This window comes from Uniformispora flossi (assembly GCF_049534875.1).
Lineage (GTDB): Bacteria > Actinomycetota > Actinomycetes > Streptomycetales > Streptomycetaceae > Yinghuangia > Yinghuangia aomiensis.
This window is the reverse complement of the sequence record NZ_JBMULZ010000009.1, coordinates 1-57,038: the sequence shown is the minus strand read 5'-3', so window position 1 is coordinate 57,038 and position 57,038 is coordinate 1. Positions and strand designations below refer to the sequence as shown.

Sequence of the window (57,038 nt, the reverse complement as noted above, 5' to 3'; positions counted from 1 at the left end):
TGTCAGGCTTTGAGGCTGCCGATGCGGAGGGAGCCGGCGTGGGGGTCCGGCTCGGGCGTCGGTGCCGGGTCCGGCTCGGCACGGGTCGCGGGCGCCGGTTCCGTGGCGGCGCCGCTGCCGGCGGCCGGGTGGTCGGCGTCGAGCCACTCCTGCGACGGGACGAAGAACAATCCGCCGGTGACCGCGGTGGAGAAGTCCAGCAGGCGGTCGTGGATGCCGGGCGGGTTGCCGAGGAACATGTTGTCGATCATGCGTTCGGTGACCGACGGGGTGGCCGCGTAGCCGATGAAGTACGTCCCGAACTCGCCGCGGCCGAACGACCCGAAGGGCATGTTCCGGCGCACGATCTGCAGTTGGTTGCCCTCGTCGTCCTCGACGGTGTTGAGCGTGACGTGCGAGTCGGCGGGCTTCTCGTCGTCGTCGAGCTCGATGTCGGACAGCTTGGTCCGGCCGACGGCGCGTTCCTGGGCTTCGACGGTCAGGGCGTTCCAGCCGGTGAGGTCGTGCAGGTACTTCTGCACGATGACGTAGCTGCCACCCGCGAACTCGGGGTCGGTGTCGCCGACGATGGCGGCACGGTAGGCGGGGGAACCTACGGGGTTCTCCGTACCGTCGACGAAGCCGAGCAGGTCGCGGTCGTCGAAGTACTTGAACCCGTGTGTCTCGTCGACCACGGCGACGGCGCCTTCGAGGCGCGACATGAAGTGCGAGGCCAACTCGAAGCACAGGTCCATGCGGTGCGCGCGGATGTGGAACAGAAGATCGCCCGGGGTGGACGGCGCCCGGTGGATCCGCCCGACGCGTTCTTGGAACGGGTGCAGTTCGGCGGGCCGCGGGCCCGCGAAGAGCCGGCCCCAGACGTCCGAGCTGATCCCCGTGCACACCGACAGCGCGGCCTCCGGCACCCGGAACCCGACGGAGCGCGTGAGCGCGGAGATCTCCGGCAGCAGATCCCGGACCTGCTGCTCGCCACCCGGCTCGACCGTCACCACGAGAAACACGGCCGCGCTGGTCAGGGGGGCCAGCGCGGGTTGGGGCTCGGGGAAGGGGGAGGGGGACGGGATCATGCGCGGGCTCCTGGAGGACCGGTTGGTGCGTCGGGGGTCGGTTGGCCTGTGGGCGTGTGGGCCTGTGGGCGCGTGGCTTGTTTGCGGGTGGCTTGTTTGCGGGTGGCTTGTTTGCGGGTGGCTTGTTTGCGGGTGGCTTGTTTGCGGGTGGCTTGTTTGCGGGTGGCTTGTTGGTCTGGGACAGGGTGCCCCGGGGATGCGGGGGTGAATCCGGGACCAAGGGCCTGTATCGGGGGTTTGCGGGCACGGGTCGTCCGCGTCGTCACCCGGTGAGGTGGGGTCGCTACTCGAGGTGCTTGAGGAGGACGGAGAGATAGCTGTCGTCGGGGTCCTTCACGGCGGTCAGGAGGGTGACGGGGCCGTGGGCGGCGGCGTCGCGCAGCCCGGTGATGGCGTCCTGCTGCGCGGGACCGCCGAGTTCGGCGTCGTAGCGCTCGGCGAACTCGGGGAAGCGTTTGTCGGGGTCGGCGTGGAACCAGTTGCGGAGTTCGGTCGACGGGGCGACGTCCTTGGCCCAGTCGTCGAGGTGAGCCCGCTCCTTGCTGATGCCGCGCGGCCACAGCCGGTCGACCAACACCCGCCGCCCGCCATCCTGCTCCACCGGGTCGTAGATCCGGCGGAGGCGGAACGGGGCGTTGGCACTCGATTTGCCCATGGGGCCCGGCTGCCCGTTGGTGGGGTGAGGGAAACCGGGGTGGGTGGGGTGGGCCGTCGCCGCCGCGGGCGTGTGGGCCCGGGGTGGATCAGGCGGGGGCGTGCGGGCTCGGGGTAGGTGGGGGTGGCCTGCTGCTCACCGCGCGCGAGCTTGGGGGGCTTCAGGCGGTGGGGTGGCCTGCTGCCGCCACAGGGGTGCGGGCTCGGGGTGGATGAGGCGGGGGCGTGTGGGCCCGGGGTGGGTGGTTGGGGTGGCCTACTGCTCCCCGCGGGCTTGGGAGCTTCAGTTGGTGGGGGTGGTGGGGGTGGTGGGGGTGGCCTGCTGCCGCCACAGGCGTGCGGGCTCATCGGCGCGGTCGGAGGGGGCGATGTCCAGCCGATCCGCAGTTGGCACGCGGTAGCCGCGGGCCCGTTGTCCCGGCCGTGCGGCGCGGCCGCGGGCGATCCGGCTCGGTTACCGGGCCGCCGGGGTGGTCATCTCGGGGACTGGTCCGGGACATCGACGCGTCACGCGGGTGGCCGATAATGCGTGGACCAGACCAGTGGGCGGGGTCGGTGGGGCCGGTCTTGTCCGTCCTGTCCGCGCACTGTCGGATCGCACGCGGGCGACCGCGAGAAGAGAGTCAGAGAACCCGAATGACCCGAGACGCGCTGAGTTCCGCGGCCCCGCTGGACGTCGCTCCGGCCGACGGTGCCGGCATAGCCGCCACCGAGGTCATGGGCATTGCGCTGGTCGCGCACGACAGTTGCAAACCGGACATGGTGGCGTGGGCGCTGGAGCACCGCGAGGTGCTCGCGCCGCACCGGTTGTACGCCACGGGCACCACGGGCGGCTTGGTCGCCGACGCGACGGGGCTTTCGATCGTGCGCTTCCGCAGCGGGCCGCTCGGCGGCGACCAGCAGGTCGGCGCGCGGATCGCCGAAGGCGACGTCGATCTGCTGATCTTCTTCTGGGACGCGCTGACCGCGCAGCCCCACGAGCCCGACGTCCGGGCGTTGCTGCGCCTGGCCGTACTCGCGAACGTCCCGGTCGCGTGCAACCGGTCGACCGCGGACTTGGTGATCACGTCCCCGCTGCTCGGCGGCGCGACGCGGGAGCACGTGGACACCCGGCTGGCGGGCCGCGTCGCCTCCTGAGGCGACGAGCGGGGCGCCGCGCGTCCGTTGGCACGCAGCCCGGCCGCGTAGGCGCGTCGGACAAGCCAGCCGCGCAAGCCGGTCGGCCGGGCCGGCCAGCCGCGGTCACGGTGAGCCCAAGGCGCCCCCGTCACTGCCCGAACTCCCCGCGAGCCAAGCCACAACCCACCTGCCTCGCACAGCACAACGCCCGCACCAGTCGGCCCGGGCAGCCCCCGTGGCTGCCCGGGACCCCCGACCGGCGTAGGTCAAGCCACAACCCCGCCCGGCGCGCACAGCACAACGTCCGGCACCGGCCGGTCCGGTCGGCCCTCGTCCGTCCGACCTCGCCTCCGGCGCGTCACGCCACAGCCTCGCGAACCACGCCCCACCCGGCACCGACCCGGCCCAGGCAGCCTCGACGTCGCCTGCCCGGACGCGAGGCCGATCAAGCCACAGCCGCGCCTGACCAGCCGCGCATCGGCCGGCACCGGCCAGACCCGACAGCCCCGTCGCCGCCCGAACTCGGCCGGCGTGAGTCAAGCCACAGCCGCAACTGACACACACCGCACACACACACCGACAGCCGCGGCCCAGCCACCTCAGCAAAGCCCCGGCCGCCCCACGCGGACTCGCCCCGAGGCGCGTCACGCCGCGGCCTCACTTGAACCACGCCCCGGGCCGGCACTGGCCGGCCCAGGCAGCCCCCCGTCGCCGCCTGGACTCGCCCGCCCGCCCGTAACCGAGCCAAACCACAGCTCACCTGACGCGCACCACACAACACCGGCACCCGGCCGCGGCCCAGGCAGCCCCCGTCGCTGCCTGGACTCGCGCCGGAGGGGGTCAAGCCGCAACCCTGCCTGCCGGACACCGCACACCGCCGGCACCAGCCGATCGGGGCAGAACCGTCGCCGCCCGAACTCGCCCCGGAGCCGATCAAGCCACGCCCCCGCATGACACGCACCGCGCAGCGCCCGACGCCGACCGACCGGGCAGCCCCCGTGGCTGCCCGGGCTCGCCTCGGAGCAGGCCACAGCACAGCTCCGGGGAACCTGACTCGCACCACCCGGCACCACCCGGCCCAGGCAGCCCCCCGTCGCCGCCCGGGCCGGTCGGCTCAGCCGGTTCGTTGCGTGGACGAACCGGCGCGGCGTTCGGCTGCGGCGCGCTGGGCATCGGCAGCCGTTCGACCGGTCAAGGAGCACCGGCCGCCCGGGGCACTCATGCACCCCCGTCGGGCATGTGTGTCGTGCGGCCTGGCTCCCTTTGTTCCGCCAACGATTGAGACGCGAAAAGGTCGCGCTCACCGACGGCGACGCGCTCGTCCGGGGGACCCGGGAAGCGCGAGACGTCGAACACGCGGACGAAACCGCACCACCGCCCCGCCCGCAACCAGCGCCCGTCACCCGTCGGCCACCACACCTCGTCCTGCAAACCGCCGACACCACGCCCCGGTTACGGCCGGAAGGCAGGCAGCCACGCAGGCACGCAGACAGTCAGGCAGTCAGGCAGTCAGGCGCACAAAACCTCGACAGACGGCGGGGCCAACGACCAACGCCCAGGACAGCGTCCCGACAAGGCCGACACCCCAGGCCATCCCCTCACCGGTTGGGCAGGCCACTTGCGCTTGCGAGCCGGCGCCCCGCGCCCTGCGCGTCATCACAGACCCGCCAAGCTTCATCGCAACGCCCCCGCCCCCACGGCCGAAGCCACAGCCCCGGCAGCCCCACCCCTCCGCGGCAGCCCGGGCAACCGGTGCGTCAGCGCAGCACCCCCGCACCGCCCACACCACAGTCCCGCCGCGACAACGCTGAGCGTGTGCGACCGGGCAACCAGCCGCAGCCCGGCTCCTCAACTCCACGCAGAACCCACAACACCGCAACGCCTCACCGCGTAACCGCCACGCCGCAGCGCACACACCCCCCAGGGCCAGCAGCGCCGCCCAACGCCGGACCAGAGCCCCACGCAGCCGACGCCCCCAAAGCCGGCCACGCAATCCCACCCGACACTCCCACTCCCACTCCCACTCCCACTCCCCCTACCCCACCCGCATCCCCAACCCCACCGCGATAACCGCCGCCTGCTCCACCCCGATCAACGCCCCCCGCAGGTCCACCGTCAGCGGCTCCAGGGAACTCAGGTCGCTCCCCCGCAGGTCCGCATCCGTGAACTTGGCGCCGCGGAGCTGCGCCCCGGACAGGTCGCAGCCCGTGACCGTGGCCTTCGTGAAGACCGCCGCGCCGAGGTCCGCCTCGCGCAGCCTTACCCCGTCGAAGGTGGACTGCTTCAGTTCCGCGCCGGCCAGCCCCACGAACGACCAGTCGCCGCCGTCCACCTCGAACGCGGCGAACGAGCAGCGGGTGAACTGGCTGCCCATCAGCTTGCAGTCGGTGAACTGCACGTCGAAGAAGGTGCAGTTGCGGAACGTGCAGTTCGTGAACGCCGCACCGGTGTGCCGGGAGGCGTTGAACATCACGTTGGCGAACGTGCAGCCGGCGAAGACGGCGCCGTCGTCGACGACCTCCGTCCAGTCGCCGTCGACGAACGAACAGTCGCGGAAGGTGCGCCCGGACAGGTCGCGGGCGTACCAGTCCTCGCCCGTGTAGACCTCGTCGCGGGAATCCTCCGGCGTGTCATCTGTTGTCGTCATCATGACCTCGCTGTTGCGCACCACACCGTTCTCGGTCCTCGATCGGTCGCGGACCCGGCGCGGCGAACCTTATCCTCGGGCGCTGGCGTCGACGGTCGCGTTCGCCCGGAAGGCCGAAGCGTGGGGGTACCGCCGGTTCTGGGTGTCGGAGCATCACGGGGTGCCGGGGGTCGCGGGGTCGGCGCCGACGGTGTTGGCCGCCGCGGTGGCGGCGGCCACGGAGACGATCCGGGTGGGCACCGGCGGCGTGATGCTGCCGAACCACCGGCCGATGGTGGTGGCGGAGCAGTTCGGCGTGCTGGAGAGCCTGTTTCCGGGGCGGATCGACATGGGGCTCGGGCGCTCGGTGGGGTTCACCGACGGGATCCGGCGGGCGCTCGGCCACGGCAAGGACGCGGCGGCCGGATTCTCCGCGCAACTCGACGAACTGCTGGGCTTTTTCACGGGTGATCAGGCGATGTACCCGGACGTCCACGCCCGCCCGGCCGAGGGCCTGCGTCCCGCGCCGTTCGTGCTCGCGACCAAAGACGGCGCCGAGATCGCGGCGCGGGCGGGCCTGCCGCTGGTCATCGCGCCGCTCGGCGGCGACGACGAGCGGCTGCTGCGCTCGATCGAGGCGTACCGCACCGGCTTCAGGCCGTCGCCGTGGGCCGGCGCGCCCTACGTCGTCGTGGCGGGAACGGTGGCGGTTGCGGAGACCGACGCCGCCGCCGAGGAGCTGCTGGTCCCGGAGGCCTGGTCGGCGGCGTATTCGCGGACGCACGGGGTGTTCCCGCCGCTGGTGCCCGCGGCCGAGGTGCGCAGCCTGGCGATGACGGACCGGGAGCGGACCTACTTCGCCGACGCCCTCCGCGGCCAGATCCGCGGCACCGCCGACCGGGTCGAGGACGAACTGGGCGCGATACTGGGCCGCACCGGCGCCGACGAGTTCCTGGTGACCACGAGCACCTACGATCGCGACGCACTGGACGACTCCTTCGCGCGCCTCGCCGCCCTGACCACAGCAACGGCACCGGCAACCGCAAGGACAACAGCACCGGCACCGGTCACCACACCCTGAGCCTCGCGCCCTCCCCGAAGACACCCCGCACCCTTGCCCCCGTCAAGAAAACCTGTTTTCCTGCTGCAAGCCCCACCGGCCGAGCCCCACAGGCCCAAGCAGACCAGGAGCCCCCCGATGAAATTCGCCGAGATCGAACGCCCGGCCGCCGGTGTCGCCCTGGTGCGGATGAACCGCCCCGACCGGCTCAACGCGCTGAGCCCGAGTCTGGTCTCCGACGTGTACGCGGCCTTCCGTTCGCTCAACCGCGAGCGCGGCATCCGCGCGATCGTGCTGACCGGCGCGGGCCGGGCGTTCTGTTCCGGTGCCGACCTCAGCGGCGACCCGGACCCGGCGCCCGATGCCGAGGGGCGCGGCAAGGTCGGGCTCGTGTACCGGACGCAGGAGCACCTGGTCGATCTGATGCTGGCCGTCCACGAATGCGAGAAGCCGGTGATCGCGGCCGTGCACGGCGCGGCGGTCGGCGGCGGTCTGGCGCTGGCGCTCGCCTCGGACCTGCGGGTCGCGGACACGACCGCGAAGTTCGGGTCGGTGTTCATCAAGGTCGGGCTGTCGTCCGCGGATGTCGGTACGAGCTACCTGCTGCCGCGTCTGGTCGGCCCCACGCGGGCTGCCGAACTCATGCTCACCGGGCGGCACTTCAGCGCCGAGGAGGCGGACCGCTACGGCATGCTCAACGCGCTCACCCCGGAAGGCGAGCACGTCGACGAGGCGCTGGGGCTCGCCGGGCTGATCGCGGAGAACTCCGAGTACGGCGTGTGGATGACGAAGAAGGGCGTGTGGGCCGGCATCGAGGCGGGCAGCTTCCGCCAGCAGCTCGAACTGGAGAACCGCACACAGGTGTTGGGCACCTTCACCGGCAACATGACGGAAGCCGCGGCGGCGTTCCGCGAGCGCCGCGCGCCGGTGTGGCAGGACATGTAGGCGACCGGCGGGGATGAACGGCGGGCAGTCCCCGCCGTACACACGAGGGTCTCGGTTCACGCGACGGCTGCGGCCCAACGGCCGCTGCCCGGCGGTCATACCGCCGGGCAGCGGCCGTCGTGTTCGTTCAACGGCGGTGGCGTTCGTTCATCCCGTTCCGCTCACCCGCCGGACGTCATCCGGCAGTACCGCGGCGACGCACGGCGATCACGAGCACAGTTCCCATCGCGATCAGTCCCAGGCCGCCGACCACGCCGAGGCCCACCTGCGCCCCGGTGCTGGGGAGACGGCCCGAGCCGCCGGACGTACCGAACCCGCCGGGACCGCCCGGCCCGTCCGGCCCGCCCGGCATGTGACCACCGGAGCCACCCTCACCGCCCCCGGAAACCCCGGGCGGTGGCGTCGTCCCACCGGAGCCGGAAGGCGAGGACTCCGGAGGACCGGAGGACGTCGGGCCGCCGGTCGGCCGTCCGCTCGTCGGCGGCACGGACGTCGGCGGTTCACTCGTCGGCGGCTGCGAAGTCGGAGGCCCCGAAGTCGGCGGCCCCGAAGTCGGAGGCCGAGACGTGTACGGCGGCCGCGACGTCGACGGTGTCGAGGTGGGCGGCCGCGAGGTATACGGAGGCCTCGACGTCGGCGGCGCAGATGACGTCGGAGGCTTGGACGTGGGCGGCCCGGACGTCGGAGGCCCAGACGTCGGAGGCCCCGAAGTCGGAGGCCCGGACGTAGGCGGCCCAGACGTCGGAGGCCCCGAAGTCGGAGGGCCTGACGTAGGCGGCCCAGACGTAGGCGGCCCAGACGTTGGAGGCCCGGACGTAGGCGGCCCAGACGTCGGAGGCCCAGACGTCGGAGGCCCAGACGTCGGCGGCCCAGACGTCGGCGGCCCAGACGTCGGCGGCCCCGAAGTAGGCACCGGCGGCGAAGTCGTCTCCCCCGTGCACACCACCTCCACATGCCCCAACTCGGCCTTGACGATGGACCCTTGGTACACGACGGCGCCGTTCAGGTCCCGGAGCGTTCCGCTCACCGTGACGTCGACGCCCGCGCTGGCGGTCGAGCCCGCCGCCGGGGCGCCGCCCGGTGGGCGGTGGTACTCCGTGAACTGCACGGTCAGCGTGCTCGGTCCCAGGTTCGGTGCGTTCAGGTCCGCGCCGGTGACGTCGAGGGTGGTGGTCCCGGGTGACACCTGGCGGCCGGCGATCTCGATCTCGTCCGCGCCGGTGTGCGCGTAGGCGAACGCGGTCTCCAGGTAGGGCGGCGGTACGCACTCGGCGTAGGTGTCCACGTCGCCGGTCGTCCCCTCCGTCACCGGATCGAACCGGATGAGGGGCGGGGCGCCTACCGGCGTCGGGTGGATGTGTACTGCCACCGCGGCGGCGTGGACCTGGGCGTAGACCTTCGCGGTCTGGTTGGACGTGCGCACGGCCTCGGTGCCGAACGAGGCGTAGGACAAAACGCCGTCCGGGTCGGAGAAGTCGCCGGATTCGTCCTGGCCGAGCGGTGGCGTGCCGGCGATGCCGTACGAACCGGTGAAGGCCGAAGCCCCCAGGGCGTCGACGTCGTCGATGGTGAGTTTGATGAGCCGGGCGTTCGCGGACGGCACTTCTGCGGCGGCAGCCGTCGGATCCGCCGAGTAGGCGAACAGTGCGCCTGCGGCGACCGCGCCCGCAGCCGCGACGGCCAGGGGCACGGCATGCCGTTTCAGGCCGATAGATAAAGACATGAGCGATTTGTAACAGTGATGCGGTGTCGCCCTCCGGGACCAACACCCGCCAGCGGGTTACGTCACTTACTTGGTCGCACAGTCGGTCGCACGGTCGGTCGCACAGTTGGTCGCACGGCCAGGCAGCCCGTACCCGCCCGTGTGCCGCGTCCCCTACCCCCGCGTCGGAAGCGCCGACGGCCGCCGTCCCCGGGTCGGGGACGGCGGCCGTCGGTTCGCGTGCGCGCCGTGCGTCAGCCCTGCGCCCCCGACTCGCCGAGCTGTCCGCGCCGGGCCTGTTCCGCGGCGCCCGCGGCGTCGGCGCGGCCGCGGTTGTAGGCGTCCATGCTGGCCTTGGCGTTGACCGATTCGCGTTCGGCGCTCTCCAGCCAGCGGTCCCAGCGGGCGCGCATCGGCATGACGAGGCCGCCGCCGACGCCGACGATCAGGATGCCGGCGATCGTGGCGAGGACCGCGACCAGCACCGGGCCGGTCACCGAGGTGGCGATCTGCGCCTGGCTCAGGGCGGCGATGGTGCCGAGGGCGACGATGAACGCCCAGGCGATGGTGGCGACGGTCTTGCCGTACGAAACGCCGCCGAGGGCCCCGCCGATGATGTCGCGCACCGCGCGGGCGATCGCCATGGTGACGACGATGATGAGGAGCGCGACGATGGCCTTGGGCAGCCACAGCACGATGCTGCGCAGCAGGTCGCTGACGGGGTTCGGGCCGAAGACCCCGAAGCCGAGTTGAAGGACCATCAGCATGATGGCGTAGTAGACGACTTTGCTGACGATGGCGGTGGCGTCGTACGTCGAGTTCTGCAGCATCCCGGCGACGCCGCCGCGTTCGGAGACCTTCTCGAATCCGACCTTGCGCAGCACGCGGTCGACGACCCGGGCGATCAGCTTCGCGATCATCCAGCCGACGACCATGATGATGGCGAAGGCCACCAGCTTGGGGATGATCCTGGCGATGCTGGTCCAGGCATCGGTGAACCCCTGTCCGAAGTCGACGGACAGGGCGAGGCTCTGCGTCATGCGCATATCTCTCTGCTGCGGGAAGGTGCGCGGCGCGGCCTTCGAAGGCCTTGCGCCGCGCCGGATGTGCGCTCCGTGGTAGCACCGCCGAGCGGGCGGTGTCCCGCCGCGAACCGCGGAACTAGGCCGAGCGGGTGGGCGTCCCGCCCGTTCGAGGGACAGGCGGGTCCACTCGACGGCTGCGGCGGGAACGCGCAGGTCCGGGCGGGCGCGCGGCCCCGGGCCGGGACGAAACATCCGGATGGGATGATGGTCGGACGGAGCGAGATAAAGGACCGCGCATGACCACGCCTGCCCCTGTTGTGACCGCCGCCGACCGTGCCGCCGCCGGCACGGTCCTGGCCCGTGAAGCCGCGCGGTTCGCCGGCTTCGGCTGGATGCGGGGCACCTCCGGCAACTTGTCGGTGGTGGTGTCGCGCGAGCCGCTGCGGCTGGCCGTGACGGCGAGCGGGCTGGACAAGGGCGAGTTGGATCCGGACGACCTGGTCGTGGTGGACGGTTCCGGTACGCCGGTGCCTGCCGACCAGGGTCCGGGTGCGCCGCGCAAGCCGTCCGCGGAGGCGGGGCTGCATGCGCGTGTGGTGGCGCTGACCGGTGCGGGTGCGGTGTTCCACGTGCACACGCTGCATGCGGTGCAGGCGGCGCGGCACTGGCCGAAGGGCGTCGAGCTGAGCGATCTGGAGATGCTGAAGGGCATCGGCCGGTCGGCGCACGGCGAGACGGTCGTGATCCCGGTCATCGAGAACAGCCAGGACATGGGCGAGTTGGGCGACCGGCTGGAGGCGGCGATGGTGCCGGGTGTGCCTGCGGTGCTGGTGGCCTCGCACGGCATGTACGTGTGGGGCGAGGACCCGATGCAGGCCCGCCACCACACCGAAATCGTGCAGTGGCTGCTGGAGTTCCGCCTCACGGAGGGCTGAACGGCCTCTGGAAGACGACGCGCACGACAAGGAACCCCCGTGGCTGCCACGGGGGTTCCTGTTTTCGCTGGCGTTCCTGTGTCGCTGGGGTTCCTCTCTCGCTGGGGTTCCTCTATCGCTGGGGTTCCTGCGTTGCCGGAAGAGAGCCGGAGCGCTTCAGCGTCCCGGTTCCACCACTCCGTCCTCGCTGACGATCGCGTCGATCAGGCGTGCCGGTGTGACGTCGAAGGCCGGGTTGAATGCGCGCGAGCCCGCGGGTGCGACCCGGATGCCGCCCCATTCGAGGACCTCGGCTTCGGGGCGCTCCTCGATCTCGATGGCGCCGCCGTCCGGGGTGGCGTCGTCGAAGGTCGTGCGGGGCGCCGCGACGACGAACGGGATCCCGGCGTCCGCGCAGGCCAGGGCCACGCCGACGGAGCCGATCTTGTTGGCGGTGTCGCCGTTCTTGGCGATGCGGTCGGCGCCGATGATCGCGACGTCGACGAGTCCGCGCAGAACGGTACTGGCGGCGGCGCCGTCGGGCTGCACGAAGTGCGGGATGCCTTCCTGGTCGAGTTCCCAGGCGGTGAGCCGGGAGCCTTGCAGGAGCGGCCGGGTCTCGTCGGCGTAGACGACCTCGAGGACGCCGCGGGCGTGGAGTTCGCGGATGATGCCGAGGGCGGTGCCCCAGCCGGCGGTGGCCAGCGAGCCGGTGTTGCAGTGCGTGAGGACGCGCAGCGGGCGGCGTTCGACGCGGGCGAGGATCCAGTCGGCGCCGTGGGCGCCGATGGCGCGGTTCGCGGCGACGTCTTCGCGGACGACCGCGTCGGCTTCCGCGACGACGGCGGCGACGCCCTGCGGGAGGAACGGGAGGACGCGGTCTACGCCGCCGGCCAGGTTGACGGCGGTGGGCCGGGCGTCGCGGATGCGGCGGATCTCCGTGTCGAGGCGGTCCGCGTCCCAGCCTTCGCGGGCGGCCTGGAGCATGGCGATCGCCACACCGTACGCGCCTGACGCGCCGAGCGCGGGGGCGCCGCGGACGGCGAGGCGGCGGATGGCGTCGACGAGGGTGTCGACGTCGGAGGCGTCGAGGGTGACCAGGCGTCCGGGGAGGGCGGTCTGGTCGATCAGGTGGAGTCCGGTGCCGTGCCAAGTGAGCGTGCGTATACCGGAGTCGGCGTCTGCGGGCGGGGTGCTGGGGGCCACGTGCGGTTCCCTGGGGTGTGCGGGTTCGGCCGGTGTTCGGCCGGTGTTCGGCCGGTCGGGGCGCCGGCGAGGGCGGTTCCGGCCCGTCGATCGTATGACCAGGGTGTTAACGGGATGCAAACGGATCCGTGGGGCCCAGTCCCGTGAACCTCCCGAATCGCGGACATGTCGGCCGGGGCGGTTCGCGGGGGTGATATCTTCCCGGGCACCGACCCGATCCGATCATCGGACCGGTCGCCGATCGTCGGAAATTCCGCGCATCCGGGAGGAGGTCAGCCGTGGCCGAGCCGTACCGCGCCGAGCGCATGCCCGTAGGCATCGACGCCGATTTCGCGATGCTCGGGGAATCCCACGGCTGTCCGATGGTGTCCCTGCCCCCGGCCCGCCGCGTGGCGCCCGTCCGCGGCTGTTGTCGCCGCGGCCGCTGAACCGCGCCGAGCACGACGGAGTCCGCCCGGCCCCAGCCCCACGGCACCACAACCGCGCGACCCGCGCCCCAAGCCTCCGCACCACCGCAGTTCCGCGTACGTCCCGCTGTCGCGCCCGCCCCCGCGCGCAGCCTTGCCCGAGGATCCCCATGCACGTGTTTTCCCGCCGGACCACACCCGGCCGCATCGTCCTGGCCGCCGTCGCGGTGACCACCGCGCTCGCCGCCACCGCCTGCAACGCGAACGACAAGAAGGACTCGGCCGCCCCGGCCGGGGACGGCAAGGCCAAGGGCAAGAACGTCGTCCTCGTCACGCCCGAGCCGATCGGCGTCAACGACTTCCTCAAGCTCGCCAAGCAGGGCGTCGAGGCCTCCGCCTCCGCGGCCGGCGGCACGTCCAAGGTGCTGGAGAGCAAGGACCCGACGGCGCTGCAGCAGAACGTGGAGAGCGCGGTGCGGCAGAAGCCCGCCGTGGTCGTCGCGGTCGGCTTCGAGTTCAACGACGTCATCGCGCAGCAGGCGCAGGCCAACCCGGCGCAGCAGTTCCTCCTCGTCGACTCGTGCACCGACAAGGCGTTCCCGAACGTGACGTGCGCGGTGTTCCGCGAGCACGAGGGCGCGTTCCTGGCCGGTGCCGAGGCGGGCCTGCTCACCAAGTCGGGCAAGACCGGCGCGGTCGTGGCGATCGACTCGCCGCAGATCCGCCGCTTCTCCGACCCGTTCGGTGCGGGCGCCAAGCAGACCAACGCGAACAGCTCGTTCACCCAGCTGTTCGTGGGCGGGCAGAACCCGTTCAACGACCCGGCGCGGGCCAGCGAGCAGACCACGTCGCTGAAGACCAAGGGCGTCGACACGGTCATGGGTGCCGCGTCCGCGGCGGGCAACCTCGGCGTGTTCAACGCGGCGAAGACGGACGGCCTGCAGGTGTGGGGCGTGGACGTCAACCAGTGCCCGCAGGCGCCCGGGTCGGTCGTCGACAACGTGATCAAGCACACGGACGTCGCGGTGCAGAAGGGCGTCGACCAGATCCTCAACGCGACGCCGGGCGGCGTCGTGTCGTACGGCCTCAAGGAGGGCGGCATTTCGCTGACCTCGCTGGAGCCGGGCCTGGAGAACTCGCAGTGCGGCATCGCGCAGCACCCGGACATCGTCAAGACCGTCCAGGACCTGCGTGCCCAGATCGTCGACGGCCGCCTGCAGGTGGCCGACCCGGTCAAGGGCTGAGCAAGGGCTGAGCAGCCAGAGCCGACCCGTCGGGGCCGATCCCCGACTCCCCGGCACGGCCGGGCACCCGCGACGGGTGCCCGGCCGTCCGGGCCGCCCGGAACGGATCCCGCACCGATGACCGACCCCCAGACGCCCACCGAGCCCGGTGCGGCCGCGCCCGGCGTTCCCGAGGTCGAACTGCGCGGCATCGTCAAGCGGTTCCCCGGCGTGCTCGCCTGCGACCGGGTGGACTTGTCCGTCGCGGCCGGCGAAGTGCACGCGCTGATGGGCGAGAACGGCGCGGGCAAGTCGACGCTGATGTCCGTGCTGTACGGGCTGCAGCGGCCGGACGCCGGCCGGATCCTGCTGCGCGGCACCGAGCACGCGTTCACGTCGCCGCTGCAGGCGATCGACGCCGGGCTCGGCATGGTGCACCAGGGCTTCAAGCTGTTCCCGTCGCTGTCCGTGACGGAGAACGTGGTGTACGGCGCGGAGCCGCGCCGCCGCGGCTTCGTCGACCGGGCCGCGTCCCGTGCGAAGGTCGCCGACCTCGTCGAGCGGCACGGCCTGCACGTGCCGCCGGACGCCCGGGTCGGCGACCTGCCGGTAGGTGTGCAGCAGCGCGTCGAGATCCTCAAGCTGCTCTACCGCGACGCCCGGGTGCTGATCCTGGACGAGCCGACGGCGGTGCTGACCCCGGCGGAGGCCGACCGGCTCCTCGACGTGGTCCGCGGCCTGGCCGCGGCCGGGCGGACGGTGCTGCTGGTCACCCACAAGCTGCACGAGGTGATGGCGGTCAGCGACCGCGTCACGGTGTTGCGGGACGGCCGGGTGACCGCGCGCATGGCCACCGCCGACACCGGTCCGGCGGAGATCGCCGCGGCCATGACGGGCCGTCAGGTCGATTTGGACCGCACCCACCCGGCGGGCGTGCCGGGCACCGACGTGCTGGCCGTGGACGGGCTGACCGTCGGCCCGAAGGGTGGAAAGCCGCTGGTCGACGCGGTGTCGCTGCGGGTCCGCGCGGGCGAGATCGTCGGCGTCGCGGGGGTCGCGGGCAACGGGCAGAGCGAACTCGTCGAGGCGCTCGCCGGGCTGCGGCCCGCGACGGCCGGGCGGGTCGTCGTCGCCGGGACCGAGGTCGTGTCCGGCGGCAAGGGCGCGAGCGTCGCCAAGCGTCGCGCGGCCGGGCTGGCCTACGTGCCGGAAGACCGCGCCGAGGTCGGCGCGGCCCGCACCGCTCCGCTGGCCGACAACCTGGCCATGGGCTTCCACCGCCGCGCCCCGATCGCCGGACGCGGCGGCCTGCTGTCCCGGGCCGCGATCCGCGCGCACGCCGCATCGGTCATCGACCGGTTCGCGGTCAAGGCGGCCTCCGGGGCGGTGCCGATCGGCACGCTGTCCGGCGGCAACCAGCAGAAGGCGATCCTGGGCCGCGAGATCACCCACGACGCGCCGCTGCTGGTCGTCGAGCAGCCGACGCGCGGCGTCGACATCGGCTCGATCGAGAACATCCACGCCCGCCTGGTCGAATACCGCGACGCCGGGCACGGCATCCTGCTGGTCTCCGCGGAGCTGAGCGAGATCCTCGCACTGTCCGACCGCGTCCTCGTGATGTACGACGGCCGCGTGGTCACCGAACTCCCGCGCGACGCCGCCGACGCGGCGACGATCGGACTGGCGATGGCGGGCGGGACACCGGGGGTTCCGGCGCAGCGGACCGGCGACGACGCCGAGCACCATGCGGCCGACGCCGCCTCGGACCCTGCCTCGGACCCTGCCGCGGGCACCGCCTCGGGCGCCGCCTCGGACATCACCGCGAACGCCGCCGACCGCGCGCCCGCCCCCGACTCCCCCGCCACTCCCGCCCCGACCGAGGGGGAAGCCGACCATGCCTGACCTGTCCTCGCCGGCCGCCGCGAAGCCGCCCAAGGGCGGCGCGGCGGCCCGCTTCTCCCCCGCCGCGGCCGCACGCACGGTCGTGTTCTCCCCCGTGACCGTCTCGATCGTCGCCGGGTTCGTCGTCGGCGCGATCATCCTGGCGAGCACCGGTGCCGCGCCGCTGGCCGCCTACCAGGCGATCTTCGAGAGCGCGTTCGGCTCGGACGGCATCGGGGACACGCTCAACAAGTCGATCCCGATCGTCGGCATGGCCGTCGCGCTGGCGATCCCGCTGCGCGCCGGGCTGGTCAACCTCGGCGGCGACGGGCAGCTCGTCCTCGGCGCGCTCGCGGCCGCAAGCGTCGGGTTGTACTCGCCGTTCCCAGCGCCGGTCACGGTGGTGCTGGCGGTGCTCGCGGGTGTCCTCGCGGGCGGGCTGTGGGCCTCGCTGGCGGCGCTGTTGGAGAACGCATGCGGGGTGCCGCTGCTGGTGAGCAGCCTGCTGCTCAGCTATCCGGCGGTGTCGCTGGTGTCGTACCTGATCCGTTTCCAGCTGCTGGAGAAGGGCTCGGGCATCCCGCAGAGCGAGAAGCTGCCGGAGGGCGTGCGGCTGCCGGAGTTCGCGCAGGACGGCGGACTGGGCACCGGCATCAGCATCGGCATCTTCCTGGTCGCCGCGGCGGCGCTGGTGTTCGCGTTCGTCGAGGCCCGCACCGCGGCCGGGTTCGAGGTGCGGATGACCGGGCGCGGGGCGCGGTTCTCCGCATACGCGGGCGTGGACCGGCCGCGGCTCACGCTCAAGCTGATGTTCGCGTCCGGCGGCCTGGCCGGGCTGGTCGGCGCGATCACCGTGCTCGGCTTCCCGTTCCGGCTGGTCGACGGCGCGCTCACCTCGCCCGGCTACACGTGGACGGGCCTGCTGGCCGCGCTGCTGGCCGCCGCGTCGCCGCTCGGCACGCTCGTCGCCGGGTTCTTCTTCGCGGCGCTGACCATCGGCGGGTTCGGCATGGAGCAGGAGACCGCCGTGCCGCAGCAGCTCACGTCGGTGCTCCAGGCCGTCATCATCCTGTTCCTCGCGGTCCGCACCGGCGTGTTCGCCAAGGGCGGGTGGCTGCGGCGTTTCCGGCCCGGCGGCCGGGCGCCCGATCCGAAGGCCACGGAGAGTCCCGGGGAAGCTCCGGTGGACGTTCCGGTGGAAGCCGCCGTGAAGGCCGCTGTGGAAGGGGGGCGCTGACATGTCGTTCGACGCCGAACTCGTCTTCTCCGCACTGCGCGCCCTCACCCCCGTACTGTTCGCCGCCCTCGGCGGCGCGCTGTGCGAGCGCGCGGGCGTGTTCAACGTGTCCCTCGAAGGGACCATGCTCACCGGCTGCTTCGCCGCGGTCGCGGGCAGCTGGTATAGCGGCAGCGCGTGGGGCGGCGTCCTCGCCGCGGTCATCGCGTCCACCGCCTTCTCGGCGATCCTCGCGGTCGGCGCGGTCAGCCTGGGCGCCGACGCGGTGGTGGTGGGCATCGCGCTCAACCTCCTCGCGGTCGGCCTGACCGGGTTCCTGCTGCGCACCGTGTTCGGGACGACCGGCACGTTCGGCGACCCGGGCCTCGACGGGCTCGACCCGGTGGACCTGCCCGGCATCGAGTCGATCCCGTTCGTCGGCAAGGCGATCTCCGGGCATTCTCCGCTCGTCTACCTGTCGTGGGTCGTCGTCGCGGTGATCGCCGTGCTGCTGTCCCGGCACCCGTGGGGCCTGCGGCTGCGCGGCGTCGGCGAGGCCCCGGAAGCCGCGCAGAGCCTGGGCGTCAGCGTCACCCGCTACCGCTACGCCGCGGTCCTCGCCTCGGGTGCGCTGTGCGGGCTCGCCGGCGCGCAGCTGTCGTTGGGCAACGTGACGCTGTTCTCCGAGAACATGACCGCCGGACGCGGCTGGATCGCGGTCGTCGCGGTCATGCTGGGCCGCGCGCTGCCGGTCGGCGTGCTGCTCGCCGGGCTGCTGTTCGGGCTCGTCGAGGCGATCGGCTTCCGCCTCCAGGGCGAGGGGATGCCGCAGCAGGCCGCCGATGCGGCACCGTATGTGATGACCTTGATCGCGCTGTTCCTGGCGACCCGGCCGCGGTTCCGCGACCGCCGCCTGGTACGGCGTCCGAGATCCGGGCCACCGTCGGAAGCCCCGTCCGAAGCACCGGCCGATTCGTTCGGGCCCGCCGGTGCCGCAAGTCCCGCCCCCGCATTGGAGCCGAAGCCGTGAGCACCCCCGCCAACGCCGCGTCCCGTCCCGCCGTGCTGCCGATCACGAAGATCCCGTCGTCGGGGCTGCCCGCCTACGCGCTCGTGGTCGGCGACCCGGCGCGCGCCGGGCTGGTCGCGCAGCTGCTGGACGGCGCCGAGCAGATCGGCGCCAACCGCGAGTACGTCACCTACCGCGGCACGTGGCGCGGCGTCGACCTGGTCGTGTCGTCGCACGGTGTCGGCGGGCCCGGCGCGGTGTGCCTGTTCGGCGAACTGGCCGAGGCCGGGGTGACGACGCTCATCCGCCTGGGCACCGCGGGTGCGCTGGCGCGCGGCATCGGGGACGGCGACCTGGTGGTGGCCGAGGCCGCGGTCCGCGACGACGGTGTGACGCAGCAGCTCGTGCCCGCCGAGTTCCCGGCGTTCTCGACGCCCGAGGTCACCCTCGCGCTGCAGGCGGCGGCCCGCGAGCACGACGCGCCGCACCACCGCGGCACGGTGTGGACGCGCGCGGCGTTCCTGCCGGGCGTGCTGGAGCTGCCGATGAAGCCGTACCAGCGGGCGGGCGTGCTGGCCATCGAGATGGAGCTGTCCGCGCTCCTGGTGTTCGCGTCCCTCAACGGCCTGCGTGCGGGCGGCGCGCTGGTGATCGACGGGATCGCCGCCGACGACCTGGTCGACGACGACGGCAACAGCGGCTACGACCCGCACCGCAAGGTCGTCGCGGAGGGCGTGGACCGGGCGGCGCTGGTGGCACTCGACGCCGTCCTGCGGCTGGCCGCGGCGGACGCCGCGGCCGCTTCGGAGGCGGCCCGGTGACCGGCGGGGCCGGGCCGGTCCCCACGCGCGGGTTCACCGGCCGGATCGCCGCCGACGCGCGGGACCGGCGGCTGCCGCCCGGGCAGTACGACGCGCACGACGCGTTCCCCGTGCTGTCCGCCGAGGTCACCCCGGAACTCGCCGCCGAAGACTGGACCTTCCGGATCGACGGACTGGTCGCCGAGCCGCGGACCTGGACCTGGGACGAGGCCCGCGCGCTGCCGCCGGGCCGCTACGAAGGCCCCATCCACTGCGTCACGTCCTGGTCGAAGCTGCACACCGTGTTCGACGGCGTGTCCCTCGACACGTTCCTCGGCGCGGTTCGGCCGCTGCCGACCGCGACGCACGTCGTCGCGTACGCGCACACCGGCTACACGACGAACCTGCCGCTGTCCGACCTGGTGTCCGGCCGCGCCTGGATCGCGTTCGACTTCGACGGGAAGCCGCTCACGCCCGCGCACGGCGGGCCCGCGCGGCTGCTCGTCCCGCACCTGTACTTCTGGAAGTCCGCCAAGTGGATCGCCGGGCTGCGGCTCGTCGACCGCGACGAACCGGGCTTCTGGGAACGCAACGGCTACCACCACCGGGGCGACCCGTGGGCGGAGGAACGCTATGCCGGCGACTGACGCCGACCCCGCGGCGCCGACGCTGCCGCCGATCCCCGAGTTCGCCGCGCCCGGCCGCGTCGCGCGGAGCCTGCGCGGCGCCGTCGACTGGCAGTACGGCGAAGTCGTCGCCCTGCGCCGGGAAACCGGCGACCTGCTGACCGTCCGCCTCGCGCTGCCGACGTGGCACGCGCACGCCGCCGGACAGCACTACATGCTGCGGCTGACCGCCGCCGACGGCTACACCGCGCAGCGCCACTACTCGGTGGCGTCCGCCCCCGGCGACACCGGCCACATCGAACTCACCGTCGACCACGTGCCCGGCGGCGAGGTGTCCGGGTTCGTACACGGCGAACTGGCGGTCGGCGACCGCCTCGAAGTCCGCGGCCCGCTCGGCGGCTTCTTCGCCTGGGCGGGCGACCGCCCGGCACTGCTGATCGGCGGCGGGTCCGGACTCGTGCCGCTCGTCGCGATGCTCCGCCACCAGCGCGCCGCCGCGCCCGCCACGCCCGTGCACCTGGTCGCATGCGTGCGGTCGCCCGAACACCTGCCCTACGCCGCCGAGCTGACGGGCAATCAGGTCACCGCGGTGTACAGCCGCAGCGCCCCGGCGGGCCTGCCGGTCGGGCGGCTGACCCCGGACATCCTCGCCCCGCACGCGGCGGCGGCGGTCGCCGAGGACCGCGAGGTGTACGTGTGCGGGTCGACGGGCTTCGCCGAGGCGGTCGGCCGCATGCTGACCCGCGCGGGCGTCCCGGCCACCCGCATCCGCCTGGAGAGGTTCGGGGACGCGGTGTAGCCGGGAGGCGAGGTCCTTGCGGACGGGGCTCGGGTACGAAGCTCGGGTAAGGGAACTCGGGTGCGGGGCTCGGGTACGGCTCAGGCCGCGATGACCAACTCCGGACGCGGAGTGCCGGTCGCGGTTGCGGTAGCGGTCGCGGTGCGGGACTTCGGGCGGGCGAACACCACCAGCCGCAGCACCACGAACCGGCCCAGGCCGGCCAGGCCCTGCGCGGCCAGGTACACCGCCTGGATGGTCAGCGCTCCCGCGTGCGGGGCCGCCGCTTCCAGGGCGAGCATCGCGCCGGTGGTGAACAGGTAGGCGACGACGGCGGTTCCGGTCGACTCCGCGTGCACGCGCCAGCCCGCGGCGCCCTTGCGGAACGTGATGCGGCTGTGGAGTTCGTTGCACAGCAGCGTGCCCAGGACGGTGACTATCGCGTTCGCGACCGCGATGCTCAGCCAGTTCGTGAGCAGCAGCAGCGCGCCGCTGGACGCCACGCCGACCCCGCCGCCGCAGGCGACGAAGCGGACGAACGACGCGATCGGCCCGGTGGAACCGAGCGTGCCCATGGGGCCCTTCGCGGCCGCGGCGGCACCGGGCGCGGGCATGTGCCCGTCCCACGCGGTGCGCACCGGCCGGAACCGCGGCTTGATCACCGCGGTTCGTGCGGATCGGCGCATCGGAGTCCCCTTCCCCTCGCCTTCCCCCTGCACTGTTCACAGGAGATGACGGGTGAGGGGTTCCTTGTGTGACGAACCCGGACGCGCGATCCCCGGTGATACGCGTCACGCCCCCGGGCGCCGATCCCGGGGGTGTGACGCGTACAGGATCATTCTGCCGGGGAACACAAGTCGATTCGTCATCCCTCGAGACCGAGATCGCAAAGACCATGTCATCCCTGGGGGGATGCCGCGCGTACTCCCTGAGGAGACATCAGACCCGCAGGAAGTAGGGGGTGTTCCCCCGGATCACCCCTAAGGGTCACCCGGGGGGAGGGACGCTCGTAGCGTTCCGGGTCAACCGGCGACGACCGGCTGCTGTCCCGACAAGTCGACACGCGCGAACGAGTCGGTCTCCGGGTGGGTGCCCACCCCGCGGTCGAAGTACGGTTCGCCGGCCCGGCGGACGCCGACGGTGTGCCAGCCGGCGTCGCGCGCCGCGTCGAGTTCGTCGACGAGGTCGGAGAAGAACACGAAGCGCGCCGCGTCGTCTTCGCCGAGCGCCGCGGCGATCGCGTGGTACGAGGCCGCCGTCTTCTTCGGACCGGCGTTCTCGGTGTCGAAGTGGCCGGAGAACAGCGGGAGGAGCGAGCCTTCCGCGGAGTGCCCGAACCAGGCGAGCTGCGCGGAGACCGACCCGGACGAGTAGACGTAGAGCCGGTGCCCGGCGGCGTGCCAGGCGCGCAGCGCGGGGATCGCGTCCGGGTAGAAGTGCGAGGTGAGTTCGCCGGACGCGAAGCCCTCCGCCCAGATGACGCCCTGCAGCGTCTTGAGCGGGGTGGCCTTCTCGTCGCGGTCGAGCCACCCGTTGAGCTGCGCGACGACGGCGTCGGTTCCCGCGCCGGGGTCGCCGAGGTGCTCGCGCACCGCGGCGACCGCGCGGGCGATCTCGGCTTCGCCGCCGCGCTGTTCGATGACGCGGGCGAAGTGCTTGCGGGAGTACGGGTACAGCTGTTCGGTGATGAACCCGGTGGCACTGGTGGTGCCTTCGATGTCCACGACCACGTGCAGAGGAGCGGTCGGTGCGGTCACGCGGCGGACTCCGCGGCGTAGCGGGCCTGGATGGTGTCGAAGTCCGGGAAGCGCTCCGAGATCTTGTCCCCGGTGAAGTCGCCGACCCAGCCGTCTTCGTCGTGGAAGAACCGGATCGCGGCCACGGACGGCTCGACGCCCATGTCGAACCAGTGGGTGATGCCCTTCGGCACCGACAGCAGGTCGCCCGCCTCGCACAGCACGGCGAAGACCTTGCCGTCGACGTGCAGGTAGAAGATCCCGGCGCCTTCGACGAAGAAGCGGACCTCGTCGTCGTCGTGGGTGTGCTCGGCGAGGAACTTCTGCCGTGCGGCGGCGGCCTTGGCGGGCCACTCGGGGTCGTCGGACGGCTGGAGGCGGATGACGTCGACGAGGATGTAGCCCTCGGCGGCGGTGATGCGGTCGACCTCGGTGCGGTAGGCGGCGATCACCTCGTCCTGCGTGGCGCCGGGCGCGAGGGCGGCGTCGGCGGTCCACCGCTCGTAGCGCACGCCGATCGGCGCGAGGGCCTCGGCGATGGCGCCGGGCTCGGCGGTGCGCAGCAACTCCGTGGCGCTGTCGGCCTCGGGCCACACGGTCAACAGGGACATCCGGACTCTCCTCGTACTCGCCGGTCGGTTTCCCCCCGGCAAATCTACCGCCGCGCCCCAAAGACACCCAGGTCGCGGCGGCATTCGGTCATCTCGGGGACACAACTCGCACGGGCGGTCACCGGTTGCGCACGTAGGTGGCGACGCGCCCGCCATCGGGGAAGGACTCCTGGCCGAGGAACCGGAACTCCACGGGCCGGAAGCCGGCGCGGAACAGCGGGATGCCGGCACCGGCGACGACCGGGTAGCACTTGAGGACGAGTTCGTCGATCTCGTCGAGCAGCGCGCCGGCCAGGACGGCCCCGCCGGCGAGCCAGATGCCGCGCTCGCCTTCTTCGGCCTTGAGCGCACGGACGGTGGCGACGGGGTCGCCGGGGACGAGGGTGACGTCCGGGGAGGGGCTTTCGGTGAGGCTGCTCGTGACCACGTACTGGCGCAGGTGCGGGTAGGGGCTGACGAGGCCCTGCTCCAGCGCGGGGGCGTAGGTGGCGCGGCCCATGACGACGGTGTCGTAGAGCTTGGGCTCGGGCTTGGTGCCCATCGCGTCGTGCACGGGTGCCGGGAGGGTCTCGGGGCACGCGGCGAGCATCCAGTGGAAGACGTCCTGGTACGGCATCAGATGCTCGTACGCGCCGTCGGGGGCGGCGATGTAGCCGTCGATCGAGTGGCTGACGAAGTAGGTGAGCTTGCGCATGAGGCTCCTGGTGGAGGTCTTCGGCGTCGCGAACAACTACAGGTATAGTACTTCGCCTGTAGTGGTTGCAAGGGAGCACCCGGACCCGCGAGGTTTTCGTCCCATGGCACAGAATCCGGAGCGGCGGGCCGCGCTCGTCGACGCGGCAATCGACGTCCTGGCCCGCGAGGGCGCCCGCGGCCTGACGTTCCGCGCGGTCGACACCCAGGCAGGCGTCCCGACAGGCACCGCCTCGAACTACTTCGCGAACCGCGAGGACCTGCTCGACCAGGCCGGCCGCCGCGTCCACACCCGCCTCGCCCCCGACCCGGCGTCCGTGGCACACGCCCTGGAGACCCCGCCCTCCCGCGAGCTGGTCCGCCACTTCATGCACGACATCGTCCGCCGCGTCACCGCCGACCGGACCGGCTACCTGGCCCTCCTCGAACTCCGCCTGGAAGCCACCCGCCGCCCCGACCTCCGCCGCACCCTGACCGCCCAGCTCCAGCCCGAGTACGAGGAATCCATCCGCTTCCACCTGGCCGCCGGCCTCCCCGGCGACCGCTCGACCGTCAGCGTCCTCTACTTCGCCATGCTCGGCCTCATCGTCGAACACCTCACCGTCCCCGACGTCATCGCCGCCGACCCCTTGGAGTCCCTGATCGACGCCATCGTGGACCGGGTGGTGCCGGCGGAATGACCAGGTGACCCGGACATTCGTTACCAGGTCATGTCACCAGTCACGAGGATCGAGGCGCGGATTTACGCGACTCCGCCGTTGGACACCGCGGACCAGCGCGTCCTCACGGAGATCGTGAAGCTGCGCGAACGGCTGTCGCTGCGGCTGCATCCACGTCCTTCATGGTCCGGGCAGTTACGGCGCAACATGGCCGCACGTGCCATCGCCGGTTCGAACGCCATCGAGGGATACCCGATGCGGGTCTGCGAGGTCGAGGCCTTATTGGTCGGCGAACAGCCCGTGGGTACGCCTGAATCGATCCGCATCGAAGTAGAGGGCCATCGGCGCGCGATGGCATGGATCCAAGCGCTCTCCGACGCGGAAGACTTCGCCTATGAAGCCGGGCTACTCAACGGACTTCACTGGATGGTGCAGGGGCACCACACACGCAAGCGTCCTGGGCGGTGGCGCGATCGCGCCGTGTACGTGTTGTCGGCTGGGTACCCTCCTGTCACGGAGTACACGGCGCCCGACCCCGGTCGCGTGCCGGAACTCATGACTGCATTGATCAACTGGCTCAACTCGGGCGATCTCGATCAATCGGTGCACGTACGTGCCTCCATGGCGCATCTCAACCTGGTCAACATCCATCCCTGGAGCGACGGCAACGGGCGCCTCAGCCGTGCACTTTCAACCTTGCTCTTCGCCCGCGAAGGGGCCATGCCTGCGGAGTACTCCTCGATTGAGGAGTGGCTCGGGTACCGCGAGAACACCTGGGACTACTACCGCGTGCTCAAACGTGTGGGAGGGCCCACGTGGTCTCCCGAAAAGGACACCAGCCCCTGGATCAGGTTCTGCCTGCGCGCCCACCACCTTCAGGCGCAGTCCGCGGAACGCCGCTTCGATCTGTACGCGCGCATCTGGGAACAGCTGTCGGAGGCCACTTCTCGGCTGGGATTGGACGAGCGCGTGGTACACGCGTTGCTTCCCGCCGCGCTGAACGGAAAGGTCCGCCGCGCCATGTACCAGCAGGACGCGGAATTCTCCGAGCAGGTGGCCCAGCGCGACCTGAAGGGGCTGGTTCAGCTCGGCTGGCTTCGCGCCGACGGTCGGACTCGGGCGAGGCAGTACGTGCCCGGCCAGGCCATGGCTCCGGTACTCGACGACGTCTACGCGCGGATGCCGCCCTACCGGGAGCCCTACGACGACTGACCCGGCAAGGGTGGGCGGAGGCCGTGGTGGCGGGCGTAGGCGCGGAAGCGGGCTATCCGCGGTGGTGGGGTGTCGGGGCGGTGGAAGAGCGCGATGTGGCCGCGGACCGGGGGGTGGAAGTCGCGGACGGTGGTGCCGGGGTGGGCGAGGTCTTCGTGCATGTCGCGGTAGAGGAAGACCGAGCCGAGGCCGGCGCGGACGGCGGCGACCCAGGCGGAGCGGTCCTCGGCTTCGAGGGCGACCACCGGGGTGACGCCCATCGCGGTGAAGAAGGCGTCGATCTCCTCGCGGCGGCCCGGGCCTGGCGGGGGCAGGACGAGCGGGAGGCCGTCGAGGTGGGCGGGGCTCGCGGGGTCGGGCAGGTCGACGGACTCGGGTGAGACCAGGACGACCTCGCGGACGGCGAACCGGCAGGCGACCAGGTCGTCGGGCCCGGGCAGCGCGGCGACCCCGAGGTCGGCGTCCCCGTTCCGCACCGCGTCGAACAGGTCCGGGCGCGAGGAGAACCGCAGCAGTCGGACGGAGGTGTCCGGGTACTCGGCGGCGAAGGCCGGGATGAGGTGGGTGCCCAGATCGCCGGAGAGGGTGGGCGTGGCGGCGATGCGGAGGATGGCGGGCGCGGGGGCGGCGGATCCGGCCGGCGAGGTATTCGTGGTGCCGCGCTGCCCCGCACGCGTGCCGGCCCCCGCACCGTGCGGCAGGCGATGCGGGCGCGCGGAGGGAGCGGCCGGGGAATCCCGCGGCGCCGCCGCGCCGTGCGGCATGCGGCCCGAGCGGGCCGAGGGAGAGGCCGGGGGTGCATCGGGTGAAGCCGGCGTGGGCAGGTCCGACGGCCCACCCGCGGACGCGGCACCGGCGGCCGGCCCCGCAACTGCCGGAGCGGAAGGCTCCTGCGGAGTCGCCGTGCTGCCGGCCCCGCCGATCATGGCCAGTCCCGGGTCCACCAGTCCCTCGAACGCTTCCACGTCCGCCAGGATCATCCGGGCCAGCCGCACCGCCCGCTCCCCCTCCGGGGACAGCACCGTCCCCCGGTTCGTGCGGGCGAACAAACGTGTTCCGACCGTGCGTTCGAGTTCCATGAGGGACTTGGACAGGGCGGGCTGCGCCAGGTAGAGCGCCGCGGCGGCGGCCGAGATCGAGCCGTGGTCGGCGACCGCCACCAGGCGGCGGAGCTGGTGCACGGTCAGCCGGGGGTCGAGCCCGGGACTGCGGCGGGCGGGCGGCGGGGCCATGCGCGGACTCCGTGGTGCGGGGGACGTACGGCGACGACGCGGGGCGATCCGTACCCGACCGTACGGCATGTCCCGCGGACCCATCGTGGCCTGCCGGTGCGCCGGTTTCCAGTGCCGCCGGGTCGGTTTCCCACGCCGACGGCGGCCTCACGGGCACTTCTCGTCGAACTTCACCACGCCCAGCTTGGCCTTGCCGCCCTTGGGCAGCGGCTGCCCCGCCGCCGGGTTCTGCGTGCACACCTGCCAGTGGTTCTCGATGATGACCGGACGGCTGCCGCGCAGATCGTCGAGGTCGATCTTGGCGTCCCCGCGCAGCGCGTCGCGGACGACATTGACGCTGCGCCCGACCACCGCCGGCATCACGCCGTCCGGCGCGCTCGGTTCCGCGGTCGGGATCGGCTGCGCCGGGCAGTCCTCGTTGGTGCGCACGACGCCGAGCCGCACGGTGGTGCCCTTGTCGGTCTCGCCAGGGCCGGGGTCCTGGTCGCACACCTGCCAGTTGCTGAGCAGGAGCTGCACCCGGCCGCGGCCGAGGGCGTCGTGCGGCTTGATGTAGTGGTAGCCCGCCATCCAGACGGCATCGCGGGCCTTCTGGAGGTCGCGTCCGACGACGTACGGGATGCCGTCGGGGTCGGCGGACGAGGGCGGGGCCGTCGTCCGCGGGGACGGCTCGGGCGCGGCGACGCCCGCCGAAGCCGGAAGGCTGCCGGACGGCGCGGGCGCGCTGCCGGCCGGCGCCGGCGACGACGCCCCCGCGGGCGCGGCCCGCTGCCCGCCGTGCCCGCCGTGCCCGCCGAACCGATGGTCGACGAGCGCTGCGACGAGGATGAAGACGACGACGAGCCCCACGAAGACGTTGCGGCGCTTCGGATCCCGCCACCACATGGGCGCCGAAGCACCCCTGCCGGAACGACTGATGGCGCATCACCCCGCACAACCGGACCCCGTGCTTTGCCCCCAGCATGCTCGCTTTGCGCCGCGATATGCGCCGTGCGCCCCAGATGCGCCGGTTAGTGTGACGGGCTTTCGCCATCAGGCGATGAATGGGGAGATTCCGGTGGGGAATTGATCAGATACGACAAGTCTGCAGGCAACTCGTGATCACGTGATCACAGTCCCAGTTCCCTCCGGGCGAACCCCACGGCCAGCCCCACGCGTTGCTCCCGCTCGACACCCGGGGTCCCCATCACGATCTGCAGCGCGAAACCGTCCAGCATCGCGTGCAGCCGCGCGACGAAGGCGTCCGCGGCAGCCGCGTCCGGTTCGCCCCACTCCCCCGCGGCTGCTCCCGCGGCCACCAGCCCGCGGAGTTCCGCGGCCCACACCTGCTCTATCTCGGTCCCGGCCGCGAGCACCTCCGGGTCGCCGAGGGAACGCCCGTGCACCGCGACCCAGATCGTCCACCGCGGGTCGGCCCGGCCGGTCGGCAGGTACAGGTCGATGTACGAGGCCAGCCGCTCCGCCGCGGGCACGTCCCGGGCCAGCAGCGCGGCCCGGCGCGCCCCCAGCAGGTCCTCGCTCCACCGCAGCGTCTCGACCAGCAACCGGTCCTTCGACCCGAAGTAGTAGAGGATGTGCCCGCCGCTGATGCCGAGGCGGCTGCCCAGCGCGGCCATCGTCATCGCGTCGAGGCCGCTTTCCGCGATCGCGTCGAGCACGGCCTGGAGCACGACTTCGCGCGGCTGTTCGAGCCGTTTGCGCCGGGTCGGCGGCACGGTGGGTCCCCTTGTCGTTCGGTGTCGGCCACGCCGGCCGGACGTGCCGACCGGACAAGCCGTTCCGGGCCGGCCACGCCGACCGGACGCTATCCGCCCGCCGCGGCCCCGGTGCGCGCGCCCCCGGGCCCGCGCGCACCGGGATGCCCGGCGCTCTCGGTCGTCAGACTCGCGGCTGCTGCTGCGTGATGCAGTGGATGCCGCCCCCATTGGCGAAGATCTCCCGCGCGTCCACGAGTTCGATCGTGCGGCCGGGGAACGCCTTGGCGAACGTGGCGGCGTTCTCCTCGTCGCGCGGGTCGTCGAAGCCGCACAGCACCACGACGCCGTTGGCCACGTAGTGGTTGATGTAGCTGTAGTCGACCCAGCCGTGCCCGTCCTCTTCCAGCACGGTCGGCGCGGGGATCTCGACGACCTCCAGCTTGCGGCCGCGGGCGTCGGTCTGGGCGCGCAGCAGCGCGGCGTTCTCCTTGCCGACCTCGTGGTCGGGGTGCGCCGGGTCGGGCTGAGTGTGGCAGAGCACCAGGCCCGGGCGGGCGAAGGACGCGACGATGTCGATGTGGCCGCGGGTGCCGTAGCGCTCGTAGTCGCGGGTCAGGCCGCGCGGCAGCCAGATGACCTTCTCGGCGCCGAGGTAGGCGCGCAGTTCCGCCTCGACCTCGGCCTTCGTCCAGCCCGGGTTGCGGCCTTGGTCGAGCTGCACCGTCTCGGTGATGAGCACGGTGCCTTCGCCGTCGACGTGGATGCCGCCGCCCTCGTTGACCATGCGGGACGCGTAGCGCCGCGCGCCGGACAGCTCGACGACGTGCTCGGCGATGTGCTGGTCGTGCTCCCAGGACGCCCACTCCTGTGCGCCCCAGCCGTTGAAGATCCAGTCGGCGGCGGCCAGCCCGCCCTGACCGTCGGTGAGGAACGTGGGGCCGATGTCGCGCATCCACGCGTCGTCGAGGGGCCGCTCGACGATCGTCAACGGCTCGTCGACGAACCGCTTCACGCTGTCGGACTCGCCGGTGTTGGCGACCACGGTGACCGGCTCGTAGCGGGCGATCGTCGCGGCGACCTTGCCCCACGCGGCGCGGGCCCGGTCGAGGTCTTCGTTGTCTCCGGTGTCACCGTCGCCGAAGGTCTCGTTCGACGTGGGCCAGGCCATCCAGGTCTGCTCGTGCGGCGCCCATTCGGCGGGCATCGAAAAGCCGTCTTGGTCCGGGGTGTTGGTCATGGAACAGTCCTCAGCAGACAGGGAAGGGGAGTTACAGGAAGTAGAGCCGGTTGAGGGTCACCGACTCGGCGGGCTCGGATGTCACCGGTGCGCCGTCCAGGGTGACGAGGCCGGTGTCGGCGGCCACCCGGACTTCGGCGGTCCGGTTGTTGAGCACCATGGCCGCGGGGCCGATGCCGCGCGTGCCGCGCACCCCGACGCGGCGCCGCTTGGTGGGCATCAGGTCGCCGCCGTTGTCCGCGGCGGCCTGGCTGGTGAACGCCACGGACAGTTCCGCGGGGGCCGCGCCGTGCGCGCCGAACTGCGGTCCGAGCACCAGCGGTTCGCAGGTGTCGGTGGTCGCGTTGGGGTCGCCGACGACGCCGTACGCCGGGAAACCGGCTTTGAGGACGAGCTGCGGTTTGGCGCCGAAGTGGTCGGGCCGCCACAGCACGATGTCCGCCATCTTCCCGGGCTCGATCGACCCGACCTCGTGGGAGAGGCCGTGGGCGATCGCCGGGTTCACGGTGAGCTTGGCGATGTAGCGCAGTACGCGCGCGTTGTCGTGCCGGCCGTCGGCGGGATCGCCTTCCAGCGGCCCGAGTTCGGCCTTCATCTTGCCCGCCATGGCGAACGTGCGGCGCACCGTCTCGCCGGCGCGGCCCATGCCCTGGGCGTCGGACGAGGTGATGGGGATGATGCCGAGGTCGTGCAGCACGTCCTCGGCGCCCATCGTCCCGGCGCGGATGCGGTCGCGGGCCATCGCCGCGTCGCCGGGCAGGTCGGGTTTGAGGTCGTGGGCGGACACGATCATGCCGAAGTGCTCGGCGACCGCGTCGCGTCCGAACGGCAGCGTCGGGTTGGTCGAGGAGCCGATGACGTTGGCGACGCCCGCCATGCGCATGACGTTGGGGACGTGCCCGCCGCCGCAGCCTTCGATGTGGTAGGCGTGGATCGTCCGGCCTTCGAGCACCGCCAGGGTGTCCTCGACCGACAGGCATTCGTTCAACCCATCGGTGTGCAGGGCGACTTGCACGTCGTGGTCTTCGGCGACGCGCAGTGCGGTGTCGAGGGCGCGGGCGTGCGCGCCCATGTCCTCGTGCACCTTGAACCCGGACGCGCCGCCCTCGACGAGGGCTTCGTCCAGCGGCCCGCGGCCCGACGACGAACCCCGGGCCAGGAACGCGATGTTGACCGGCCACGCGTCGAATGCGGAGAAGGCGTGCCGCAGCGCCCAGGGGGAGTTGACCCCGACGCCCCACACCGGCCCGAACTCCTGGCCGACGATCGTGGTGACCCCGGCGGCCAGCGACGCCTCCATGATGCGGGGGCTCAGCAGGTGCACGTGCGTGTCGATGGCGCCCGCGGTCGCGATGAGGCCTTCGCCGCTGACGATGGTCGTGCCGGTGCCGACCACGACGTCGACGTTGTCGAGGGTGTCCGGGTTTCCGGCGCGGCCGATCGAGGCGATGCGTCCTTCGCGGATGCCGATCGACACCTTGCGGATGCCTTGGACCGCATCGATCACCACCACGTTGCTGATGACGATGTCGCAGGTGTCGCGCACCGTTTCGGCCTTCAGGTGCAGGCCGTCGCGGGCGGTCTTGCCGAAGCCGGCGAGGAACTCCTCGCCGTGCCGCTGCGCGTCGGACTCGACCTCGATGATCAGCCCGGAGTCGCCGAGGCGGATGCGGTCGCCGGCGCGGGGGCCGTACGAGGAGGCGTAGTCGCGCGGGTCCAGTGCTGCGGAGCTCATCGTCCGTCGCCTCCGTTGTCCGCGTGGTAGATGCGGGGTTCGCGCGGCTCGCCCGGCGCCGCGGTGTCCAGGTAGCCGCAGGCGCGGGCCCGGCGCAGCGCTTCGTCGCGGGCGCCGGGGGCATCGAGGGGTCCGTCGACGAGGCCCGCGAAGCCGATCGCGATGCGGTCGCCGCCGATCGGGACGAGACCGACGGAGACGGTCGCGCCCGGGTCGAACCGGACGGTGGCCCCGGCCGGAATGGCGGCGCGGCGCCCGTAGGCGGCCTCGCGGTCGAAGCGCAGGCGCGGGTTGGCCTCGAAGAAGTGGAAGTGCGAGGTGACGCTGACCGGGACCGCGGCGGTGTTCTCGACGTCGAGGGTGACCACGTCGGCGTCCGCGAACGGGTCGGCGGGCGCGTCCCCGAAGAGGATCGCGCCGGGTGCGTCGGTGCCCAGCGAGCCGGGTCCGGCGGTGGCGGGCGGGGTGAAGCCGCCGGTGCGCGAGCCGCCGGTGTGGCAGGCGCGGTCGGTCGGCGTCGGGAGCGCGCCGACGCGTTCGGCGGAGCGGAACGGGTCGGTGACCACGGCCAGGCGCGTGGCGTCGTCGAAGACCGCTTCGATCTTGACCTCGGCGACGATGTCGACGACGCCGGGCAGCACGTCGTCGGTGGTGAGGATGCTGCGCGCGGCGTCGATCGCCTCGGCGAGGCGCCGGCCGTCGCGGGCGGCCTCGCACACGGTGTCGGCGATGAGCGCGTGCGCCTCGGGCACGTTGAGGCGCAGCCCGCGGGCGCGCCGGGCGCGGGCCAGTTCGGCGGCCGTGAAGATCAGCAGCCGGTCCCGCTCGGTGGGGGTCAGACGCACGGAACCTCCGGTTTGTACGGCGTTCAATACGGGATTGAACAGCGTTCTAAACAGGGTGTCAAAGATCCGCGTCCCGACGTGGCGCGACACGTCTCCAGGCACGCCGCGCGTCCCGGCCCGCGATCCGGCGAAAACGGAAGTGGAACAGACCAATTCCGCTATCCACAAGGCGACGGTGAGCGGGTCGATTACGGCTAGCGGCGGGTGCGCGCCCCTGCGATCTTTCTCCCACGCCGCTGATGATCAACAGTGGCCGGAGAAAACGAGGTCCCCATGAAGCACAAGCGCAAGCTGGTCGTCGGTCTGGGCGCGGTGGCCATGAGCTTTGGCATGGTCGCCACCGCGGGCACGGCCAGTGCGGGCACCAACAACACCGACTACGTCTACTCGAACGGCACTGCCGCGGGCAAAGTCTGGTTCGACAACGACGGCGACTGGTTCTACGTCCAGGACCTGAAGGCCGACAGCCACGGCGTGGCCGTGCAGTACCGGATCAACGACTCGTACGCCTACCCGCTGCTCGTCAACAACGGCGGCAAGGGCACGGTCAAGGCCTTCAACAAGGACTTCAAGGAAGGCGCAACGGTCTGGTTCCGTGCATGCCTGACCGAGAACAGCGTCGCGTGGGACTGCGACGACATGGCCTGGAGCGTTTCGGCGGTCAAGGCCATCGCCTGACGTCCCGCCCCGCATCCGCCCGCGGCCCGGCTCCGGTCCGCGGGCACCCGCAGGAACCCCGGAATCCGCCCGCCGGGGGCCCCGCTGTCTAGAACCTGCTTCTAGCTGTCCGGATTACATCCGAGGTAGCAAGGGTTCCGGATAATTGAAATCACATTTTGCTTACGCCTCTCCGCCCGACACGTGTCGCCTCAGGAAGATGCATGCGATCGCCCCGGATCCGCCCGGGGCCGCGATCGCGGCCCCGGGCGCCACCACGAGGAGTGTGCGTGCGCAAGCTTCGCCACATGTTGGTCGGCGCCGCGGTCGGCTTGGCCGTCGTGGCCGGCACGACGCCCGCACACGCGGACGACGCCAGTGCGGTCGCGGCCTTGCAGGCCGGCGCCAATCAGGGCGCGGCCGCCGAGTACCCCGGCGTCGTCGGCGCGCTGCGCAACGGCAACACCATCACGAATGTCGCCGCGGGCCACAGCATCAACGGCTCGTCCGCTCCGGCCGATCCCACGTCCGCGTACCGGATCGGCAGCAACACGAAGCTGTACACGTCGACGGTGGTCCTCCAACTGGAGGCCGAAGGCAAGCTGTCGATCGACGACACGGTCGCGAAGTACCTGCCGAACGCCGTCCGTTCCCACGGCTACGACGGCAACACCATCACCATCCGGCAGTTGCTCAACCACACGTCGGGGCTTCCGGAGTACGCCGATCACCAGGTCGTCCTCCCCGGCATCACCCTGGCCTGGTGGTACTACTACAACGACCTTCGGGGCGGCCACTACACGCCGCAGAACCTCGTCGACACGGCGTTGGAGGTGGCGCCGGCCACGCCTGGGCCGCACGCGTGGCACTACTCCAACACGAACTACATCCTCGCCGGCATGATCATCCAGGCGGTCACCGGCCATGACCCGTCCGTCGAGATCCGCGACCGGATCATCACGCCGCTGAACCTCACGGGCACGTCCTTCCCGGTGTCCGACACCAACATCTACGGCAACTTCCTGCACGGCTGGCGGCTCAACGCGGACGGGTCGCGCAGCGACGTGTCGGCATCCAACGTCGAACTCTTCTGGAGCGCCGGAGCGATGATCTCCACGGCCCAGGACCAGGCCGCCTTCGTGTCCGCGCTCCTGGGCGGCCAACTGCTGCCGACGGCGCAGATGGCCGAACTCAAGACGACGGTCGCGACGCCGTCCCCCCAAGACACGTACGGACTGGGCCTCACCCGCGTGGTCCTGACCGAATGCGGCAACAAGGTCGCCTGGGCGCACGGCGGGAACATCCTGGGCTACCACAACAAGTGGTACGCCAGCGAAGACGGCACCAAGGTCGCCGTCCTGGCGGGCAACGAGAACCACGGCGGGGACGACACCCCCGGCCAGCTCGCCCTGCGTGCCGGCACCCGCAACGCCCTCTGCCAGATGCTCTCCTGACCTGGCCGCATGACCCGGTGCGGCCCGGACCCCCGACCGGGCCGCACCGCCCCGGACGGTGGGGCGCGGGCAGCCGCCGCCAGGCCCGCGCCTCACCCGCCCGAGCGCACGTACGGCACGGCCCTTAGCGAGGCCCCGGCACCGCCCACGCCCTGCCCGGGCCGCGGCCCGGGGCTCAGCCGAGCCGCGCCACCCGCCCCGCGAGCCCGTCCAGCAGCAGGGCGAGTCCGCGTTCGAAGCCGCGCTCGTCGAGGCCCGCCAGCCCGCCCGGGGCCTCCCCCGCGGCCTCCAGCGTGTCCGCCAGCGCCGGGTGGTCCGGCCGGTAGCCCCCCGCCGGCCGGACGAACCCCGCCGTGTAGGTCTCCAGGACCGAGCCGAGCACCAAATAGTCCACCGCCGCGGACACTTCGGCCACCTCGGCGGCCGGCAGCCGGAGCGCCAGGAGCAGCCGGGCCAGCGCGTCGTACCCGTCGAGCGCCTCGCGCGTCTGCACCGGGCGGCGGGCGATCACCGGCAGGATCGCGTGGTGCCGCAGGAAGACCTTGCGGTAGACCCGCGCATACTGGGCCACCCCTTCGTGCCACGGCAGCGATTCGTCCACCGCGTCGCGCAGTTCGTTGCTGATGTGCGCGGTCATCGCGTCCAGCAGGTCGTCCTTCGACGCGACGTGGTTGTAGAGCGACGGCCCGCGCACGCCCAGACGTGCCGCGATGGCGCGCATGGTGACCGCGTCCGCGCCGTCCTCGACGGCGAGGTCCAGCGCCGCAGCCGCGATGGCATCCCTGCTCAGCAGCGGATTCGACGGCCGTCCCATGCCACCCACCCCTCGTCCCGCCGGGCCGCCGGGCCCGGTCTTCCGTCACTCGGCGTAGCGAGCCTAGCCCGCAAATTGGGGGCTTCCCGCGACCGGGGGCGGCGGCTACAGTCTCCAAAACTAACTAAGTAAGTTTTCTCGATCGGACGACGCGCGCACCTCCCTCCGGCGGCGTGTCCGGCCCGCCCGATCGACCTGCCTCCCGGATGAGGGCCCATGACCGAGCACCCGCCGCACGCCCCGGCACCCGCCACGAGACCCACGGCGAGCCCCACGGCTGCCGCGGCCGTCGACGCGGACGCCGCCCACCTGGAGAGCCTCGGCTACCAGCAGGAGCTGAAGCGCAGCCTCAGCGTCTTCGGCAACATCGCGATGGGATTCGCGACCGTCTCGCCCGTGGTCGGCCTCTACGCGGTCGTCCAACTCGGCATCGTCGTGGCGGGCCCGGCCTGGATATGGGCGCTGCCCGTGGTGTTCCTCTGCCAGGCGTTGGTGGTCTGCGTGTACGCCGAGCTGGCCGCGGACTTCCCGGTCTCCGGCGGGGCCTACCAGTGGACGCGGCGGCTCATCGGCCCCAAGTACGCGTGGATCGTGGGCTGGATCACCACCTGCGCGCTGATCTTCGCGCACACCACGATCGCCTACCTGGCCTCGCCGTGGTTCTTCGCGCTGTTCGGCTGGACGCCCACACCGGGCCGGGTGGTCGCGGTCGCCGCGCTGTTCCTCGTGCTGTGCGCGCTCATCAACGCGTACGGCATCGACGTCCTCAAGCGTGTCGTCGACCTGGGCATCGCGGCGGAAGCGGTCGCGTCCGTGCTGGTCGGCATCGGCCTGCTGCTGCTCTACCGCGAGCACGGCTTCTCGATCCTCACCGACACGTTCGGCGCCGAAGCGCTGTCCGACGGCTCGAAGGCCATGGCGTTCACCACCGCGCTGGCCGTCGCGGGCTGGGCGTTCGTCGGCTTCGACGCGTGTGTGGCGATGGCCGAGGAGACCGTCGGCGCGGCCAAGCAGGTGCCGCGTGCGCTGTGGTGGGCGTTCCTCAGCGTCGGCGTCATCGTCATCCTCAACGCGGTCGCCGTCGACCTCGCGCACCCGGACCCGGCGAAGGTCATGACGGGTGAGGACCTCGACCCGGTGACCACGGCGGTGGTGTCGGCGTTCGGCGGCTGGTCGGCCAAGCCGTTCATCGTCGTGGTCATCGTCGCCTTCGTGGCGTGTGCGCTCGCGTCGCAGGGCGGCGGAGCCCGGGCGATGTTCTCGATGGCGCGCGACGGCGTCCTCCCGGCGTCGGGCACGCTGCGCAAGGTCAACCGGCGCCAGGTCCCGATCGGCGCGCTCGTGGTCGACCTGGTGATCAGCTCGGCGGCGCTGCTGCTCGGGCTGCGGGCGTCCGCGATCGGCAGCATCATCACGTTCGGCAGCTCGGCGCTGTACCTGACCTTCTTCGCCATCGCGCTCGCCGCGCTGATCGCGCGGCTGCGCGGCACGTGGGTGCCGCGCGGCATCCGGCTCGGCCGCTTCGGGCTCGTCGTCAACGCCGCGGCGGTCGCGTGGCTCGGCTTCGAGTTCGTCAACATCACCTGGCCGCGCACCATCCTGGCGCCGCCGGACGCCCCGGCCTACCAGGTGTGGGCCGCGGTCATCGGCATCGTGCTGGTCCTCGGCACCGGCCTCGCCTACCTCCTCGTCGCCCGCCCGCAGCGCGCCCTCGAAGCGGCCGCCCGCGAGCAGGAAGCCCGCGCCGCGGCCGCCGCGGCCCGCACCACCCCCATCGCCCCGACCGGAAGCCCCGCATGAGCAACCCCGCACCGCACCACACCGTTCCGCACGACGGCACCTCCGCCGACCTGGTCGTCGTCGGGGCACGCGTCCTGACCCAGGACCCGGACCGCCCGTTCGCGACCGCGGTGGCCGTGCGCGGCGGCCGGATCGTCGCGGTCGGCGACGACGCCGACGTCCGCCCGTTCGTCACGGCGCGGACCGAGGTCCTCGACGCGGCCGGGCAGGTCGTCACCCCCGGCCTCACCGACTGCCACCAGCATCCGGTGCACGGCTCCGAAATGGCGCGCGGCATCAGCCTGGTCGGCGCGACGACCCTCGCCGAGCTGCGCGCCCGGCTCGCCGCGCACGCGGCCGCGCTCGGCCCGGAGGACTGGATCGTCGGCTACGGCGGCGAGTACGGCGCGTTCACCGGCGGCGCGATGCACCGCGACCTGATCGACGACGCGGTCGGCGGACGCCCGGCGCACCTGACGATGTCCGACGCGCACACCGCACTGATGAGCACCGAAGGCCTGCGCCGCGCCGGAATCACCGGCCCGCGCGCGTTCGCCGACCGCTCGGAGATCGTCTGCGACGACCGCGGGCCGACCGGCGAACTCCACGAGATGAGCGCGACCGCGCTCGGCTACGCGGCCGTCCCGCCGATGCCCGCCGAGGAATTGGCGGCCCGGGTCGAGGCGCTGTTCGCCGAGCAGAGCAAGCTCGGCGTCACCGGCGTGCACGTGCTCGACGACGGCCCCGGCACCGCCACCACCCTGGCCGCGCTCGACGCGGCGGGGCGGCTCGGCATGCGGGTGCGGTTCGCGCCGTGGTGCCCGCCCGGCGAGGTCGACAACCTCGCGCAGCGGATCTCCGACCTGCGCGGCCTGCTCGCCGGCGCGTCGAAGGTGCGCCTCGCCGCGGTGAAGTTCTTCGCGGACGGCGCGATCGACGGCGGCGGCGCGTGGCTGCACGAACCCGACTGCTGCGGCCAGTCCCGCGAATCCCAATGGCGCGACACGGCACGGTACGACGACGCGGTCCGCATCGCCGCGGCCAACGGACTCCCGGCCTGGACACACGCCATCGGCGACCGCGCGGTGGCACGCACGCTCGACACCTACGCGGGCATCGCCGCACCCGCCGGCACCCGGCACCGCATCGAGCACGCCGAGGTGCTGCAGGACGCGGAGATCGGCCGCTTCGCCGCGCTGGACGTCGTCGCCTCGATGCAGCCGACGCACATGGACTGGTCACTGCCCGACCACTCCGACAACTGGTCGACCCGGGTCGGGCCCCGGCGCTGGGACCTGGCGTGGCGGTACGCCGACATCCTGCGGTCCGGCGGCCGGGTCGCGCTCGGCTCGGACTGGCCGGTGGCGGCGTTCGACCCGCGCCGGACCCTCGCGGGCGCGCAGCTGCGCCGCCCGGCGGGCGAGCGCGAGCGGGCGCCGTACGGGCCGTCGCAGGCGATCGGCGCCGCGCAGGCGCTCGCGGGCTACACCACGGAAGCGGCCTACGCGGCCGGCGAGGAACACGTCGCGGGCCGGATCGCGGTCGGCTGGTACGCCGACCTGACGGTGTTCGCCGACGACCCGACCCGGTGCGCCCCGGACGACGTGGCCGACCTGCCGGTCACCGCGACGATCGTCGACGGGCGCTTCACCCACCGCACGGCGGTCTGACGGCGGAGAGCGGCATCGGCGGCGCGCGCTCCGGTGTGCGCCGCCGGGGCTCGGGTCACTCCACGGACATCGCGAGCGGACGCAACCGGGCACCCACGACGAACCCGGACCACGCCGCGGCGGTGAAGGAAACCCCCGGGCCCGCACGGCGTTTCGTGTCGCGCACCCACACGGCCGGTGCGGCCGGCGCGACCTCGACGCACTGCGCGTCCCAGTTCTGGCTGTAGGTGCTGGTGCGCCACGCGGGCATGACAGGAGCCACCTCGACGCACTGCTCGTCCCACTTGGCACTGCGCGTGCTCGTCCGCCACCGCAGGTCCGTCACGCCTTCCCCCTCAGCGCGTCGTCGGATCCTCCTCCACGTATTCCCTTCGGCCGTCCGGGTATTCGCGGTAGACGCGACCGTCCGCGTCGATACCGGCGTGCGGAAGGCCCGCGGCGTCGGTTGCCTCGGCGGCCTCGCGCACGGCCTTGGCCATCAGCTCTTCGGCGCGTTCCCGGCCGATCCGGTCGATGAGCGACTTGCCTTCGTCTGCTCCCATGACCCCGACGTTAGCGGCGAATGCCGGGCAGCGGGCGCCAGTGGCCGGTGCCGACTGACGCCCGCCGCTCCTCGTTCCGCTACGCGCTCCACACCTCGCGGGCGCCGACCCACGTCGACCGCACCGGGATGTCGGCGATGCCGTCCGGGTCGACGGTCAGCAGGTCCTCGCCGAGGACGGTGAAGTCGGCGAGCATGCCGGGGGCCAGGCGGCCCTTGCGGTGGGATTCGCCGGTGGCGTGCGCCGAGCCGGTGGTGTAGACGCCGAGGGCTTCGAGCGGGGTGATGCGCTGGTCGGCGCCGAGCACTTCGCCGTCCGCCGTCCGCCGGGTGACCATCGTGCGGATGGCCAGCAGCGGCGGCAGCGGGCCTGCCGGGTGGTCGGACGAGCCGCCGACGGTGACGCCCGCGTCGAGGAAGCGGCGGTGGCCGCAGGCCGCGGCGGCGCGCTCGTCGCCGTAGTAGCCGCGCAGCTTGCTGCCGTGGCCGTGCACGAACGCGCCGAACGGCACGGGGGTGACGCCCGCCGCGGCGATCCGCTCGACCAGGCCGTCGTCGACCAGGCTGCAGTGCTCGATGCGGTGGTTGGTGCCCGCGTAGCGCGGTTCCGCGGCGCGGGCGGCGTCGATCGCGTCGAGGACTTTGCCGATCGCCAGGTCACCGTTGGCGTGCACGGCGACGCGGCTGCCCGCCCGGTGCACGGCCAGCACCGCGGCGGCGAACTCCTCGTCCGTCATGAGCTGGATGCCGTTGTCGGCGCCGGTCTGGCTGGGGTACGGCGCCCGGCACAGGCAGGTTCCGCCCGCGAGCGCGCCGTCCATCATCATCTTGATGCCGACCAATCGCAGGTGTTCGTCGCCGAAGCCGGTGCGCAGGCCGGTGCCGGCCAGGTCGCCGAAGTAGCGGTGCCAGAGCAGCACGCCGACGCGGGGCGTGAGGACGCCGAGGCGGGCGGCTTCCTGGTAGAGCCGGAGTTCGCGGGGCGAGACCAGGGCGTCGCACCACGAGGTGAGGCCGACGGAGTGGAACTCGCGGCACACCTCGGCGAACGACGGGACCAGTTCGTCGAGGGTGAACTCGCCGAAGAAGTCCGGGGCGCCGCTGGGGCGGTACCACTGGTCGAACCAGGCGCCCTCGAACATCCAGCCGTCGAGGCGGCCGTCGGTGCCGCGGCCGAGGGTGCCGCCGTGCGGGTCGGGGTCGCCGTCCCGGTAGCCGGCGAGTTCGAGGGCGCGGGAGTTGGCGACGGCCATGTGGCAGGAGAAGTGGATGGCGACGACGGGGTGTTCGGCGGAGACCGCGTCGAGGGCGGCCCGGTCGAGGCGGCCCTGCGGGTCGGCGTTGGGGTCGTAGCCCTCCGCGACGACCCAGTGGCCGGGGCGGGTCGCCCGGACCCGGTCGGCCAGCGGGCCGCGCGAGCCGCCCGCGGCCGCCACCGCGGGCGGGGTCAGGGCCAGGCGCAGCCGGGTTTCGGCGAGCCCGGCGGGGTGGCAGTGCGCGTCGTTGAGGCCGGGGACGAGCACGGCGTCGCCGAAGTCGACGATCCCGGCACCGGGCAGGCGGTCGCGCAGTTCGGCGAGGTCTCCGGTGGCGACGATGCGGTCGCCTGTCGTCGCGACGGCCTCGGGTCCGGCGGCGGGCTCCGGGTCGGCGAGGGTGATGATGCGGCGGGCCCGGAAGATGGTGGCGGCCGCGGGGTCGCCGGTGGCGGAGGTGTCGTTCGTCGCTGCGTTGCCTTGCGTCGTCATGTGCGCCTGCCGTTCGTGCGTTCGGTTCGTTGCCGTGCCGGGGTGGGGGTCCGGCGCCGCCGTCATACGGCGGCCTTCTCCGCGGCCTGGGCCGCCGGTTCGGGGGCGGGCGCGGTGCCGCGGGCGATCCGCCGGATCCCTTCGGCGAGGAGGCCGACGGCGACGTTCACGCCCAGGCCGATGAGGCCCGCGCTGATGTTGTTCGTGTCGACGGCGTGGCCGTCGTTGCCGAATGTCAGCCAGATGACCACCGCTTCGCCGGCGACGATGCCGGCGGCCGCGGGGATCGCGCCGACGAACGGGCGGCGGCCGGTGAGCGCGTAGAGCAGCGCGGGGGCCATCTGCGCGAGTCCGGAGTAGGTGAGCAGCAGCAGGTTGGCGAGCGCGTCGGGGCGCTTGATGCCGAGGAACAGGGCGACGGCGACCGCGCCGACGACGGTGGTGTGGTTGACCATCAGTCCGGCGCGTTCCGTGCGGGTGCGGACGATGTTGCGGGCGACCAGCGACGACATGCCGAGCACGATCGCCGCGGACGGCACCATCGCGCAGGCCGCGGCCGCGGTGACCACGATGCCGACCGCCCAGTCCGGCAGGGCGCCGTTGGTCAGGTGCAGCAGGACGCTGCTGCCGCCGCCGGACGCCGCTCCGGCGACCACGATGCCGGTGAACCCGATGATCATCGGGATGGCCTGGCTGGCGCTGTAGAACGGGATCCAGATGCTGTTGTGGCGCAGCGCACGCTCGTCCTTGGCGGACAGGACGGCGGGCCAGCCTTGCGGCATCGTCATGAACATGACGCTGACGAGGCTGGTGATCATGCTGGTGAAGAACCAGGTGCGGTCGAACGGCCCGTTGTCGGCCACGGTGAGCTTGGTCGCGTGTGTGTCGGCGATCTTGTGGGTGATGTCGCCGATGCCGCCCGCGTAGTGCGCGGGGATCGCGATGACCAGCACGATCAGCACGATGACCATCAGCGCGTCTTTGAGGTACGCGGCGCGTGCCACGCCGCCGAGGCCGGACCACAGCACGAAGCCGACGATCAGCACGGATGCGGCGATCATGCTCGCGGTCCCGGAGTTGCTGCTGCCGGTGGCCAGTTCGACGACCAAGCCGAGGCCGGTGATCTGGAGCTGGAGGTAGGGCAGCAGGAACACGACGCCGAGCACGGCGGTGAGGGTGCCGAGCATGCGGCTGCCGTAGCGGTCGGCGAAGAAGTCGCCTTGGGTGAGGTAGCCGCGGTCTTTGCCGATGCGCCAGACGATCGGGGCGATGACGTACATGCCGACGTAGGCGAGCGGCAGGTACGGCAGGGCGTAGACGACGCCGACGCCCGACGCGTACGCCAGTCCGGCCAGGCCGAGGAACGTGAAGGTCGTGTAGACCTCGCCGGCTTGCAGGAACCACGTCGTCACGGCGCCGAAGCGGCGTCCGCCGACGGTCCATTCCTCCAGGCTGGCGGCCGGTTTGCGGCTGCCGAAGACGCCGAGGCCGGCGATCAACAGCATGCCGGCGATGGAGACGGCGAGTGTGGTGTTCACCGGTCGCCCCCGTCCCGGCGGCGGGTGCGCTGGTACTCGACGTACCCGAGTGCGGGCGTCAGGAGGATCACCCAGGCCACATTCCAGGTCATCATCGACGGCATGCCCAGCCAGATGTGCGGGGCGTTGACGAACGGCAGCCACACCGTCGCCAGCAGTGCCGCTATGGGCACCATCAGCAGAAGGATTGCGACACGCATGGACCGCTCCCGGGGTCGTCGTCTCGATACCCTTGGAGCATGAAACTTCCCGGGTAAGATCCCGCAAAATCTGTCGAGAAACGTCATCCGGAGCCGTTTGATGAAGAATTCCGCCGATCTCCCGGCAACCGGAGAGTCGCATTCCGCCGCGCTGGACGAGACCGACCTGGCCCTGGTCAACGCCCTCCAGGCGGCGCCGCGCGCCTCGTGGACCCTGATCGGCCAGGCCCTCGGCATCAGTGCCGTCACCGCGGCCCGCCGCTGGGAACGGCTCAAGTCACGCGGACTGGCATGGGTGACCGCCTACGGCGGGGCCTTCGTGCAGGAGGTCAACTGCGCGGCCTTCGTCGAGGTCGACTGCCACCCGTCGCAGGTGCGCGCGGTCACCGAGCGCCTGGTCCGCGACCCGCGCATCACCGGCATCGAGCACGTGTCCGGCGGCACCGACCTGTTCCTGACCGTCATGGTGTCCGACCTGACCGCGCTGTCGCAGCTCTCGATCGAGGTCATCGGCGCCCAGGAAGGCGTCAACGCGACCCGCAGCATGATCGCCACCCACCTGTTCACCGAAGGCAGCCGGTGGGACCTGCGCTCCCTCGCTCCCCACCAGCGCGGCATGCTCCGGCCGGGCGACGACGCGCCGTCGACCGGCATCGGCACCCTCGCCCCGGAAGACCGGCCGCTGCTCATCGCCCTCGGCCGCGACGGGCGCCTCGGCTACGGCGAACTCGCCGAAGCCACTGGCATGAGCGAGTCGACAGTGCGTCGCCGGGTCTCCCGGATGCTGCGCGAGGGCAGTGTCATCCCCCGCTGCGAAATCGCGCACGGCATCTCGGGGTTCCCGGTCTTCGTGCACTACCTGGCGGATGTCCCCAGCGCCGCCATGGCCCGCATTGGCGCGTCGATCGCCGCCGTCACCGAAGTCCGCATGTGCGCGTCCATCGCGGCCCGGCATGCCCTGCTGATCACCGCCTGGGTGCGCTCGGTGCCCGACACCCGGCGGCTGGAAGCCCACCTCGCCGAGCGCTTCCCCGAACTCACCATCCAGGACCGCCGTCTGACCCTGGCCAACCCGAAGCGGATGGGGCACCTGCTCGATCCGGAAGGCCGCAACACGGGCTTCGTGCCGATGGATTTGTGGGCGTGACCGGCGCCGCTCACCCGGTGTAGGGCGTGATGCCCTGCGAGGCCGGGTCCATGGACCACAGCTGGGGCGGGGTCACGGTGCCGGCGGGCTTGTCGGGACCGTAGGTCGTCGGAGCGGTGGCGCCGGGGACGGTGAAGGTGCCGAGGGCGAAGCCGGCGGCCTGGAAGCTGGCGTAGTCGAGGGTGCGTCCGGCTTTCTGTGCGATGGCGGTGAACAGGGACAGGTCGCCGCATGCGCCGAGGATCGCGGTCGGGGCGGGGGCGCTGCCTCCTCCGTCGCTGCCGCCGGTCGCCGCCGGGGTGGCGAAGGCTTGGGTGACGGTCTCGTTGCAGTCGCGGTAGGTGGCCTCGTCCCAGTTCACGTTGTTGCCCGCGACGACCGCGCCGTTCAGGATGCCCAGTTCGTCGGCGTTGGCCGCGGTGAAGGCACCGATCGACCAGTCCAGGAACAGCATCCGCGGCCGCCAGCCGGTCTTTGCGATGGCGTTGGTGAGGACCCCGACCGCGGAGCCGACCGGGATGACGATGTCCGCGCCGGACGAGCGGAGCTTCTCGGCGACGATGCCGGCCTGCGCGTCGATCGCCGCGGTGTCGAAGGACGCGGGTTCCATGACGGCCGTCGCGACCGGATGGACTCCGGCCTTCTCCAGTGCCGGGAGCACGGTGTCGTCGCGGGTCGGAAGGTCGAGGGCGGAGCTGACGACGGCGACCTTGCGGCCGGCCAGCAGACCGCGCGCGGCGAAGGCTTCGATCGCGGCGGCGGCTTCGTCGCCGCCGTGCGAGGTGCTGAACCACGGGGCGCGGGCGCGGGCGTAGAGCTTGGCGGTGAGCGGACCGCCGACCACCGCGGTCTGGTGGGTCTCCAGGTAGCACATGGGCTGGTCGAAGACGAAGAACCCGACGGCGGCGAAGACCTTCTCGTCCTCGGTGAGCCGCACGCACCCTTCCTGGCTGGGAGCGGCGCCGATGGGGTTGTTGGAGAGGAACACCGGAACGATGCGGCGGCCGTTGATGCCGCCACGGGCGTTCACCCGGTCGATGATCGCCCGGTAGGCGGCCTCGTAGTTCCCGAGTCCGCCGCCGCCTTGGACGAACGCGGCGATCGCCCCCGCGTCCGGGTACAGCACGCCGATCTTGATCTCGCTGTCGGTCACCCCGGGCGCGATCTTCGGTGCCGGTGGCGCGGCTTGGCTCTTCTGCGTACCGGTTTGGCTGCCGGGCGGCGGCGTGGCGACGCAGCCCGCGAGAGCGACAGCCAGCGCTGCAGCGGCGGCGGCAAAACGGAGGTTGCGGAAGCGCACGGCGGTTCGTCTCCCTGGAAGTCCTGGTGGGGGCGCGGTCGGGGCCGGCGCAGCCGGGATGCGGTCGGGCTGCGGCCGGTGCGCGGTCAGGTCACCGCGACGGTCGGCGCGGCAGCCGGTGCGGCGGCGGGTGTGACGGCCGGTGCGGCGCGGCTGCGGTCGATGGCGCGGCGGTCGGTGCCGAGGTAGCCGGCGACGACCGCCGGGTCGTCGCGGACCGCCTCCGGGGTGCCGTGCGCGATGACCCGGCCCGCGTCGAGGCAGTAGACGCGGTCGCTGAGCGACAGGATCAGCGGCATGTCGTGCTCGATGACCAGGAGCGCGGCCCCGAGTTCGCGGCGTACTTCGCGGATGAGCGGGGCGAACGCCTCGGTTTCGCGCTGGGCGAGGCCCGCGGTCGGTTCGTCGAGGCAGATGACCCGGGCGTCGAGTGCGAGGACGCCGCCCAGTTCGACGATGCGGCGGGTGCCAGTGGACAGTTCGCCGATGGGGGTGTCGGCGTAGCGGCCGAGGCCGAGCAGCGCGACGAGGTCGTCGGCCGCGGCGCGGCGGGCGCGTTCCGCACGGAACGTGTGCGGCAGGTGCAGAGCGGTGGCGGCGAGCGGGCTGCGGTCCCGGGATTCCAGCGCCACGCACAGCGTCTCGCGGACGGTCAGTTCGGGGAACAGCCGGGCTGATTGGAACGTGCGGCCGAGACCGCGGGCGGCCCGGTGGTGCGGGGCGAGGCGGGTGACGTCGTTGCCGAGCAGGGCGACGGTGCCGGTGGCGGGCAGGTAGCCGCCGATGGCGTTCATCAGCGTCGACTTGCCCGCGCCGTTCGCGCCGATCAGACCGACGATCTCGCGGCGGTGGACTTCCACGGAGACCCCGTCGACGGCGGTCAGCCCGCCGAACGCGACCCGCAGGTCCCGCGTCGCCAGCACCGGGCCTTCGGGCAGCAGCGCGAGGCGGCGCGCCCGGGGCACGGCGGCGACGCCGGGCCGGGCCGGTGCGGTGTCCGCGGCGGGTGCGTAGCGGCGGATCAGCGCGGCCCGGAGCGCGTGGCCCGGCTGGACGAGTCCGCCCGGGAAGTACAGGAGCAGGATCAGCAGCCCGATGCCGGAGACCAGCAGCGGCGCCATCACGTTGCCCGGGAACAGCGCGGGCAGGCCGACGACCCACGCGGCGCCGAGCACCGGTCCGGCCACGGAGCCTTGGCCGCCGATGACCACGATGGCGACCAGGGTGAGCGAGTCGTTGGCCAGGAAGTAGCGCTCGCCCCACGGGATGGACTGGAGCGCGCCGCCCAGCAGCGCGCCGCCGAGCCCGGCGATGCCGCCGGCAAGTGCGAACAGCGCGACCCGGACCCGGCCTGCCGCGATCGTGTACGCCGCCGCACCGTCCGCGTTGTCGCGCACCGCGATCGCGCTGCGCCCGACCCCGGATCCGCGCAGCCGCGCCACCACGGCGAGGACGGCGACCAGCACGATCAGCACCAGGTAGTAGTAGGCGCGTTGGCCGGTCACGTCGACGCCGAGGACCGTGCTGCGCGGGAACGGCACGGCCGAACCGAAGTCGCCGGAGAAGAACCTCTTGCGGTACAGGAACTGCTCGCACGCCACCGCGAACGCGAAGGTCCCCACGGCGAGCATCAGCCCGCGCACCCGCAGCGCACCCAGTCCGACGACCGCGGCCAGCACGGCGGTTCCGCACGCGGCGACGAGCACCGCCACCGGGAAGACCATGCCGCGCACCGTCACCCAGCCGAGCGGTCCCAGGTCGAGGATCACGCCGCGGTTGAGCGTCGCCGCGCCGAGCGCGCCGAGTCCGGCGAACGCCATCTGCCCGAGCGAGACCTGGCCGAGCCACCCGGTCACCATCGTCAGCGACGCGGCGCAGATGGCGAGGGCCAGGCCCGTGGTGAACAGGAGTTGCCGGGACGCGAGCCCGGTGGTCAGCGGCAGCAGCAGCCCGGCGGCGAGCAGCGCCGTCATGCCGAAACGGTCGATGTTGCGCAGCCACCACGGCGCGCCGGGCGGCACGGGGCGCTTGGCGAGGTGCGGCGCGACGACCGCGGCCTCGTCGCTCTGCCGGGCCCGGCCGCCGCGTCGGCCGATCACCACGATGCCCGCGAGGACGGCGACGAGCAGCACGAGTTCGAACAGCCCGGTCTCGTCGAGGAACCGGAACTTGATCCAGGCCTCCGCGACGCCGAGCACGGGGCCGGCCAGCAAGGCGCCGCGCACGGACGTCATCCGGGCCAGCACGGCCGCGGCGAGGGCGCGCACGAGCGTGCCCGGGCCGAGCTGGGTCAGGTCGTGCACGCTGCCGTGGCGGCCGCTGATGAGGATGAGCGACAGCGTGGACAGCAGCCCGGCCCCGCCCCACACGGCGGTGGACACCAGCCTCGGGTTGATGCCGGACAGCCGGGCCAGGTCGGGGTTGCCCGCGGCCGCGCGCACCGCGCCGCCGAGAGCGGTGCGGTCCAGCACCCACGCCAGCAGCACGGCCGTCGCCGGGACGGCGACCAGTACGGACATTTGCGGCCCCGTCACCCGCAGGCCGTCCCACGGGTGCCAGGTGCCGGACCACGGCACCGGGTAGGTCGCGCCGCGCTTGTCGATGTGCGGGTACGCCACGGCGATCAGCAGGGCCACCTGGGCGATGCCGATGGTGGCCACCATGACCACGGCGCGCGGTGCCGCGAACAGGCGCCGGATGACCAGCAGTTCCGCGGCGATGCCGAACAGCGTCCCGGTGGCGAGGGCGATGGGGAGCGCGAGGGCCCAGGGCAGGCCGTACTTCACCACGAGCAGCGCGAAGAGTCCGGAGCCGATGAGGCCGCCGTTGCCGACCGAGAAGTCGACGACGCGCGAGCAGCGGTGCACGAGGACCACGCCGGTGGCCAGCATGCCGATGACGAGGCCGTTGACGAAGCCGTCGAAGAGGACCTGTCCGGTGATCATCGGCCGGCCTCCCGCGGGTCCGCGTCGCCGCGGCCGCCGCGGCCGCCGTGGGTGCCGTGGGTGCCGTGGGTGCCGTGGGTGCCGAGGAAGACCGCGCGGGCCAGGTCGTCGCGGCCCGCCAGGTCGGCGGCCGGTCCGTCGAAGCGGACGTGCCCCTTGTCGAGGAACACCGCCCGGTCGGCGACGGACAGCGCCAGGTCGAGCGACTGTTCGACGATCACCACGCCGACCCCGTCATCGCGCAATTGTTCGACCACGCCCAGGAGTTGCTGGACGGTGACGGGTGCCAAGCCGAGCGAGAGTTCGTCGACGAGCAGCACGTCGGGGTCGTGCACCAGCACCATCGCCAGCGCGAGCAGCTGCTGCCGGCCGCCGGACAGCGCGTCCGCGCGGGTGTGCTGCCGGTCGGCGAGCTCGGGGAACCGGGCCAGGCTGCGGGCGATGCGCCGGTCCCGGTCGGCCGGGTCGCGCCGGTAGGCGAACGCGGCGGTCTCCAGGTTCCGGCGCACCGTCATGTCCGGGAACACGCCTTTGCCGCCGGGCAGCAGGCGGATGCCGAGTTGCCCGCGCCGTTCCGGGGACGTGAAGGTGATGTCGCGGCCGTCCAGCCGCACCACGCCGCGGGTCGGCGTCGTCAGCCCGGCAAGCGTGCGCAGGATCGTGGACTTGCCCGCGCCGTTGGTGCCGAGCAGCGCCAGGATCTCGCCGCGGCGGACTTCCAGGGACGCCCCGAAGAGCACCCGTACCGGACCGTACGACACGTCGGCGTCGGCAAGCTGCAGCGCGGGAACGTCCTCGGGCGCCGCCGCGAGCCGCCGCGCCTCGGCTTCCTCCTCGCGCAACTCGGCGACGACGAGCGCCAGATCGCCCCGGATATTCGCCGCGCTCCGCAGCACCATCAGGCCGCCGACCAGCGTCGACGGGACACAGATGACCAGCGTGGCGGTTCGCGGACCGTACGCGCCGACCAGGAACGCGGACAGCAGCGCTCCCCCGGTCGCGCCGACGAAGAAGATGTGCACGGACGCCATCGCCGCGCCCATGCCGCGCAGCTTGTACGGCACCACGGACTGCAGCGCGGGCGTCAGCATGGTGAACGCCGCGCTCATCGCCATCGCGCCGGGCATCGCGACGAGGGTGAACAGGGCGAGGTTCGGCATCGCGTACTGCACCGGCATCAGCAGCGCGGCGGGCATCACCAGATAGCCGATGACGGCGAGCGCGCGGGCCGGGTCGCGGCGGTAGAGACGGTCGAACCGGCCGCCGATGAACGGCAGCACACCGAGGGTCGCGGCACCGGCCGCGGCGCCGGCCACACCGCGTTCGAACGAGCTTGCGCCGTATTGCTGTTCGGTGAACAGGTTGGCCAGGATCGGCCCGGTGAACAGTCCGAAGCCCAGCGCCGAGCAGGCGGCGATCATGCCCTTGAGGGTGGCGATCCGGTTGAGGCGGGCCAGCGCGGCTTCCATCGCGACCGGTTCGGCCGGGGGCGCGGCGTGCGCGGATTCGCCCAGTACCGCGGCGCGTTCGTGCCTCCCGCGCGGCGGCTCGGGCAGCCGGAACGCGGCGAGCGCCGCAACGGCGGACGGGAGACCGAGCAGCAGGAACGCCCACCGCCAGCCCTCGTCGCCGCCCGCCCACCCGGCGATCCCGCCCACCGCGAGCGGACTGAGGATCCCGGCGACCCGGGCGGCCGACCCGTGCGCGGCACCGATCCGGCCGCGCACCCCGACCGGGTAGGTGTCGGCCAGCAGCGACATGTTCACCGGCATGTTCGCCGCCTTGGCGATGCCGACGCCGAGCCGGGCCAGGAAGAACTGCACGATGTTGGCGGCCAGTCCGCACAGCGCGACACACGCCCCGAACGCCAGCCCGGCCCAACCCGCGACCCGGCCGCGCGGATACCGGTCGGCGAACCACCCCATCGGCATCGTGCCCAGCACGATGAACGCCCCGGCGGCCGAACTGATCACCACGATGGCGCCGTTGCCGACGCCGAAGCCGTCCCGGAGGTCGGGGGCGAGCACGCCGAGCGCGGCGCTTTCCAACTCGTCGAAGGCGACCAGTGCCATCAGCACCAGGAAGGCGGCGGACCCGGAAGCGGCCAGGCCCTCCCGCAGCGTCAGCGCGGGTGCGCCTACACCTGGCGCCGGCGGCTCCTCGTCGGCAGGGCCCGCCGCGTGGTCCTCGGCCTCGATCAGCCCGTGCGCCAGCCGGGTCACGGACCCTTCCGACGCGCCGTCGTGCTCGGTCATTTCAGGCCCCCGTTGCCCGTCGTCCGTTGATCCGTGCGAGTAGTGCGCGCTGAACCGGTCGAACTGTCGGGGAAGCGTAGACGCAAATACCGAACTCGACTAGCTTTTCGCGTATGGAATCCGAGGGCGACCCGCCGGAGCGGCCGGGCGACCACGTCCGCAAGCCGCGCGGCCGCTACGCGAAGGGCGTCAAACGCCGCGCCGAGATCCTCGAAGTGGCCCTGGAGGTCTTCGCGACCCTCGGCGAAAAGGGCGCGCTGCTCAAGGAAGTCGCGGACCGCATGGGCATGTCCCAGGCCGGCGTCCTGCACTACTTCGGGTCACGCGAGGGGCTCCTGCTGTGGACGCTCGGCGAACGCGACCGGCTCATCGCCGAGGACGTACTGCGGGTCAAGTACGGCAATCCGCTGACCCCGCTGGCCGAAATCCTGCGCCGCAACAGCGACGTCCCCGGCCTGGTCCGGCTCTACGTGAGCATGGCCGCCGCGGCCGGGTTCCCCGACCACCCGGCCCGCACGGTCTTCCTGGTCCGCTACACGGACATCCGCGAGGCCCTCCGCGACAACCTGGCACAACTGCAACGCGAGGGCCGCGTACGTGCGGACGTCGACGTCGACGCCATCTCCCGCCTCGCCCTGGCCGCCGCGGACGGCATCCAGCACCAGTGGCTCATCGACCCGACGGTGGACATGGGCGGGGTGATCGACACCATCGTCAAGCTGGTGGTGGTGGACGCGGACAGCAGCCGCGGGCGTGAATGACGGGCGCCTATTCGGCGCCGACACCCCGATATGCGGCCCACGTACCTACGGCCCGGCTGATCGACCGGAGCCTTGCGGAGAGGGCGCCGGGGTTTGGGAGCGCGCCGCCGCCTTGGCGGCGCCGCGCAACCCTGACGTCCCCGATCCGCGGGCGAGGATGGCGTCCACGCCATCGAGCCCGGTTTGGGCTTGGCGCGCGCCCCCCTGGCGGCGCGCGCAACGTTGGTGGGCTCCGTGGGGATGAGCCCGGACGAGCTGACCGTCACCCCACCTGCACAGCGGCCCCGGCCCTGACCAGCTGACACAGCCTCCACGACGTCGTGCGTCAGGATCGCGCTGCGCGTGCGCGCGCAGGTCCAGCCCGACACGCTCCCGTGTGTGCCCGGAGGGCGAGGACGGCGTCTGCGCCGTCGAGCCCGACGTAGGGCTTGCGCGCCGCGCCACAGCCGCGGCGCGCAACCGGTGTTCCGGTCGGATCCGCGTCGTGTGCGTGCTCGCCGACGAGGTTGCGGTCAGCGCGGCGGCGCCGCGCACCGCCGAAGTCCCTGGCGTCCGCGCCGTCGAGCCCGGGTCGGGGGCTGATTCAGGTCGCGTCCGAAGCACCGCCCTGGGCGGCCGCTTCGGCTTCCTCCAGGGCCTGCGCTTCGGCGATCTCGCGTAGGCGGCGGGTGCGCATGCCGATGACCGCGGCCGTTGCGGCGGCCGTGACGGCGAAGGCGGTCGGGACCATCCAGCCGCGGTTCACCGCGTGGCCGAGGGCGTGGTCCAGGGACAGCCGGCCCGGGCCGGTGATGGCGAGGCCCGCCGCGGTGAGGCCGAGGAAGCCGGCGTACTCGTAGCCGCCGCTCTGCGCGAAGAAGCCGGCGGGCATGTGCACGGCGGCGGCGCCGGCCATCGCCCCGGCCGCGGCGGCGCCCGCCGCGGGGGTGGCCAGGCCGAGCGCGAGCAGCGCCCCGCCACCCGTTTCGGAGAGCCCGGCCGCGGTGGCGCTGGCCTTGCCCGGCCGGTAGCCGATGGACTCCATGAACTGGCCGGTGCCTTCGATGCCGTGGCCGCCGAACCAGCCGAACAGCTTCTGCGTACCGTGCGCGGCGAGGACGCCGCCGGCGCCCAGGCGCAGCAGCAGCAATCCGACGTCGAGGCGCGAGCAGCCCATGATCACTCCCGGTGGAGACGGTGGTCCGGGGGCGGGTTCCCGGACGCGCCGCCGTGTACACCTGCCGCATCGGCGCGGGCCGGGCGTGCGACCGCGAGCAGCGCCGTGTCGTCGTCCAAGCGCCCCGAGGTGTGCGTCCGGAGTGCGGCCATCAGGGTGTCCAGCAGAGCGGCCGGTCCGACGAAGTCCCGGCCGCGCAGGACGGCCACCGGGTCGAAGAAGCGCCCCGCGGGGTCCCGGCCTTCGACCAGGCCGTCGGTGTAGAGCAGGAGCGACGCGCCCGCAGGGAAGGCGTGCTCGTCAGGCGTCGCGCCCCCGTCCGGGGCGAGGCCGCCGAGGCCGAGCGGCAGGTGGGTGTCCGAGCCGTCCAGGGTCCGCACGTCGCCCGCATGGACCAGCAGCGGCGGCGGGTGGCCGCGGTTGACCACCCGCAGCGTGCCGCCGTCCGTGTCGATCTCGACGAACAGTGCGGTCGCGAAGTATTCCGCGTCGCCGCCGGAGCCGGCATCCTCCGGGTCCGGCTGGGTGTGCAGCAGCACGGCCTCCAGCCGGTCGGCGACGACGGTCAGGTCCGGGCAGTGGAACGCCTCACAGCGGAACGCGCCGACCAGCGAGCACACCGCGCCGATCGCCCCGAGGCCCTTGCCCCTGACGTCGGCGATGAGCAGGCGGACCCCGTACGGCGTGGCATGCACCGCGTACGCGTCCCCGCCGACCTGCGCGTCCGTGTACGCCGGCGTGTACCGCACGGCGACCGGCAGCCCGCCCGCGGACACCGGCGCGTCCGGCAGCAGCACGCGCTGCGCCGCCTCGGCGACCCGGATGAGCCGGGCGAACCGGCGCCGCCCGTGCTCCTTTGTCCGGGCGAGCACGAGGACGATCGCGCAGACCGCCAGCACCGCGACCAGGTCCGCGAAGAACGAGGCGACGAGGACGTCGTGATAGCGGATCTGCTCGTACACCGCGAGCAGCCCCATGGCCGAGGCGGTGGCGACCGTCGTCCACAGGACCCCGGCAAACCCGTAGACACCGAGTGCGAACGTGGGCGCGGCGGCCAGGATCGGCGCCGGGTTCACCCCGGGCGGCGTGGTGAACTCGACGATCAGCGAGACGACGAGCAGCAGCGGGGGCACCCAGCGCAGCAACCGCCGCCCGCCCTGCGCCTCCGGCTCGTACACATCGGCCCCGATATCCACCCCGCGCCGGTTCCCGACGGGGGTGCGGCGTGCACGTCCGCGGGGTGGGTTCACCCGTTCGGCGGGGCGGAACGCGGGCGTACGCAGGTGGGGCACGGGCGGAGCGAAGGCGCCACCGGGATCGGCGGGACGGCCGCGAACGGCGGTGGCCGCCGGTCCGGTCAACGCTCCGTCGGCCCGGGTCCGATCAGCCCTTTGCGGTAGGCCATCGCGACCGCTTCGCCGCGGGAGGCCGCGCCAACCTTGGCGAGGATGTTGGAGACGTGCACGCTGGCGGTTTTGACGCTGATGAACAGCGCCTCGCCGATCTGCCGGTTCGTGCGGCCTTCGGCGAGCAGCCGGAGGACTTCCTGTTCGCGGGTGGTGAGCGTGCCGGCCGCGACTGCCGCCGCTGCGGGGTCCGCGGCCGCGAGGCCGGTGCGCCGGGCGAGCGCGTCGAGGGCGGCGCGGAGCGGGGTCGCGCCGAGCGCGTCGGCGGTGGCCTGGGCGGCTTCGAGGACGTCGCGGGCTTCGGCGCGGCGGCCGGCCGCGGCGTAGGCCTCGGCGAGGCGGAGGCGGCAGCGCGCGTGTTCGTAGACGTTGCCGTAGTCGAACGCGGCCACCACGCGTTCCCACTGCCCGGCGTCCGACCGGCCTTCGGCGCGGGCGAACTCCGCCTCGGCGCGGAGCGCCCACGCGATGCCTTCCGGGCCGCTCGGCCGCACGGCCTCCTGGCGGGCCGCGATCTCGCGGGCCAGCGCGGCGAACTCGGCGGCCTCCGCGGCCCACCCGCCGGGGTCGCCGCCGGTGAGGCGCAGCGCGGTGGCCTCGTCGGCGATCGCGGAGAGCGCGAGCGTGGCCAGGCGGACACCGACCGGCGGGTACGGGTCGTCGTCCTCGATCAGGCGCGCGAACGTGCGCCGGAAGCGGTCGACGGCGGCGCGGACGTCACCCCGCAGGACGGCCTCGTCGACCAGCACGAGGCCCGCGACCAGCGTCGCCGTCCAGTTGAACGGCCGCTTGTCGAAGAGCGCTTGGGCGCGGTCGACGACGCCGGGTTCGCCGCGGCCGAGCGGCACATACAGTGCTCCTTCGGCGACGTGCCCGAAGGCGGAGGGGGCACTGCCGGCGGCTTTGAGGGCCTCGTCCCAGCGTCCCAGGGTGTAGAGCGCGAGGGCGCGGACGTAGCGCAGGTGGAGGGAGTACGGCGACGACGTCTGTGCGGTGCGGCGGGCCAGGTCGAGGCCTTCGTCGGTCCAGGCGAGGGATTCCTCGACGAGGCCGGCTTCGAAGCAGCCGAGGGCCAGGCCGTACATGGCGCGCAGCTCGATTGCCGTGTCGCCGGCACGCCGCGCCAAGTCCCGGGCCCGGTAGAGGATTTCGCGGCCTTCGGGGGTCTGCCGGTTGGCTTCGTGGGTGGCCAGCGTGCTGATCAGGACGTCGGCTTGCACGGCGTCCGCGCCCAGCTTTTCGGCGGCGGCGAGGGCGCGCTTGCCGACGTCGCGGACGACGTCGATCCGGCGGATGTACCAGGCGGCCTGGACGTGTGTGGCGGCCGCCCACGCCCAGGTGAGCGACGGCGGTTCCTCGGGGATCAGCGCGAGCGCTTCGCGGCTGAACTCGAAGGCGGAGTGCAGGCTGTCCACGTTCATCAGGCTGGACGCGAGCGTGTAGCGGACCTTCGCGGCGACCAGCGTGTCGCCGTGCGAGCCGACCCGGTCGAGGGCGGCGCGCGCGAGGTGCACGGCGCGGTGCGCCTCGCCCATGCGGACCGCCGCGGCGGAGGCGCGCAGGGTGAGCGCGATGTCGTCGGTGCCGGTCAGTTCCGCGGCGTCGGGGACGGCGTCCCACAGTTCCAGTGCGGCTTCGACGTGCCGGAGTTCCTCGGCGGGCGCGCCGACGACGGCGGCGTGGCCCGCGGCTTCCAGGGATGCGGTGAGCGCGCCGGGCAGGTCGTGGCTGGCGATGTGGTGGTGGGCGCGTTCGGCGGCGCTGCCGCCGCGGCGCTCGGGGGCGCCGAGGAGGCGCGCGAACACCGCGTGCAGGCGGACGCGTTCGCCGGGCAGGAGATCGCCGTACGCGGCCTCCCGGGTCAACGCGTGCCGGAACGAGTAGCTGCCGTCGTCGCCGGACACCAGCAGGTGCCGGCCGACCGCCTCGCGCAGCGCGGCGTCGAGGTCGTCGTCGGGCAGTTCGACGGCGTCGCGCAGCAGACCGTGCTCGACGCTCCGCCCGGCGACCGCGGCGGTCCGCAGGACGCGCTGCGCGGTCGCCGGCATCTGCTCGATGCGGACCAGCAGCACCTCGGCGAGCCCGGCCGGGACACCGGCGTCGTCGGCCGTGGCGGCGCGGAGTTCCTCGGCGTAGAAGGCGTTGCCTTCGGCGCGCTCGACGATCCGCGCGACCGTGTCCTCCGGCAGCGGGTCGCTGCCGAGTCCGCGCACGAGTTCGGCGACCTCGGCATCGGCGAGCGGCCCCACGTCGAGGCGGGCGACGACCGGGAGGCGGACGAGTTCGGCGAGCAGCGGGCGCAGCGGATGCCGCCGGTGCAGGTCGTCGGACCGGAGCGAGACGAGCAGGGCGATGCGCTGGTGCGGCGCGGTCTCGCCGGCCCGCTGCGGGGCGAGGCGGCTGAGCAGGAAGCGCAGCAGGTCGCGGGTGGACTGGTCGGCCCAGTGCAGGTCCTCGAGGACGAGGAGCAGCGGAGCCTGCTCGGCGAGGTCGGCGAGGAGGGCGGCCATGTCGTCGAGGAGGCGGAGCCGGACACCGGGTTCGGTGCGGCCGTCGTAGGCGGAGCCGCCCGCGCCGTGCAGGCGCAGCACCGCGGGGTGCTCGTCGAGGATCGCGGCGGTGGCCGGGTCGGCGGCGACCGTGCGGAGGATCTCGGTGAAGGGGAGGTACGGCAGGCCGACCTCGCCGAGGTCGACGCACTGCCCGGTCAGCACGGTCATGCCGTCGGCGGCCGCGCGGGCGGCGGCTTCGGCCAGGAGGCGGGACTTGCCGACGCCGGCGTCGCCGGCGAGCAGGAGTGCCCGGGGGTCGCCCGCGCGGGCGCGCGCGAGGACGTCGTCGAGGGCGGCGGTCTCCGCGCCGCGGCCGACGAAGGGCGTCTGGAATCCGGGTTGCGGCACCACATGGACATCCTGACACGCACGGGGGACGGCCTGCGGAAATGGGACGACCCGCGGGGCGGGCGGCTGTGGCGCCGGTCTCTTTCGCGCCTGCCGACCGACCCGGGTAGGCAAATTCGGACAATAACGGACGTGTACGGATTCGCGCCCACGGGTCGTTCCGGCGAATTCCGATCATTTTGCGTGACCGGACCACCACGCTCACGCTCCGCAGTATCCGCATGTCACACCCCGGTCTTCGATATGTCGACCTGACGACAAGACGTTTTGACGCGATCTTTATCCCGCGCCCGGGGAGCCTTCCCGAGTTGTGGCGGCCGGTCCGACCTGGCTAGCGTCCGGGACCGGTTTCGCCGCCCAGGCGGAATCCACCCGGCCGGTACGCCGAATCCCGTCCCCGGCCGCGGTGCTCGGTGCCCAGCACGTCCGGACGGGAGCGGGGGAACCAACGTGATGCGCCGTACCCGGCTCGCCGGGTGCGGCTTGGGGTGAAGCCGTGCCCGTTTCCGGACCTGGTCCGGAGGACACGCACGGCCGGGCCGCTCCGGCCCGAATCCGACAGCTCACCTCGCAGGCGGCAGGAGAGGAACGACTTCATGCTGTCTGCCCACAGCCTCCGGCGGGTCCTGGCCGCCGCGGGAATCGCCGGCCTCGGTGCCGCCCTTCCCGTCGTCAACGCCGGTGCCGCGCACGCCGCTCCCGAGCTTCCCCGCAGCGTCCCCGCGATGGCGCAGCCGTCCGAGCGGGGGGGGGGGGCCCCCCGCCCCCCCCCCCCCCCCCCCGGCCCCCCCCCCCCCCCCCCCGCCGGTAAAAAAAAAAATCGCGGCGCGCCCAAAAAACCTGGGGGTTAGA

48 protein-coding genes, 1 pseudogene and 1 riboswitch are annotated in these 57,038 nt (G+C 72.8%); of the genes and pseudogenes, 20 read left to right on the top strand and 29 right to left on the bottom strand.

The window, feature by feature from the left end:
- Positions 1-2: 2 nt before the first annotated feature.
- Both ACPA54_RS20765 and ACPA54_RS20760 read right to left on the bottom strand, forming a co-directional pair.
- Positions 3-1,067 (bottom strand): Dyp-type peroxidase, encoded by a 1,065-nt coding sequence (locus ACPA54_RS20765; RefSeq protein ID WP_423531904.1) that lies wholly within the window; start codon positions 1,065-1,067, stop codon positions 3-5.
- A 283-nt stretch (positions 1,068-1,350) separates the two neighbouring features.
- On the bottom strand, positions 1,351-1,722 hold the full coding sequence (locus ACPA54_RS20760; protein ID WP_423531902.1) for a DUF488 domain-containing protein: 372 nt from the start codon (positions 1,720-1,722) through the stop codon (positions 1,351-1,353).
- 635 nt (positions 1,723-2,357) lie between these two features.
- On the opposite strand from ACPA54_RS20760, the gene ACPA54_RS20755 reads away from it, so the two are divergent.
- Positions 2,358-2,858, top strand: a complete 501-nt coding sequence (locus ACPA54_RS20755) for a methylglyoxal synthase (protein ID WP_423531900.1) — start codon at positions 2,358-2,360, stop codon at positions 2,856-2,858.
- Between the two features lie 2,017 nt (positions 2,859-4,875).
- Here the strand turns inward: ACPA54_RS20755 and ACPA54_RS20750 are convergent.
- Positions 4,876-5,511, bottom strand: a complete 636-nt coding sequence (locus ACPA54_RS20750) for a pentapeptide repeat-containing protein (protein ID WP_423531898.1) — start codon at positions 5,509-5,511, stop codon at positions 4,876-4,878.
- Here ACPA54_RS20750 and ACPA54_RS20745 point away from each other — a divergent pair.
- Both ACPA54_RS20745 and ACPA54_RS20740 read left to right on the top strand, forming a co-directional pair.
- On the top strand, positions 5,489-6,547 hold the full coding sequence (locus ACPA54_RS20745; RefSeq protein WP_423531896.1) for an MsnO8 family LLM class oxidoreductase: 1,059 nt from the start codon (positions 5,489-5,491) through the stop codon (positions 6,545-6,547). The two genes, ACPA54_RS20750 and ACPA54_RS20745, sit on opposite strands and share 23 nt — an antisense overlap.
- 117 nt (positions 6,548-6,664) lie before the next feature.
- Complete coding sequence (locus tag ACPA54_RS20740) at positions 6,665-7,471, top strand: enoyl-CoA hydratase/isomerase family protein (protein ID WP_423531895.1); 807 nt, start codon at positions 6,665-6,667, stop codon at positions 7,469-7,471.
- A gap of 500 nt (positions 7,472-7,971) precedes the next feature.
- Here the strand turns inward: ACPA54_RS20740 and ACPA54_RS20735 are convergent, their stop codons facing one another.
- Positions 7,972-8,412 (bottom strand): hypothetical protein, encoded by a 441-nt coding sequence (locus ACPA54_RS20735; protein ID WP_423531893.1) that lies wholly within the window; start codon positions 8,410-8,412, stop codon positions 7,972-7,974.
- A 573-nt stretch (positions 8,413-8,985) separates the two neighbouring features.
- Between ACPA54_RS20735 and ACPA54_RS20730 the strand changes: the two genes are divergently transcribed.
- Positions 8,986-9,108 carry a hypothetical protein gene (locus tag ACPA54_RS20730; protein ID WP_423531891.1) on the top strand — a complete coding sequence of 41 codons (123 nt, stop codon included), beginning with the start codon at positions 8,986-8,988 and terminating at the stop codon, positions 9,106-9,108.
- A 319-nt stretch (positions 9,109-9,427) separates the two neighbouring features.
- Here the strand turns inward: ACPA54_RS20730 and ACPA54_RS20725 are convergent, their stop codons facing one another.
- Positions 9,428-10,213: a mechanosensitive ion channel family protein gene (locus ACPA54_RS20725; RefSeq protein ID WP_423531889.1), complete on the bottom strand. Its 786-nt coding sequence runs from the start codon at positions 10,211-10,213 to the stop codon at positions 9,428-9,430.
- Positions 10,214-10,494: 281 nt separating this feature from the next.
- Between ACPA54_RS20725 and mtnB the strand changes: the two genes are divergently transcribed.
- Positions 10,495-11,133 carry a methylthioribulose 1-phosphate dehydratase gene (gene mtnB, locus ACPA54_RS20720; protein ID WP_423531887.1) on the top strand — a complete coding sequence of 213 codons (639 nt, stop codon included), beginning with the start codon at positions 10,495-10,497 and terminating at the stop codon, positions 11,131-11,133.
- A 156-nt stretch (positions 11,134-11,289) separates the two neighbouring features.
- On the opposite strand, the gene mtnA is transcribed toward mtnB, so the two are convergent.
- The gene (gene mtnA, locus ACPA54_RS20715) at positions 11,290-12,318 is read right to left on the bottom strand and encodes an S-methyl-5-thioribose-1-phosphate isomerase (RefSeq protein ID WP_423531885.1); all 1,029 of its coding nucleotides are present in this window, start codon (positions 12,316-12,318) and stop codon (positions 11,290-11,292) included.
- A 577-nt stretch (positions 12,319-12,895) separates the two neighbouring features.
- Between mtnA and ACPA54_RS20710 the strand changes: the two genes are divergently transcribed.
- From ACPA54_RS20710 to ACPA54_RS20680, 7 genes are all read left to right on the top strand, one after another.
- Entirely contained in the window at positions 12,896-13,969 is a 1,074-nt protein-coding gene (locus ACPA54_RS20710) for a BMP family ABC transporter substrate-binding protein (protein WP_423531883.1), read from the top strand.
- 117 nt (positions 13,970-14,086) lie between these two features.
- On the top strand, positions 14,087-15,850 hold the full coding sequence (locus ACPA54_RS20705) for an ABC transporter ATP-binding protein (RefSeq protein ID WP_423531881.1): 1,764 nt from the start codon (positions 14,087-14,089) through the stop codon (positions 15,848-15,850).
- Complete coding sequence (locus ACPA54_RS20700) at positions 15,843-17,066, top strand: ABC transporter permease (protein WP_423531879.1); 1,224 nt, start codon at positions 15,843-15,845, stop codon at positions 17,064-17,066. Before ACPA54_RS20705 ends, ACPA54_RS20700 begins: the two co-directional genes overlap by 8 nt.
- 1 nt (position 17,067) lies before the next feature.
- Positions 17,068-18,075 (top strand): ABC transporter permease, encoded by a 1,008-nt coding sequence (locus ACPA54_RS20695; RefSeq protein ID WP_423531877.1) that lies wholly within the window; start codon positions 17,068-17,070, stop codon positions 18,073-18,075.
- On the top strand, positions 18,072-18,875 hold the full coding sequence (locus tag ACPA54_RS20690; RefSeq protein WP_423531875.1) for a nucleoside phosphorylase: 804 nt from the start codon (positions 18,072-18,074) through the stop codon (positions 18,873-18,875). Before ACPA54_RS20695 ends, ACPA54_RS20690 begins: the two co-directional genes overlap by 4 nt.
- Positions 18,872-19,501, top strand: coding sequence for a sulfite oxidase-like oxidoreductase (locus ACPA54_RS20685; protein ID WP_423531873.1), 630 nt, complete (start codon positions 18,872-18,874; stop codon positions 19,499-19,501). Before ACPA54_RS20690 ends, ACPA54_RS20685 begins: the two co-directional genes overlap by 4 nt.
- On the top strand, positions 19,488-20,279 hold the full coding sequence (locus ACPA54_RS20680) for an FAD-binding oxidoreductase (RefSeq protein ID WP_423531871.1): 792 nt from the start codon (positions 19,488-19,490) through the stop codon (positions 20,277-20,279). Before ACPA54_RS20685 ends, ACPA54_RS20680 begins: the two co-directional genes overlap by 14 nt.
- 80 nt (positions 20,280-20,359) lie before the next feature.
- Here ACPA54_RS20680 and ACPA54_RS20675 read toward each other — a convergent pair whose 3' ends face one another.
- The 4 genes from ACPA54_RS20675 to ACPA54_RS20660 all read right to left on the bottom strand — a co-directional run bounded on the left by ACPA54_RS20675 (position 20,360) and on the right by ACPA54_RS20660 (position 23,299).
- Positions 20,360-20,944 carry a GtrA domain-containing protein gene (locus tag ACPA54_RS20675; RefSeq protein WP_423531869.1) on the bottom strand — a complete coding sequence of 195 codons (585 nt, stop codon included), beginning with the start codon at positions 20,942-20,944 and terminating at the stop codon, positions 20,360-20,362.
- Between the two features lie 336 nt (positions 20,945-21,280).
- The gene (gene mtnC / locus ACPA54_RS20670) at positions 21,281-22,015 is read right to left on the bottom strand and encodes an acireductone synthase (RefSeq protein ID WP_423531867.1); all 735 of its coding nucleotides are present in this window, start codon (positions 22,013-22,015) and stop codon (positions 21,281-21,283) included.
- Entirely contained in the window at positions 22,012-22,605 is a 594-nt protein-coding gene (locus ACPA54_RS20665; RefSeq protein WP_423531865.1) for a 1,2-dihydroxy-3-keto-5-methylthiopentene dioxygenase, read from the bottom strand. The genes mtnC and ACPA54_RS20665 overlap by 4 nt, the downstream gene beginning before the upstream one ends.
- A gap of 118 nt (positions 22,606-22,723) precedes the next feature.
- Complete coding sequence (locus tag ACPA54_RS20660) at positions 22,724-23,299, bottom strand: dihydrofolate reductase family protein (protein WP_423531863.1); 576 nt, start codon at positions 23,297-23,299, stop codon at positions 22,724-22,726.
- 103 nt (positions 23,300-23,402) lie between these two features.
- On the opposite strand from ACPA54_RS20660, the gene ACPA54_RS20655 reads away from it, so the two are divergent.
- Together ACPA54_RS20655 and ACPA54_RS20650 are read left to right on the top strand one after the other, a co-directional pair.
- Entirely contained in the window at positions 23,403-23,978 is a 576-nt protein-coding gene (locus ACPA54_RS20655; RefSeq protein ID WP_423531861.1) for a TetR/AcrR family transcriptional regulator, read from the top strand.
- 114 nt (positions 23,979-24,092) lie between these two features.
- The gene (locus ACPA54_RS20650) at positions 24,093-25,169 is read left to right on the top strand and encodes a Fic family protein (protein WP_423531859.1); all 1,077 of its coding nucleotides are present in this window, start codon (positions 24,093-24,095) and stop codon (positions 25,167-25,169) included.
- On the opposite strand, the gene ACPA54_RS20645 is transcribed toward ACPA54_RS20650, so the two are convergent.
- The 6 genes from ACPA54_RS20645 to ureA all read right to left on the bottom strand — a co-directional run bounded on the left by ACPA54_RS20645 (position 25,157) and on the right by ureA (position 31,915).
- Positions 25,157-26,401, bottom strand: coding sequence for a LysR family transcriptional regulator (locus ACPA54_RS20645; RefSeq protein ID WP_423531857.1), 1,245 nt, complete (start codon positions 26,399-26,401; stop codon positions 25,157-25,159). The two genes, ACPA54_RS20650 and ACPA54_RS20645, sit on opposite strands and share 13 nt — an antisense overlap.
- A 147-nt stretch (positions 26,402-26,548) precedes the next feature.
- Positions 26,549-27,286, bottom strand: a complete 738-nt coding sequence (locus tag ACPA54_RS20640; RefSeq protein WP_423531855.1) for a hypothetical protein — start codon at positions 27,284-27,286, stop codon at positions 26,549-26,551.
- A gap of 224 nt (positions 27,287-27,510) precedes the next feature.
- Positions 27,511-28,116, bottom strand: a complete 606-nt coding sequence (locus tag ACPA54_RS20635) for a TetR/AcrR family transcriptional regulator (RefSeq protein WP_423531854.1) — start codon at positions 28,114-28,116, stop codon at positions 27,511-27,513.
- Between the two features lie 163 nt (positions 28,117-28,279).
- On the bottom strand, positions 28,280-29,335 hold the full coding sequence (locus ACPA54_RS20630) for an agmatine deiminase family protein (protein ID WP_423531852.1): 1,056 nt from the start codon (positions 29,333-29,335) through the stop codon (positions 28,280-28,282).
- A 31-nt stretch (positions 29,336-29,366) separates the two neighbouring features.
- Positions 29,367-31,070, bottom strand: coding sequence for an urease subunit alpha (locus ACPA54_RS20625; protein WP_423531850.1), 1,704 nt, complete (start codon positions 31,068-31,070; stop codon positions 29,367-29,369).
- Entirely contained in the window at positions 31,067-31,915 is an 849-nt protein-coding gene (gene ureA / locus ACPA54_RS20620) for an urease subunit gamma (protein WP_423531848.1), read from the bottom strand. The genes ACPA54_RS20625 and ureA overlap by 4 nt, the downstream gene beginning before the upstream one ends.
- Before the next feature lie 273 nt (positions 31,916-32,188).
- On the opposite strand from ureA, the gene ACPA54_RS20615 reads away from it, so the two are divergent.
- Both ACPA54_RS20615 and ACPA54_RS20610 read left to right on the top strand, forming a co-directional pair.
- Positions 32,189-32,593 carry a hypothetical protein gene (locus ACPA54_RS20615; RefSeq protein WP_423531846.1) on the top strand — a complete coding sequence of 135 codons (405 nt, stop codon included), beginning with the start codon at positions 32,189-32,191 and terminating at the stop codon, positions 32,591-32,593.
- A gap of 269 nt (positions 32,594-32,862) precedes the next feature.
- Positions 32,863-34,026, top strand: a complete 1,164-nt coding sequence (locus ACPA54_RS20610) for a serine hydrolase domain-containing protein (RefSeq protein WP_423531844.1) — start codon at positions 32,863-32,865, stop codon at positions 34,024-34,026.
- Positions 34,027-34,201: 175 nt separating this feature from the next.
- Here the strand turns inward: ACPA54_RS20610 and ACPA54_RS20605 are convergent, their stop codons facing one another.
- On the bottom strand, positions 34,202-34,840 hold the full coding sequence (locus tag ACPA54_RS20605; RefSeq protein WP_423531842.1) for a TetR/AcrR family transcriptional regulator: 639 nt from the start codon (positions 34,838-34,840) through the stop codon (positions 34,202-34,204).
- A 216-nt stretch (positions 34,841-35,056) separates the two neighbouring features.
- Here ACPA54_RS20605 and ACPA54_RS20600 point away from each other — a divergent pair, with 216 nt between their 5' ends.
- Positions 35,057-36,640 (top strand): APC family permease, encoded by a 1,584-nt coding sequence (locus ACPA54_RS20600; RefSeq protein WP_423531840.1) that lies wholly within the window; start codon positions 35,057-35,059, stop codon positions 36,638-36,640.
- A complete protein-coding gene (locus ACPA54_RS20595) occupies positions 36,637-38,289 on the top strand; it encodes an amidohydrolase (protein ID WP_423531838.1) in 1,653 nt (550 codons plus the stop codon). Before ACPA54_RS20600 ends, ACPA54_RS20595 begins: the two co-directional genes overlap by 4 nt.
- A gap of 55 nt (positions 38,290-38,344) precedes the next feature.
- Here the strand turns inward: ACPA54_RS20595 and ACPA54_RS20590 are convergent, their stop codons facing one another.
- From ACPA54_RS20590 to ACPA54_RS20570, 5 genes are all read right to left on the bottom strand, one after another.
- Positions 38,345-38,614, bottom strand: coding sequence for a DUF397 domain-containing protein (locus ACPA54_RS20590; RefSeq protein ID WP_423531836.1), 270 nt, complete (start codon positions 38,612-38,614; stop codon positions 38,345-38,347).
- A gap of 10 nt (positions 38,615-38,624) precedes the next feature.
- The gene (locus ACPA54_RS20585; protein ID WP_423531834.1) at positions 38,625-38,831 is read right to left on the bottom strand and encodes a hypothetical protein; all 207 of its coding nucleotides are present in this window, start codon (positions 38,829-38,831) and stop codon (positions 38,625-38,627) included.
- 79 nt (positions 38,832-38,910) lie between these two features.
- Complete coding sequence (locus tag ACPA54_RS20580; RefSeq protein WP_423531832.1) at positions 38,911-40,578, bottom strand: amidohydrolase; 1,668 nt, start codon at positions 40,576-40,578, stop codon at positions 38,911-38,913.
- Positions 40,579-40,640: 62 nt separating this feature from the next.
- Entirely contained in the window at positions 40,641-42,116 is a 1,476-nt protein-coding gene (locus tag ACPA54_RS20575) for a sodium:solute symporter family protein (RefSeq protein ID WP_423531830.1), read from the bottom strand.
- A complete protein-coding gene (locus tag ACPA54_RS20570; RefSeq protein WP_423531828.1) occupies positions 42,113-42,316 on the bottom strand; it encodes a DUF3311 domain-containing protein in 204 nt (67 codons plus the stop codon). The genes ACPA54_RS20575 and ACPA54_RS20570 overlap by 4 nt, the downstream gene beginning before the upstream one ends.
- A 100-nt stretch (positions 42,317-42,416) precedes the next feature.
- Between ACPA54_RS20570 and ACPA54_RS20565 the strand changes: the two genes are divergently transcribed.
- Positions 42,417-43,463 (top strand): Lrp/AsnC family transcriptional regulator, encoded by a 1,047-nt coding sequence (locus ACPA54_RS20565; RefSeq protein ID WP_423531826.1) that lies wholly within the window; start codon positions 42,417-42,419, stop codon positions 43,461-43,463.
- Between the two features lie 10 nt (positions 43,464-43,473).
- Here ACPA54_RS20565 and ACPA54_RS20560 read toward each other — a convergent pair whose 3' ends face one another.
- The 3 genes from ACPA54_RS20560 to ACPA54_RS20550 all read right to left on the bottom strand — a co-directional run bounded on the left by ACPA54_RS20560 (position 43,474) and on the right by ACPA54_RS20550 (position 49,963).
- Entirely contained in the window at positions 43,474-44,763 is a 1,290-nt protein-coding gene (locus ACPA54_RS20560) for an ABC transporter substrate-binding protein (protein ID WP_423531824.1), read from the bottom strand.
- 86 nt (positions 44,764-44,849) lie between these two features.
- The gene (locus ACPA54_RS20555) at positions 44,850-47,708 is read right to left on the bottom strand and encodes an ABC transporter permease subunit (protein WP_423531822.1); all 2,859 of its coding nucleotides are present in this window, start codon (positions 47,706-47,708) and stop codon (positions 44,850-44,852) included.
- The gene (locus ACPA54_RS20550; protein WP_423531820.1) at positions 47,705-49,963 is read right to left on the bottom strand and encodes an ATP-binding protein; all 2,259 of its coding nucleotides are present in this window, start codon (positions 49,961-49,963) and stop codon (positions 47,705-47,707) included. The genes ACPA54_RS20555 and ACPA54_RS20550 overlap by 4 nt, the downstream gene beginning before the upstream one ends.
- A gap of 113 nt (positions 49,964-50,076) precedes the next feature.
- Between ACPA54_RS20550 and ACPA54_RS20545 the strand changes: the two genes are divergently transcribed.
- Complete coding sequence (locus ACPA54_RS20545) at positions 50,077-50,724, top strand: TetR/AcrR family transcriptional regulator (RefSeq protein ID WP_423531818.1); 648 nt, start codon at positions 50,077-50,079, stop codon at positions 50,722-50,724.
- Positions 50,725-51,307: 583 nt separating this feature from the next.
- Here the strand turns inward: ACPA54_RS20545 and ACPA54_RS20540 are convergent.
- The 4 genes and pseudogenes from ACPA54_RS20540 to ACPA54_RS20525 form a co-directional block, all read right to left on the bottom strand.
- Complete coding sequence (locus tag ACPA54_RS20540) at positions 51,308-51,880, bottom strand: DoxX family protein (protein WP_423531817.1); 573 nt, start codon at positions 51,878-51,880, stop codon at positions 51,308-51,310.
- A gap of 2 nt (positions 51,881-51,882) precedes the next feature.
- Positions 51,883-53,058, bottom strand: a complete 1,176-nt coding sequence (locus ACPA54_RS20535; protein ID WP_423531815.1) for a PP2C family protein-serine/threonine phosphatase — start codon at positions 53,056-53,058, stop codon at positions 51,883-51,885.
- A 179-nt stretch (positions 53,059-53,237) separates the two neighbouring features.
- A complete protein-coding gene (locus ACPA54_RS20530) occupies positions 53,238-54,371 on the bottom strand; it encodes a helix-turn-helix transcriptional regulator (RefSeq protein WP_423532283.1) in 1,134 nt (377 codons plus the stop codon).
- Between the two features lie 1,317 nt (positions 54,372-55,688).
- Positions 55,689-56,186 (bottom strand): annotated as a pseudogene (locus tag ACPA54_RS20525) (ATP-binding protein); the annotation flags it as partial.
- A 404-nt stretch (positions 56,187-56,590) separates the two neighbouring features.
- A riboswitch (cyclic di-AMP (ydaO/yuaA leader) is annotated at positions 56,591-56,777 on the top strand.
- Positions 56,778-57,038: the final 261 nt, after the last annotated feature.

Bases quoted from the DNA above. Each gene is read 5' to 3' on its own strand.
- ACPA54_RS20665 (WP_423531865.1), bottom strand. From the start codon at position 22,605: ATGTCCCTGTTGACCGTGTGGCCCGAGGCCGACAGCGCCACGGAGTTG.
- ACPA54_RS20695 (WP_423531877.1), top strand. From the start codon at position 17,068: ATGTCGTTCGACGCCGAACTCGTCTTCTCCGCACTGCGCGCCCTCACC.
- ACPA54_RS20755 (WP_423531900.1), top strand. From the start codon at position 2,358: ATGACCCGAGACGCGCTGAGTTCCGCGGCCCCGCTGGACGTCGCTCCG.
- ACPA54_RS20595 (WP_423531838.1), top strand. From the start codon at position 36,637: ATGAGCAACCCCGCACCGCACCACACCGTTCCGCACGACGGCACCTCC.
- ACPA54_RS20740 (WP_423531895.1), top strand. From the start codon at position 6,665: ATGAAATTCGCCGAGATCGAACGCCCGGCCGCCGGTGTCGCCCTGGTG.
- ACPA54_RS20675 (WP_423531869.1), bottom strand. From the start codon at position 20,944: ATGCGCCGATCCGCACGAACCGCGGTGATCAAGCCGCGGTTCCGGCCG.
- ACPA54_RS20700 (WP_423531879.1), top strand. From the start codon at position 15,843: ATGCCTGACCTGTCCTCGCCGGCCGCCGCGAAGCCGCCCAAGGGCGGC.
- ACPA54_RS20645 (WP_423531857.1), bottom strand. From the start codon at position 26,401: ATGGCCCCGCCGCCCGCCCGCCGCAGTCCCGGGCTCGACCCCCGGCTG.
- ACPA54_RS20580 (WP_423531832.1), bottom strand. From the start codon at position 40,578: ATGACGACGCAAGGCAACGCAGCGACGAACGACACCTCCGCCACCGGC.
- ACPA54_RS20680 (WP_423531871.1), top strand. From the start codon at position 19,488: ATGCCGGCGACTGACGCCGACCCCGCGGCGCCGACGCTGCCGCCGATC.
- ACPA54_RS20530 (WP_423532283.1), bottom strand. From the start codon at position 54,371: ATGTACGGCCTGGCCCTCGGCTGCTTCGAAGCCGGCCTCGTCGAGGAA.
- ACPA54_RS20570 (WP_423531828.1), bottom strand. From the start codon at position 42,316: ATGCGTGTCGCAATCCTTCTGCTGATGGTGCCCATAGCGGCACTGCTG.
- mtnB (WP_423531887.1), top strand. From the start codon at position 10,495: ATGACCACGCCTGCCCCTGTTGTGACCGCCGCCGACCGTGCCGCCGCC.
- ACPA54_RS20705 (WP_423531881.1), top strand. From the start codon at position 14,087: ATGACCGACCCCCAGACGCCCACCGAGCCCGGTGCGGCCGCGCCCGGC.
- ACPA54_RS20585 (WP_423531834.1), bottom strand. From the start codon at position 38,831: ATGGGAGCAGACGAAGGCAAGTCGCTCATCGACCGGATCGGCCGGGAA.
- ACPA54_RS20630 (WP_423531852.1), bottom strand. From the start codon at position 29,335: ATGACCAACACCCCGGACCAAGACGGCTTTTCGATGCCCGCCGAATGG.
- ACPA54_RS20625 (WP_423531850.1), bottom strand. From the start codon at position 31,070: ATGAGCTCCGCAGCACTGGACCCGCGCGACTACGCCTCCTCGTACGGC.
- ACPA54_RS20730 (WP_423531891.1), top strand. From the start codon at position 8,986: ATGCCGTACGAACCGGTGAAGGCCGAAGCCCCCAGGGCGTCGACGTCG.
- ACPA54_RS20540 (WP_423531817.1), bottom strand. From the start codon at position 51,880: ATGGGCTGCTCGCGCCTCGACGTCGGATTGCTGCTGCTGCGCCTGGGC.
- ACPA54_RS20725 (WP_423531889.1), bottom strand. From the start codon at position 10,213: ATGACGCAGAGCCTCGCCCTGTCCGTCGACTTCGGACAGGGGTTCACC.
- ACPA54_RS20765 (WP_423531904.1), bottom strand. From the start codon at position 1,067: ATGATCCCGTCCCCCTCCCCCTTCCCCGAGCCCCAACCCGCGCTGGCC.
- ACPA54_RS20550 (WP_423531820.1), bottom strand. From the start codon at position 49,963: ATGACCGAGCACGACGGCGCGTCGGAAGGGTCCGTGACCCGGCTGGCG.
- ACPA54_RS20600 (WP_423531840.1), top strand. From the start codon at position 35,057: ATGACCGAGCACCCGCCGCACGCCCCGGCACCCGCCACGAGACCCACG.
- ACPA54_RS20660 (WP_423531863.1), bottom strand. From the start codon at position 23,299: ATGCGCAAGCTCACCTACTTCGTCAGCCACTCGATCGACGGCTACATC.
- ACPA54_RS20760 (WP_423531902.1), bottom strand. From the start codon at position 1,722: ATGGGCAAATCGAGTGCCAACGCCCCGTTCCGCCTCCGCCGGATCTAC.
- ACPA54_RS20565 (WP_423531826.1), top strand. From the start codon at position 42,417: ATGAAGAATTCCGCCGATCTCCCGGCAACCGGAGAGTCGCATTCCGCC.
- ACPA54_RS20655 (WP_423531861.1), top strand. From the start codon at position 23,403: ATGGCACAGAATCCGGAGCGGCGGGCCGCGCTCGTCGACGCGGCAATC.
- ACPA54_RS20640 (WP_423531855.1), bottom strand. From the start codon at position 27,286: ATGTGGTGGCGGGATCCGAAGCGCCGCAACGTCTTCGTGGGGCTCGTC.
- ACPA54_RS20710 (WP_423531883.1), top strand. From the start codon at position 12,896: ATGCACGTGTTTTCCCGCCGGACCACACCCGGCCGCATCGTCCTGGCC.
- ACPA54_RS20615 (WP_423531846.1), top strand. From the start codon at position 32,189: ATGAAGCACAAGCGCAAGCTGGTCGTCGGTCTGGGCGCGGTGGCCATG.
- ACPA54_RS20605 (WP_423531842.1), bottom strand. From the start codon at position 34,840: ATGGGACGGCCGTCGAATCCGCTGCTGAGCAGGGATGCCATCGCGGCT.
- ACPA54_RS20545 (WP_423531818.1), top strand. From the start codon at position 50,077: ATGGAATCCGAGGGCGACCCGCCGGAGCGGCCGGGCGACCACGTCCGC.
- ACPA54_RS20555 (WP_423531822.1), bottom strand. From the start codon at position 47,708: ATGATCACCGGACAGGTCCTCTTCGACGGCTTCGTCAACGGCCTCGTC.
- ACPA54_RS20745 (WP_423531896.1), top strand. From the start codon at position 5,489: ATGACCTCGCTGTTGCGCACCACACCGTTCTCGGTCCTCGATCGGTCG.